Raw genomic sequence first — 42,083 nt, 5'->3', positions numbered from 1 at the left:
TATGGGCGAAAACCGGAACATCATGGCCACCATCTATGCCCCCAGCGAGCAGCGTTAGGAAAGTTGGTGACACTATTTTCGCTATCTGGAACAACTGGCGTGGTGTGAGAATTAAGCAGATGGTTTATCCGGTTAGTCTTGGGCGCGCGCGAGGAGACCTTGAGCAGATAGAATTTAAGGCGATTTTGAAGTCTGCTGATAGGGATACACATCGTGTGGGGCTTATCGTTTACTACGATACTATGCTAAGAAACAATGACGCTGCACCTATAGCCACAGCATTCGGTTTCACGGGTATCGCGTCGATATTTTTTGCCTCACGACCACCCGGTATTCCTCCCATCTGGCATGCATACGAGCGAGGTTTTCCGCCTGCTCCTGCTGACATAGTGGCTACGGGTATTCTTACTGGATTCGACGCTGCTGCAAGACCACCTGATGTATTCTGGTATGGGTCTTGGCCCGCTTCCGTTGGGAACCGCTGGCAGGATAGTGATTGGATTGCTGACACTGGCTCACCGTTCGGTGATTCAGCTACAATGGTGAAGTGGTATCCTGTTTTACTCGCCCCCGGCGATTCGGTGGTTTTCGTGACTTATTACGGTATAGGAGAGGTAGATCTTGGCACCACGGTAAGCCATTCACCACCTGAATTTGAGCCCGATTGCGAGAATGTTATACCCAATCCGTTTGAGGTTTCAGCTATCGTGACCAACGGTAATCCCCATTCGCTTACTAATGTCAGGATAATACTCGACTTGGGAGCCTCCGGCGCAACAGTGGTAAGCGGTGTTAATCCAGTAGTTATAGATACATTTTTCGGCTACGGTGGAACGAGGATTGTTAACTGGGATGTTTTAATACCTGATTCTCTTTTCGGCGATACGCTCAGATATAACATCGTGCTTCTTTCGAATGAGGATACAGTTGTGGAGCACTATCAATCATATGTGCCACCAGACATACCGATGGTTCAGTTTGATTCATTGTGGTTTTTCGAGGAAACCGATTGTGATGGTCGCAATGTGGTTCATGTCTGCTATGATGCCACAACATGCCGAGATAAATTCGTTCATCTCGATTTTGGCGTATCATTCGATGGCGGAAGGACATGGCATCTTCCCGCCTACGACAAACTTGAAAACTGGCGCCATCACATAGGGGACTCCGTTACTACCGGGATTCACTGCTTTGATTGGAATTTATCCGATGATGTTCCTGGCGTAGAGCTCGATTCTGCTGTTATAAGCATTTCGTATCATAAATTCGGCACCGGGGATTCGGCTTTATTCACGACATTCGCCGATTTTGCTCGCGGTGATACATCGCATGTAAAGATTCTTTCTCCTGACCCCGACGGCTTGGATGACGGTGCACTCTGGCTTCCTCCGGGAAGAGACACCATATATGTTTTGCAGGTGTATCCTGATGGACATTGTCGGGATTGCATGTCGAGGGCAATATACAACTACATGAGTGCAGGACACCCGCCGCTTAAGATAAAAATTTACATAATCCCCATATCGCAATTTAACGCTGCGTGCGCTGGATTTACTCCTGGCTCCGATGTGGATTCGGTTTTCGTTAATGCGAGCTACATTGATACCGCGAGAGTGGTTCATCCTGCGGTAAGGATGCGATTAACCGATTTCGATGTTCTCGCGTTTGGCGTTGCTGACAGTTATGGTAACAGGGACCTTTCGGCAGCTGCTGCCGATGCCGTAGCTGCATTCGCGAAAAAGGGCAGGGGTTTACTTTTAACCCACGATACCTCGGGATGCAGCCCTGGATGTTGCATGACGAATTTCTGCTCACTAACAGAGGTTACAGGTATCGCGTGCACGCTAACATCGAGTTGGACTACTTTTAATATCGTTCATAGGGTAGCCGACGACACATTGTTCGTGCTTCATCATCCGTTCAATATACCCGATACATTCAGCGTTCTCTTGTGCCACTGGAAGGGACAGAGAATAGTAAGCGGAACGATGCTCTATCAGGGGACGGGAATACCATCTTGCCCAAACGACAATCTTCTTTACTGGCAAGCTTATCATAATTTGAGGTATAATTCTTTCTCGAGCTTCTACTCGTATGGGCACAGAGAATCCGTTCCTATGGAGTGGGAAGCGAAAGCTATGATAAATTCTATTTACTACTCCTATCACGGCGGAGTGGGGAGCGGAGTTTATGTAAGCGAGCCTTTCCCGCTTGAGGGAGAACTCGGCGTTGAGGCGGACTTTTCGGCTGATGTGCCAGTTGGTGCAAACATAATTATTGAAGTGGCACTCGATACATGTATTGGTCCAGATGTTTGCTGGACCGACTGGTACAGAGTTGGTTCTGTCCCTTCATTTTCCTTCGATCAGGTTAAATACAGGGTGGGCATGACATTGAACGAGGAAAACGAAAGCCCCATTTTGCATTGGCTAAAAATAAAGCCTCGCGTTACGGATCCAAGGGAAATACAGGTAGTTGGCGCACTTGATTCCAGAGCCCCAAGAATAAGTTGGCATTGCCCGGATTCTATTGTTCTCTTTGGCGACACTTTAGATATAAACTTTTCGGTGTCGGACATGTTCGTTAATGCGGCGGAGCCGGGGACCATACTTATAGATTACTGCGAGGGAGTTGACACAATTATTGCGAGAGGTCCTGTTAGCTGGGTGGTCACGCCGACTCCATGCGATTCCGCCCGTATGAGAATCTTGATGCCCGATTCGTTCTGCAACTGGGGAGCACTTGAATGCGTGTTCCCGATTGTGGTTGCGGGGGAGATACACATATTTATCCCGGAGACAATAGCCGCTGCAGGAGAGACTATCAATGTGCCCATAGTAATAGATTCGATGTATCTTCCGATAACTTCACGATTTGTCCTCGATATTAATGTTAATTCTGATGTGATAAAGCCTATAGATTACGTTTCAGCGGTTACTCCTGCTCCCGCGACAGCAACCCTTACAGGTCATCTTGACGACTGGAGGATTGATATAAGCTGGTCCACAAGGGTTACGCTTGTCGGTGACACATTAGGTTACTTAAAGGTTCTCGTTGACCCCAAGGCGGTTGGCGGTTCGTATTCGCCCATTTACATAGACGATTTTACATCTGATCTGATGCACACATACTGGGAGAGCGGGATAGTCGTCGTCGCTTATTCGGGACGGCCATGGCTGCAGACGCTTGTGTTTGATTGTCCTTCGGACAAGAGTGTTTCCGAGAAGTGGCTTACATTCGGGGTTTCGTCTGGGGCGACAGACCTTTACGACCCGCGGCTTGACCTTCTTTGGTTGCCGTCGGCGCCGACGGAGATTTCTGCGTGGTTCGCTATGGACGACCCATCACACCCTGCGGTAACCCGTCTTTCGCGCGACATAAAAGACATCGTGCCCGTTAACATCTGGCAGGTGGTAGTGAGTTTTACGCGCGAGGTCAGGGTTAGATGGAACCCATCAAGCTTTGGCGAGGGGATATATATGCTCAATGACGAGGTGGACATGAAGGCTGAATCTGTTTATTTTGCTGCGGCTAACGAGACGCTTACTATAACATGGTCGGAGCCTGAACTTGTTGCTGCCAGAATACCGGTTACAAGGGGCTGGAACCTTCTTTCGCTTCCCGTAAGGAACCCGACAGCTGACCCCAAAATTGTTTTCCACAGATTGCTTGGACCATTCGAATTCAACCCTATAACGCGCTCGTTCCAGTATGCGAGCAGGGTTTCGTCCGGGATAGGTTACTGGACATACAGCTGGCAAGATTTGGAGTTCATCGTTGCTGGTGAGCCGGTTGCTGGGTTCGTTTTGCCGGTTTATATGGGCTGGAATCTTATAGGCGCGCCGTATTCAACGGTTCCGGTTGACAGCATAAGAGCCATTGGCACATCCATTCTTTCGATATACGGCTGGGATGGAAGCTCCTACTTTGTTCCCTCGAGCCTCGAGCCAGGCAAAGGCTATTGGGTGCTTGTGCCCGCTGACGGAGAGCTTGAGATTAGAGGAAGGTGATGGGCTTGTTGTTTCTGTAAACTTTGAGCTAATATAATACTTTTCTCGAGAGGGATTCAGACGGAATATAATATGCATTTCTTGCTTCGAATAATTTACTCATACTATTTCATTTCGGGAAATTTCGTATTTACTTGAAATTTAATCCTAAACTTACTTTATCCTATAATGAAAAGGAATGAATATAGATGATAAATTAAAAATCCTGAAGTCTGAAATGAAAATAAAGCCAGCGGAATTAACCATCTCTTTGGAGAATTTCATTCGTGAATATGCGGAAAAACTTGAGGGGGAAGAAGCGATATTGGAATTATACGAGAGCTTTGAGAAAAAGGTTGACTTTTGAGGAGTTATTATGTTTTGCTCTTATAGTAGGATGTCTAAAACAATGAAGATGTATAGTGTGCTATAAAGGTATATTAAAAAGATTTGATGTTAATCTCAATGAGCTTTAATAAATTTGAACACATCTCATTGTTTGTTGGCAGTTCCAAAGCACATGCTCCCAAGAACTATTAGCAACACTTCAGCTGGAAGCCTGAATCTTACTCGCGTGAAAAATATTGCATATCCTGCCGCAAAAAGAAGCATGGAGAAGACGATGGCTTTTATTTCTGGTCGGGACCAATTTAGTATCATCCCTTTAATGGCGAAAAGCAAAAGTATTAAATATGAAACAGCAAAAATTATTCTGTATTTTACGGAGCTTGCTTTCGTTTTGGTTATAGGTTTTGGATACGGTCGCCAAAAGTTGATGAATTTCAATGGATACATATAAATTACTCGCACCGGATGTTTACATATATAATTTAAAACTCTTTTTCTATATTCCTTGATTGATTGGTCCAATGGCAGCGATTGAAGATATTTTCCTTCGCTCGTTCTGTAGATCGGGAATGAGCCTGAGGATGGAGTTGTATATTCGCAGTTTCCAGCCCATAAATTCGCCCAACCTACAGTGGATAACGGAATAAATCGATTAAATTTTATTGAGTTTCTGACAGCCCAGGGCGCAAGTATCAGTATTATGCCAGCCAGTGCAGATGCTATCGTGCTTGGTCTGCGAAAAATTTGATACGATGGAATTATTGCTATAATCAAAAGCATTGGTATCAAAGATAATCCGATTCCTATTAAAATTCCCCATAAGAAAGCTTTTGCTGCGTTTATTTTGCGATTTTTCCAAAGGAGCCATAGATAAAATATCGCTAAAATCCACAGGCTCCCAAGAAGCTGCGGGTATAATACTGCTGATAGGTAAGCAATAGGCGGATAAATAGCGTATGCTAAAGCGGCGATTTTTGCGCTGATGGAATCAGTTAATTGCTTGGCAAGATTGTAAATAAGTATTACGCCCAGAGAAGCGAGAACCGCCTGAAACAATTTTAACCATAGGATTGATTTTGAGAAAATCATTGCTAATGCCAAAAAGGTCGGGTATGCCGGAGAGACGATGGCTGTTGGTTCTCCGTTTAGTGAGAATCCTTCGCCATTTGTTAGCGAGGTTGCTATTTTGTAATAGGTGAATTCATCGCCGTAATGCAGTTTATTCGCTCCTAAAAGGAAAATCATTGTTAGTCTAATGGTTAATGCTAAAAGGAAAATTATTGCCCAAAATGCCTTTTTATTTCCGATACGGGCAAGCAAAACAGAAATTTTTTGCATTATTTTCATAAATCTACTTATAATAATCAAAGAGCAAATTTACAATAGTTTTTAGGCTCTCGGTAGAAATTGATGAAGGCGAGAAGATGGTATATGTATTCGTTTATGATGTTTCAGGAGGGTTTGTGTGACGAAGGAATCGATGGAAAGAATGAAATCATTAGAGTGAATTAATTAAGTAGAGGAGAGAAATGTTTAAGCCTAATTTCAGTTATACCCATAATATTGTAAACAATTTGGTTGAAATTACATCTGCAAGGGAACTAATTCTTAACGCTTACCTTGTGCCTAAATGGGAGATTTCGCTAAGAAGAGAAGCATTAATTAGGGCGGCTCATGCTTCAACTGCGATAGAGGGTAATCCTCTCACCCTTGAGGAAGTTAGCCAACTTGCTCGTGGAAGAAAGGTAGTCGCTGCAAGAAGAGCGAAGCAAGAAGTTCTCAATTACCTTAATGTTCTGGAACACATAGAGAAGTATCAGGAAAATGGAATAGTGAAAGAAGAACACATCTTAAATTTGCACAAAGATATTACAAAGGAAACACTTGAAAATCCCGAATGGGAAGGAAAATATAGGAAAATTCAAGTATATGTGGGAAATAGAATCACGGGAGAGATAATATTTATACCACCACCTCCTGAAGAAGTCCCTTCCCTTATGAAAAACTTTATAAAATGGCTTAATTCTGAAGAAGCTCTTAAACTTCATCCTGTTCTTGTTGCGGGAATCTCCCATTACGAATTGGTAAGGATTCATCCTTTTGTGGATGGAAATGGCAGAACCGCAAGAGTAATTGCTACCCTTATACTTTACATAAGAGAATTTGATATAAAGAGGTTCTTTGCCCTTGATGATTACTATGACAGCGATAGGAGAGCGTATTATTCAGCTCTTAAATCCGTAAATCAAAAGACTCTTGATTTAACTCAATGGCTTGAATATTTCACTGAGGGAATTAAGGTTTCAATACTGCGTGTTAAGGAAAAAGTTTTACAGCTATCAATTGAGGGTAAGAGACGAAAAGAAAAAGGACAAATAGCATTAACTGAAAGGCAGATGAAGATAATAGAGTTCATACAGAAAAATGGTAGGATAACAGCGGGTAATGTGGCAAATATGTTCAAAATCACACGACAGGCAGCTTTAAAGGAACTATCTAAACTTGTAGAACTTGATGTGATAACGCTTAGAGGGAAAGGCAGAGGCGCACATTATGTGCTTGTATAGTGGTTGTCATTTTAGTTGTCGTTTTGGTTGTCGTTTTTTGAGTTTGGATGAAATATGATGTGTAGGATAACTAAAACTACTTTATTCAGTTTTGCTGAAGGAATCAGTTGGGAGATTAGTTTATTAAGGATAAAAAGACTTTATGAACAATATTGAAATATATTAGAGAAGTTCTAGACTCGTGCATTTCTAAAAATTGACTCAATTCTAAACGGTCGAGAAATAAGTATTTATCCCTCCTTCATCAACCCCCTCAACTCATTTTCCTCCTCGTAAGCGGGGGGCGCTATGGCGCGGACTTCCATAGCGAGCTCTTTCGGAGCTGTAACCCACACAACAGAGGTTTTGTCCTTGAATTTTATTGCTCTGACTACCTCGCCCTCTCCCACTATCTCACCTTTGCGGTTAAGAAGCCTTGCTTTCTCGCCTTTTTTCGGAAGAGGCGCAAACTCGTGGGGCAATTTTAGAAGTGCTAATTTATCGCTATATGTAAGGTCAACGACGAATATGGCTATGCCCGGGCAGGCTGAAACGCAAAGCGAACAGCCATCGCAAAGCTCGAAATCTATCTTAGGCAGTGCGTTTATGTTCGGAAAGGGCAGGATGGCGCCCTTCGGGCATGAGGTGTAGCACGGGTCGCAGGGTATCTCCTGAAAACACTCTATAATTGCGACGGGACCTTTTTCAAGTCGTTCCTTGGGCGGAGAAATTCGTTTTATGTCCTCCTCGGTGGGAACTCCGTCTTTTGCCAGCATATTTACACCTCTCTTTGCAGTGCTTTTTTAATTCTTCTCGCTGCTTCGGCTATTCTTTCCTCCGACTCGGCTATTGATATGCGCAGAAATCCAGGGGTGCCGAACGCTTCCCCGGGGACTGTGGCGACATTGGCATTCTCGAGCAAAAAGTCCGCCAGCGCCATGGAAGAGGGTATCTCGTCGCTAAGCAGGTCACGAACATCGCAGTAGATGTAAAATGCGCCGTTGGGCTTTAGCGGTTTAAAACCTTTTATGTCGGAAAGAAGTTCCAACGCTAAGTCGCGTCTGCGTTTTATCACAGGTTTAAGCTCCTCGGCGAATTCCCGACAATACTTTAAAGCAGCAATAGTCGCGTATTGAGAAACCGTGCACGGGTTAGAGGTCTGGTGCGCCTGTATTTTTGCTATAGCTGATATGACATCGGGTTTTCCGACCGCCCAACCAAGTCGCCAGCCAGTCATGGCGAAGCTTTTCGATACACCACTTACCACGATCGCGCGCTCAAGAAGGTCCTTGCCAAGTTGCAAAAGAGAACCGAACTCCCCCTCAAGAACGAGCGATTCGTATATCTCATCCGATAGTATAACCGTGCTCTCAGGAAGGGAATCTATTATTTTTTGCACTTCAGATTTACCGTAAACGACTCCCGTGGGATTAACGGGATTATTCAGGATGAAGATTTTCGTTTTTGATGTCACACTTGCCCCAAGCTTTTCGGGGTCGAGCCTGAACCCATCCTCTGGTCTCGTCTGAACGAATACGGGTTTTCCACCAGCTAATTTGACCATCTCGGGATAACTAACCCAATATGGAATCGGTATCAAGACCTCGTCGCCTGTGTCGAGAAGTGCCAGCAGTGCCGCGAATAGTGCATATTTCGCTCCCGGCGTTATGATGATGTTTTCTAAGCTTAGGGATGTCCCATATCGTCTGTTGATGTAGTTAGCGACCTCCTCGCGCAAGCTGGGAAGTCCATAAGATGAGGTATATTTTATTAAACCTTTTTCTATCGCGTCCTCGGCAGCTTTTCGTGCTTCCTCGGGCGGCATGAAATCGAGCTCACCAGCAGAAAGCGATATAACATCGCGCCCTTCAGCTCGCATCTGTGCTGCCTTCGCGGTGAGTGCTAAAGTCAAACTCGGGCTTATACTTTTGGCTATTTTGGAAAGCTCCATAGTTATTACACCTCGGTTTTAAATTTTCGTATCGTCCATTATTTTCCCATCTCTGAGGTGTATAATCCTGTGCGCGTGTTTTGCCACATCGGGGTCGTGTGTCACAATAACTATTGTTTTTCCTTCCTGATTTAGCTTATCGAATATTTTCATTATTTCCTCACCGGTTTTCGTGTCGAGGTTTCCTGTGGGCTCGTCCGCAAGGATTATGTCGGGATTGTTTACTAATGCTCTTGCTATTGCAACGCGTTGCCTTTCGCCGCCTGAAAGTTCGTTCGGACGATGGTGCATGCGGGTAACAAGGTTTACCGACTTAAGCGCTGAGTGGGCTATCTCAAGTCTTTTGCTACGAGGAACGCCTGCGTAAACCAATGGAAGCTCGACATTTTCAAGAGCTGTCTCCCGCGGAAGAAGGTTGAATGTCTGGAATACGAACCCCACACGGCGATTTCTTATGTAAGCCAGTTCAGCCTCTGAAAGCCCGGTAGTGTCCCTGCCGTCAAATATGTATTTGCCCTCGTCGGGCGTGTCCAGAAATCCGAGAATGTTCATTAGCGTTGATTTCCCCGAGCCAGAGGGACCCATTACTGCTAAGTATTCTCCGCGTTCTATAGTAAGGGTTACGCCATTTAGTGCGTTAATAACCTGGTCGCCCATCTTATACCGTTTCACCACATTTTCGAGACTCAACAATGCCATATTGTGCAAATTTTAGGTTTAAAACCTAACTTTAGCAAGTGAATTCTGTAACTTAAAAGTGCATCTTATTTCAAATTATCACATAAAAATTGAGTTATCTGACAACAATCAAAAACTTGCGAATAAAATTTGGCAGGACAATATTATCAAGAACATCAAAAACTGGAGGCAAGAGTGATAACCTTTACCGATGTTTTACTATCCGGAATATTTATTGTCGTCGCAATAATAATATCAAGCCTTGAGCGGTTACGCCTCGAACGGGATACCATAGAAGCCGCCGTGCGAGCATTCGTACAACTGATGTTAATAGGTTATGTACTGAAGTTCGTTTTCGCTGCTAACAAACCTATTTTCACGACATTAATGATTATTCTTATGGTTTTCGCCGGTTCTCTTGAGGCTACACGCCGCGCGAAAGGGATAAGAAAACCACTACCACCTATTTTCTTCTCGATGCTCGTGGCAACGATTTTCGTCATAATAATAACAGTAGGAATGGGCATAATATCGGCAAATCCCGTTTACCTAATACCAGTTTCTGGAATAGCCGTTGGCAACATAATGAACACCATGATAGTTTCCGCTATGAGATTCAAGCAGGGCATAAAAGAGAACCGCAATAAAGTTGAGGCGGCGCTGGCTCTTGGCATGTCCCCTAAAGCTGCCACAGCTAACCTTCGCAAACAGACATTAAGGCTTGCTCTTGCACCGAGGCTCGATAGGGTCAAAGTGTCAGGAATAATACACCTTCCTGGCGCCATGACAGGTATGATTCTTGCAGGTGCATCGCCGATAAAAGCGGTAAAATTCCAGATTATAATAATGTACATAATAATCTGCGCGCCGTTTGTGGCAGCATGGATTTTGGCGTCATTCATTTACAAAAAATTTTTCAACAAAGCCGAACAGCTGGTTATAAACTGAAATGAGAGCCATTTTTTTGACATTAGCGGTTATTTTATCGTTAGCATTTTCCCAGCAGGGCAAGGTTACTATAAGCGGAAAAGTAACGGACACCGACGGAAACCCCATCGTGGGCGTAAACATTTATATCCCCAAAAAGCCCATAGGAACCGCCACTAACATAGATGGTAAGTACTCCCTAACTATTCCCATGGGAACCAACAAACTTGTTATCTCAGCCGTGGGATACGAAACCAAGGATACCACCGTTACCGTGTTCAAAGATACGCACATAAACTTTGTCCTTAAGAAAGAGGCGATAAAAGCCTCACCAGTAATAGTTACTGCGTCGCGGACTAAACAGAAGCTTCTTGAGGCGCCGATATCCGTTTCGGTTGAATCGAGTGATGCCTTAAAGGTTCATTCGGTAAGCTCTCTTGAGGACGCTGTAAGATACCTTCCCGGGGTCTCGGTGACATCGCATCAGATTTCGGTAAGAAATGTTACCGGTTTTGCGTACGGCGTAGGCAGTAGAGTTATAGTAATGATAGATGGGGTTCCTGTGCTTTCGGGCGATACTGGAGAGATAAAATGGGATGCACTACCTATATCCGCAGTAAAGCAGGTCGAACTCGTGAAAGGCGCAGGGTCAACGATGTATGGTTCGGGCGCGGTGGCGGGCGTGTTAAACATCATAACTCAAACCCCGGAAAAGCAGGACCTGACCGTAACCGCCAAATTAGGCATTTACGACAAACCATACTGGAAACAGTGGATATGGACGGAGAAAGCTCTTAAATTTGGCACATTAAGCCTCACATACAGCCGAAAAAGCGGCAGTATAGGTTACCTTGCTTCCGCTTCGTACTCTGCCTCAGATGGTTACCGCGAAAACGACGATTTCAAGCGAGGGAAAATCTTCGCAAAAGTAGAATCAGAAATCCTTAAAAGTTCAAGATTTTCGATGTTCGTTGACCTTGCCTACGAGGACCGTGCCGGCTACTTCGAGTGGAAAAGCCAAAGCGAAGCACTCCGAACTCAACCAGGAAGAGAAAGCGACAGGGTTTGGTCTTCAAAAATTTACGCGTCAGCGTCGCTGAGCGGGCACACAAAACTACTTGCGGGAGTGTACAAGCTCACTCTCTCGAACAACTTCAATAACTGGGAAAGCCGTATTTACAATACCGTGACGGGCGAACACGAAACGGAAAGCTCGAGAAGCAACTCAACGAGTCTCGACTTTCAGCTGAACAAGTTTTTCGGGGAGCATTATCTCTCAAGCGGTGGAACGATAACCTATTCAGCCGTTGATGCCATAACATTTGGCAGACACTATGGCTTTGGCGGCGCGGTGTTTGTCGCTGACGAACTCAAACGATTCCATCCTCTGACGCTTCGTGGTGCTTTTAGATTCGATGCCTTCATGGTTGACTCGGCAACCTCCGGGACATTCGCTGGATTAAGTCCACAAATAGCAGCGACCTACAAAATAAGCGATAGAAGTTTCCTTAGAGCGAGTCTGTCATCTGGTTTCAGAATACCGACCATGGCTGAGCTATTCACGAGCACGAGTGCCGGCGGAATACTGAGGGTGATACCGAATCCATCGCTTAAACCAGAACGAGGTTACACCACGGAGATCGGTGCAAACTACATTACGAAAAATTTCTACGGTGACATTGCGCTTTTCTACAATCGCTTTTCGGACATGATTGAGCCGATTCCTATTGCGGGGACAATAGTCCAGTTCTGCAACCTGCGCAAAACCCGTGTATATGGACTTGAGGTGAACCTCAAAGTCAAAGTAAAGCGGCTCGAGGTGGTGGCTAACTATCTACTAAGCGATGCCCGGGATGTGGAACGCGACGAAAAACTACCCTATCGACCGAAAAACACGCTGAAATTGGGTTTTCAACTGATGCTCCTGAAAAACCTCATCCTGAGCGCTGATTGGCGATACAAATCAAAGTTCGAATACGGTTATTATAAAGCCGACCCAAAGGTGGAAACCAAAGTGCTCGACATTGAGGCGAGATACAAACTGCCCAGAGCAACCGTCTCTTTTAGGGTTAACAATGCGTTGAACTACAATTATGTTGAAATAGAGCGTAATCTGGCGCCGATAAGACATTTCATCCTAAGCCTCGAATTGAAACCGTTAAAGTAATTAATTATAATGTCTTAACTTGACTAGTTGACTGAAACCATTGTTAATGATAGATACTTAGGGAAATAATAAAACTTTCAAACCCCGAGGCTTTGGAGCGAATTCCCCAAGACATTGTGGATTTCCAGTTTCCGCCCGATGCAAGGATAAAGATATACGAATATTAAATTATTTCATATAAACAACCTTTCCTCTTGTATATGATTTTTTCCCCTCAGCAACGACGACATAAACCCCGCTCTTAACATCCTCACTTGGCTTCCAAAGAACGCTTTTACCAGAAATTTCGCCGAAATCGTGAACAAGTCGTCCGGAGAGGTCGAATATCTTAACACGCCAGCTATCATCATCAGGTAAAGTTATCCTGCATGCTTTGTTGAACGGGTTTGGATGTGCGGTTAATTCGCACTTTTGTGGGAATAAGCCAACATGCTCGGAAATGCCCGTTTCCCCCAGCGAGTCGGTTTTCATGATGAAGTAATAGTATGAATAATTTTCTCCACCGAAAATAAGTCCGTTATCTGGCGCGCGGAGGACTTTAAAAAATCTTACATAAGAGTAGCGCCTTACATTTAGGAAACGATACTTTTTACGCCATAGGACCCTACCCCAGTATCCAGCGGTGTCTATTTTGGCAATGGTTGCGGTGTCGCCTAGAGAACTTCCTACAGCAAGGAATGTCCCGTCCGAAAGAGGCATCATGTATTTTATATATATGCTATCCGTGAAGCTTTGCCTTTTAACCATATTCCCCAAAGAGTCGTATATAGAAACTTTGTAGTTTGTAGGATAATAGGGATTAACAATTATAAGGCCACCACTGGGTGTAGGGATTAGCTGGATTTTTCTAAGTCGGGAGTAGTAGGATATTCTTGGTATGTTAGTTTTCCAGATAGGTGCGCCGTCGCGACCATCGAGCTTGAGCACGACCACACTGTCGTAAAGCGACATAACTGTGCTCAGCCCTGTTACTGCTATAACAAAAATGGTATTATCGGGACTGTATGTTGCTTTTACGCCCCAGTCGGCGTCCGTATATGTATGCGACCAGATTGTTCTTCCGCTTAAATCGACTCGTTTTACGACAAGTTCAATACGCTCATATGGCCACTCTTGGATTCTGCCTGAGGCAATAATGTATCCATCGGGGGTTGGCTCTATGTAATTTTTGTATATAGAACTAATTTTTGTCTCCATTAGCGGCAGAACTTCCAATAATCTCAGGTTGTTATCCAATTTTATCACTCCTATTCCCCCGAAACCGTCCGTGCCCTGCTTTAGAAATGTGAAGACCTCGACGGTGGTGGAGCCTCTTGTCGCTATCCCCATGGGGCACATGCATTTGTAGAAGCTGTCCGGTCGATAGGTTCCTATGTATTTGTCGCCAACTATCCTGCCGTATCTATCGATTTTAACCACTTGTATGTATCCAGAATAGTATCTGGCGGAGCTGTGTCCTTCCTCGTCCTTTGAGAAAGCGACGAATACCTCTCCTCTCGGATTTACGGCAACACTGGGATATAAGGGATAATATAGACTCTGATAGAGTGCCCCGGGGAAGAAAGTTATCCAGAAACTTTCATCTGTGACAAAATTGTTTGCATACTGCGCCGCCGCTAAACATAAAAAACCAAGAACGACGGAAACGATAATTTTTCTCATTGCTCATCCCCCCTTACTTTACAAAAAATACTTTTCCGGCCAAATTTCTTTCTTCGTTGCCCGCAACAACGATGTATAACCCACTTTCCACCCTATCTTCGGGCTGCCAGACGAAACTTTTTCCCGATATCTCTCCGGACTCATAGACAAGACGACCTTTTGTGTTGTATATCTTAACGCTCCACTTCTCGTCGTAGGGATAGGTTATCCTGCATGCTTTGTTGAACGGGTTTGGGTAAACGGCTATTTTTGGACTGGCTGGGAGAGGAAAACGATTCTCGGCTATGCCGGTGTTTCCGAGAGTATCCGTTTTCATGACGAAATAGTAGTTTGAATATTCACCGACATAGGCGTCGCCGATGCCAGCGATAATGAGCGAGTCATCGAATGGAATGATTTTCTCAACAAAACCGCGGATGGGGAAGGTTTTCATATAAATGAATCTGAATTTTAATCTATAGTATTCTCCTTCTAACCTTACTTTTGCTATGGCTGCAAAGGTTGAGTCAGAGCCGTATTTGAATGCGCCTCCTGCCCAGAAAAGGTTTGAATCGATGGGAGTAAAACACCAGAATCTAAAATTTCCGTAGCCAGACTCGGGTTGAACTCGATATTCATCTCCTGATGACGGGTAATAGTAATAGACGGAGTGTCGTCCAGTGCTTCTACTGAAGTGGAACAAGCCACCATCCGGGGTTGGGTAAAGCGCGAAATAATTTTTGTTCACTTCGCGAATCCAACCTACGCGCAAAGCCGTTTTTGTCCATAATACAGTTCCCGAATCCAAATCAAGTTTGACGACTTTTGTGTTTATGTATTCATCGGGCCTATCATCTGCGACACATACAAACGCAAATTTTTTATCGGGACTTACAGCAATCCCCACGCCATAGTAATCTGGCAAGGTATCCGTCATGTCAAGGTGCCATATAGTATCTCCATCGAAATTAATCCTGCTGACTACTATGCCTCCGATTATATAACTGCTGTCAACCCGGCATATATCACCGCCTAAATAACTGATTCCATAATCGAATATGAGTTCGTCTGTGACTGTGAGCGACGAATCAAAGTAAAGCACACCAGTCTCCCATGTCGAGGAAGGAATAGTGCGTCTAGTAAAATAAAGCTCAAGATAACTCCGAAGCCCTCTTTCCAATCCCATAGGTTGTATGTATACAGTTGTATCAAGATCATAGTATCCGAAAAACAAATCATCCGTTATTCTCCCATGTTTATCCATCCTTATTAGTCTTGTGAAAGCTTTGCCTCTTGCGAAGGCTATTATAATGTCGTCACCGACTGTCGTTATTTTGTGAACACAGATTTTGTCTGAGAATCTGCCAGTGTGTGGGGGAAGGCGGACGCCATATATTACCTGGGGGAAGTAGTGAATCCAACCGGCGAATGAGAAGCCAAACGAAATAAGAATGAAAACAAATATCAATTTTCTCATCATAGAACCCCCTGAATTTTATTCCGCTTTTTAAATATACGAAAAAAAAAAAAATCGAGCCTCAATATTAATTTACTCTTCCACCTTCTCCACCTCAAGCACAAGCCCTTTTACTCCGATTACTTTTACTTTTTCGCCGCGCTTTATGTTCTGGTTGGAGCGGGCATTCCATATCTCGCCGTGGACGAATATTCTGCCAGTCTTTTTCGGTGAAATGCGTTCTATAACTTCCCCCATCTCTCCGACGAGTCCCTCCATCCCTGTTTTTGGCGGTTTGCGGTGAATTAGAACTGCCTTGGTCACTATAAACAGGAACAGGACTGAGAAAAAAGCCACCACGGGTATTATGGTCCACCAGTCTATTCTTAGGGCAGGCTCATTTGAGGCGGTAAGCATGAACGAACCGAAAAGTATCGACACGAGCCCACCGGTAAACAAAACCCCGAATCCCGGCATCTTTACCTCCAATATGAGCATTATTATTCCAGCGATTATCAATAGAACGCCCACATAATTCACAGGCAGTATCTGAAAGGCATACATCGCGCAAAGAATTGAGATTACCCCAACCACACCGGGCACGACCGCTCCGGGATGCTGCAATTCTATCGCAATCCCAAGAAGACCAAGCATAAGCAGCAGATAGGCGATATTGGGGTCGAGAATTTTGTGAAGAAACCTTTGCTGAGGCGGCATTTTTATCTCAACCATGTTCGCACGAGCGGTATGAAGTGTATCTGGTTCATCGTTAACCGTAACTACTTTGCCCTCAAGCATTTGAAGAAGTTCGTCTATGCTTTTTGCCATAGTGTCGATAACACCGAGTTTAAGCGCCTCGGAAGCCGTTATCGACTGGGATGACAGGACGAATTCCTGCGCCACGCTAACATTTCTTCCGCGAAGTTTTGCTATGGAGCGAATCCATGCAGCGGCGTCCTGGGTTACTTTCTCGCGCATTATCGCCGATGTGTCCGAGAACATTCCTATCCCGACAGGATGTGCTGCACCTATCCTCGTCCCTGGAGCCATCGCAGCAACATGGGATGCAACAACTATGAATGCCCCTGCTGATGCTGCCCGCGAACCCGACGGATAAACATAGACAATAATGGGGACCCTTGAGTTGAGTATTTTCTGAACGATGGACTTGGTTGCGGAAAGAAGCCCGCCCGGCGTATCCATAACGATAAGCACTGCTTCCGCGTTCTCAAGGTTGGCGCGGTCAATGCCGCGGGATATGTAAGTAGCCATAGGCGGGTCAACTGTCCCCTCAAAGTCAAGAACCAGAATTGTTCCCGCTGAAACCACCGACAACAAACCCATTAAAAGGATAAACCAGATTTTTCTCATCATGTTCTCCATCTATTTATTTTGTTTTTTTATGCTCAGCGCGGGTATCCCACCGGCATAACATAAAGCGGATGCTCATCTATCCCTAAAACTGTTTTCACATCGTTATCGTAAAAAGCACCAACCATTACCGTCCCCAAGCCCATGGCAACGCACTGAAGATGCAGATTCTCGCCTATATGCCCAGCCTCCATGGATATGTATCTGTATGCCCGCTCTCCGTAGTATCTCTTTGTTCTCTCAAAAACCGCAGCCAGAACTATTGTAGCCGGCGCATCCTCTATGAACATCTGTCTGAGGCATGCTATAGCAAGCAATCTTCTTAAATCGCCGCTTCTTACCAGAGTTATCGAGTGCGTCTCGGGTTCGTAATGATACACGCCATCCTCAAGCCCTTCGACATCGCCCACGACCACATATGTTTCGAAAGGATATGTTGCACCGGCGGAAGGGGCTGCTCTTAATTTGTTTATGGGGTCGGTGATTCCCTGGCAGGCCCACAAAAGTTGTGATATCTGCTTTATGGTTAGGGGTCTTTTCTTGAAACGCCTTATGCTACGCCGCCGCGCTATAGCTTCCTCCACCGATACTGTGCCTTTAAGATTGGGTTTTGGTAGCTTCATTCTCACGGACCCCGTGCAGGTTAAAACAACAACGATAAGGATAAACGCCAATTTTAACAAGTTTTTGCACTTCATTAATATAAATTTATCGCAAAAGTGTTATTAATCAAGTTATCCTTTCGCAAATTCAATTTTTATTGATATTTTGGTTCCGATGCGCAATAAATATAGAGGAATTTTATCCGATAAAGAAAGGAGCATCGAATGAGCACAGCATTCGTTTTTCCGGGGCAGGGTTCACAATATCCCGGGATGGGCAAGGATTTATACGACAAGTTTGACATCGTTCGCGAGATTTACAAAAGAGCAGATAGCCTTTCGGGACTTAAAATAAGCGAGCTATCTTTCGAAGCTGATAAACAGACGCTTTCCCAGACGCAATACACTCAGCCCTGCATTTTCGTTCATTCGTATGCGGTTCTTAATGTCGTTGACGAAAGCTACGACTCTGTTGCTGGGCACTCGCTCGGAGAATACTCGGCGCTTGTGGCTGCTGGCGTATTGACCTTTGAGGATGGTTTGCACGCCGTCGTAGAGCGCGGAAGGCTTATGTCGCAGGCAAAGAAAGGTGGAATGCTGGCTCCGCTTGGGGTTGCACTCGAGGATGTCAAAGAGGTGGTTAGCTCGCTAAAGAGTGAGGGGATAATCGAAGTAGCAAACTACAACGCGCCCGGGCAGTTCATTATAAGCGGTGAAATCGAAATCCTTGACAAAGCCGAGAAAATGCTTTCCGAACGAGGTGCGAAAAAAGTGGTTAGACTCGCTGTATCGGGTGCTTTCCATTCGCCACTTATGGAGGAAGCTCAAAAAGAAATGGAGAAAGTGCTTTCCAAAATAGACTTTTCTCCGCCGAAGGTCAGATTTTACGCTAATGTCACCGGTGATAGAGTTGAAAATCCCGAAGAAATAAGGAAAAACCTCGTCCTTCAGCTTACTCATCCCGTTCGCTGGATTGACATAGTAGAAAGCATGGTTCGTGACGGAGACAACAGGTTCGTTGAAATAGGACCGGGTAAAGTTTTGCGTGGGCTAATAAAACGGATAGCAAAAGATGTAGAAACAGTCGGCTACGAAGAAATACTAAGAAAGGAGTAGTATGGGACAGACAATAGCTCAAAAAATTCTGGCCAAAAAAAGCGGCAGGGGAAGCGTTGAAGTGGGCGAAATAGTGGAAGTTCGACCGGACCATGTGCTTTCCCACGACAATACCGCCGCTATATCGAAAAAATTCGCTCAACTTCCTATAGAGCGTGTTCTCGATCCTGAACAACCAGTTATAATTCTCGATCATACGGTGCCACCATCAACCGCTGCCTACGCAAACAACCACAAACTAATAAGAGAATTCGCCCAGAAAAACGGGATAAAACACTTTTACGATGTGGGACGAGGGATATGCCATCAAGTGCTCGTTGAGGAGGGGTTCGCCTATCCCGGAGCATTGATTCTTGGCGCCGACTCTCACACTACCACCTATGGAGCTTTGGGCGCTGCCAGCGCAGGAATCGGACGAAGCGAGGTCGCCGCGATATGGGCAACGGGTAAAATGTGGCTTCGAGTACCGGAAAGCATGCTTATAAAAATTTATGGCGACTTTCCTTTTGGCACGACATCGAAAGACCTCATCTTAAAAATCATAGGCGACATCGGCGCTGATGGTGCTCTTTATCGTTCCGTAGAGTTCGCAGGTGAGGGCATCAGGAATATGTCCGTAGCAAGCAGAATGGTGCTCGCTAATATGTCCGTAGAAATGGGCGCGAAGTTCGGTATAGTTCATCCTGACGACAAAGTCGACGAGTTTCTCAGCGATAAAACGCAAATTAAGTACGAACACATTCTTCCCGACCCGGACGCGCAGTATGTTGAAGTTTTAAACTACAATCTCGATGAATTAGAACCGATGGTCGCAATGCCTCACACTGTCGATAATGTTGCTCCCGTTGCCGATGTGGTTGGCACGAAAGTTAATCAGGTGTTTTTCGGTTCGTGCACCAACGGGAGAGTCGAGGATTTTCACATGGCAGCCTCGATAATTGCGGGCAGGCGTGTCGCTAACGGTGTTAGAATGCTCGCATTCCCGGCGAGCAGCAAAGTCCTTTCGGAAATTATAGCTGATGGAACGGCAAAAAAGCTTATCGATGCCGGCGTTATTTTGATGAATCCCGGTTGCGGACCTTGTCTCGGCGCGCACGAGGGCGTCCTCGCTGATGGTGAGATATGTATATCAACCGCCAATCGCAACTTTAAAGGCAGGATGGGCAATCCGAACGCCTTCATATATCTTGCAAGCCCGTACACGGCCGCCGCAGCTGCAGTAGCAGGTGAAATAGTGGACCCAAGAGAGTTGCTGTAATTAATTAGGACATGAATATAACGTCAATATCGCTCTGAAAATAACCATTATTGTTTTTTTGCGAAGTCAACCGCATTCATGAGTCCCTGAATGAATAGATCGATGTATTCTTCGAAAATAAATATTCTTTCCCGTCTAAACTCGCCGTCGTCGATTTTCCGTGACTCCGTAATTGTCAAGTATTTTACACCATCTCCAGTCTCTTTAACATCAAAGAAATAGGTTCTGCTTCCAGCTATAATTCTTTTTGAATAGAGTCTACCAAAATCATCCTTCAATATTTCCTCCTTTCTTAAATTAGGATTTAATTAACATTTCAATATCTTTATTCTTCAAGATTATTAACATTCCCACGGTGACCAACACCGCCATCATTGCTACTGCAGCTTGATATGCTATTCTCTGTCCTAACGGAGCGAAAAGCAAAGTGGTTGCTCCCCAAACTATTGGTCCCACGACTGCTGCTGCTTTGCCAGTCATCGAATATAAGCCGAAAAATCTTCCGACAGCATCCTTTGGAGCGAGTCGAAGCAAGTATGGTCTCGATGTGGTCCAGACGCCGCCAAGCATGACACCTAACCAAGCTCCTACTGCCCAGAAAACCACCCGATGTGGGAAAAAAGCAATAGCTAAAAGACCAATCACCCAGCCTATAAGGTCATAGATAAGCGCGCGATGTGCTCCTATGCTGTCAGTAATGCGGCCCCACAAAAATGAACCAATTATAGCTGCCGTAGTGGCGATAATGAAAAAAGCTATTTTGGAAGCATCGTCCATACCCATAGCTTTCTCCGCGAAAACGCCCATAAAAATTATCGTAGTCTCAACGGCCTCCTGATAGAAAAGCCTTGCCAGAAGAAATCTTCGGATACCGGGGTATTTTTTCGAATCAGAAAGTGTTTCAAAAATTGCTTTAAGACCTTGGACCTGCGATTTTTCCGCAGGATACTTTCTCTTTCGCTCGTCGAGCCAGAAATAAATCAGCGTTGGCAACGCAAAAGCAAAGAAAAGTAGAGCAGTAGGAATAAAAGTAGCAATTCTTCCTCCGGCTGGAATGGGAACTCTGAGCCCGAACAGGCTTCCGGTGTTGAACGGCATAACAATAGCCATCCCAGCTATGGAACCCACATATCCGAGTGCAGTTCCGAGACCGCTTACGACACCCCAGCGCTCAGGTTTCGCAACCCGGGGAAGCAGTGAATTATAAAAAGTTAGCGATAGTTGATAGGAAACATTCGCCACTACGAACGATACTAAAACGAATCCCAAAGTTCCCATTGAGGCACCGAGGCGAATAGCTATCGTTCCCAAGGCTGTCCCAAGCGCAAAAGACCAGAAAAATCCCATTCTTTTTCCTACCCTGTCCGAAAGCAAACCGAAAATAGGCGCCAAAAACACTACCAAAAGCTGTGAGATAGAATTTGCCACACTAACATACATATCAGGAGCACCGAAGTCGCTTACGACAAGAAGCGGGAAATAAAGAGACACCACATTCATAGAAAAAATGGTGTCGGCAAAGTCATATGTAGCCCATATAAACTCACGAAATTTTCGCTTTTGCTCAGCCATTCCCACCTGCCGCCATCCTGTAAAGCTCAAGAATTTTTACGAGATGAACCTCCGGGGAATGATTCTCTTCAACTCGTCTGCGGGCATTATTACCCATAGTAATCAGCTTCCTCTCATCGTTCCACAATTTTGCTACCGCATCTGCTATGCCCTCTGCTCTGCCGGGTTCAAAAAGGATGCCTACATCGTCGGTAACCAACTCGGGAATTCCGCCAATGTTGCTTGCAAGAATGGGTTTTGCGCTCGCCATGCCTTCGAGAACCATAAGAGGTGCATTTTCGAAACAGACTGAGGGTAAAATTACCATCCGTGAACGATATATGAGTTCTCTAAGTTTTTCGCCAACAAGCCTTCCTACAAACCTTACGGGGGCAGCCAAAGTCTCCGCCAGCTTTTCGAGCTCAGCACGCATGGGACCATCACCAGCGATAACAAGTTCATACTTCCCAAGCATCGCGAATGCCTTTATCATGTGCTCAAGACCCTTTTCAGCGGAAAGCCTTCCGAAATAAAGAGCATAATTTCCTGGCTCGGGGTGAGGCGTGAAGAACTTTGTGTCAACTGGATTGGGTACTACTACGAATCGGGTAGTATCAAAGCCCATTTCCGCGTGCTTTCTAACAAGAAAATTGCTTGGCGCAATAAAAAATTTCGGTATTAAGGCGGGTTTTTTGGTTGCAATGTATAATGCTTCAAGTGATGCCATGAGGCTTGCGCCAAAGGAACCCTTTTTGCATCGTTTGACAGGCGGAAGCACCAACCGTTTAATAAAATTCCTGCAAAGGTCGCAAGGTTCGCCCAGCTTATCGTTGTAAAGATTAGTATTGGGACAAACCAGTATGTGGTCGTGAAGAGACCAGACTATGGGGATTCTGCGTTTTTTTATAGGCTCGATAATCGAAAGCGAAATGTGATGCAGGAAGTTGTTAAGGTGAACGATGTCCACTTGGACATCTGCGAGTAAGGCGTCGATTTTTTCTGCTGCTTCGGAAAAGTGGAATATCCGCGAAAGAACTTTAAAAAAACTTTTGGGCGAGCGTTTTCTAAGCTCTTCTTTGAAGTCGATAAAGCTTACGAAATATTTCGAATAGGGAGTCGGCAAATCGTGAGGGGTCTTCATTGCGAACGGTATCGGATTGTGTCCAGCCCCTGAAAGCAACTTTGCAAGCATTAAGCCATATTGCGGTGCACCCCCTTGAGGATAGTATAAAGTGTTTACGATTAATACATTCATTTGGATGCATTGTAGCGAACGCCAAAAATCGAGCCAAGTTTTCTGGCAGCGACCCACATGCCAACCCTAATAAGGTTTCTTTTTATCATCGGTGCAACGCTACCTATCATCCAGCAGTTTTTCTGGCATTGCGCCACCATTTTGCGGATTTTTTCCGCATGCTCACCGTGCCAAAGCTCATCCCAGCTTTTATCCTTAATGTTGCCAAAGCTCACATTCATTGCATTGCACGGATGAACCTCGCCGTAAGGGTCTATAAAGAAAAGAACCGTTCCAGCCATACATGGCAGTAACCTTTTTCCGCCACGAACATAATTTATGAGTCCATGATTGAAATATGCCCTGAACCAATTTTTTGGACGGGATGTGGCGAGAAGCTCGTTAACCAGCTGTTCAAGCGCTTTTATCATCTCGTTTTGGCGCGAAATTTTGTTATCCTCCTTGTGGAAATAGTATGAATTATGGACAGCAGCGGTGGCGAACTCCATTCCCATAGCCTCGGAAAGGTGAAAGAGCGGCAGCAAGTCCTCTATGTTATCATCTGAAAGCGTAATGCCGAAACCTATGTCCTTGTGCCCCATCGCGTGAAGTTCTACGAGTGTTTTAAGACCGCGCTCAAAACCGCCGTCCATGCCGCGAAGATAATCGTTAACCTTGCTGAAACCCTCAAGGCTTACTCTTATGCCGACATCGGGGTATTTTTTCGCGATGTCCAGAATTTTATCGGTGAAGAAACCGTTGGTGCTTATCACTATTCGCCCGGCTTTTTTTCTGAGGACCTCAATAAAATCGCCAACATCGTCGCGGACAAAAGGTTCCCCACCCGTTATATTAACAAATCTCAGCCCATCAGGGATTTTCTCTAAATCCTTAGGCGTTATCTCCTCAGATGGTTTTGACGGGTGCTGCCAGATGTGGCACATTTTGCATCTTGCGTTGCATCTGTAGGTTATAGCGATAAGCCCGTCCATAAAAAGCTCGCTTTATTGACTTTCTCCAATTCCTATTAAGCTATAATATTCATCACTTAAAAGCTAACAAATAAAATTTGCGCGCAGGTGTTTTGGCAATCATTTTAGGATTGTATTCCAAAAATAGGGATTATTTTCGATGCTTGATGCGATAGCAAAAATCGACCTTATAGCATTCAACTTTATAAATCACCATCTTGCGTGTCGAATCCTTGACTTCACCATGATTCTTATGAGCGACAGGAAACTTTGGATACCGATAATTTTTAGTGGCATGATTTTTCTCGTCGTTTTCGGCGGTAAGCGGGGGATTCTTGCAGCAGTAGCAATAATAATTGCCGTCTCCATATCCGATTTAACAGCTGCTAAGTTTTTAAAGCCACTCATAGGGCGTCTAAGACCATGCCTAAGCCTCGATGTCAGGCTTGTTCTGGGCTGCGGCGGAAGGTTTTCGTTCCCATCAAACCACGCTGCGAACAGCGCAGCGATAGCAATGGCGCTTTTTACATTCTACAAAAAATCACTAAGATTCACAGTGCCACTCGCTATTGCCGTGGGGTTCTCGCGAATTTACCTTGGTGTCCACTACCCAAGCGATGTGCTTGGAGGGTTCGCGATAGGCGCAGCGATAGGATACGCAACATCGTGGGTAATAAAACAAATTTTCGCCAAAAATGCTGACCATAATAGGAAAAATACGGTTCCCCGAGCGGACTTTCGGACGGATAATTATAAAGGGGAACAAGGTTGTTGAGCTCGACGACAGCCATGAACTGCCCGAAAACTCAGATGTGCTCGAACTCGGAGAGAAGGTTTTAATACCAGCCCTTACGGACTCCCATGTTCACTTTTTTCAGACGGGGCTTTACCTTGGCGCGCTGAATCTTGGCGATGTGAGAACCAAAGCGGAACTCGTCCAAAAACTTCGCAACACAGACCCTACAAGCAACCTTATCGGAAAGATATTATGGGGCTACGATTACGACCCTATCGACTCAATGCCCACTGCAGATGAGCTAACGGACATTTTTGGCGATATACCGGTCGTTATTCGCCGTGCGGATGGTCATTCGTGTTCGCTATCGCGTGCTGCGATGAAATTACTCCCCGAACGGCTCCGAAATGAAAACGGTATTTACTTGGGTAAATCCAACGAACTTGTAATAGAACATCTTTTCACATTGCTTGACGAGGAAACCCTAAAAGACGCAGCCAAAAGGGTTTCCGACTTCGCCGTTAAGGCGGGAGCGCTCTTTGTTCATGCGCTGGTTCCCAACATTCGCTGGGCAAGAGTTCTTATGACCATCAAGGACTCACTCCCCATTAAGCTGACCATATTCGTTGAGACGACAGATGTAGCCAGTGTGGCCGAACTTGGATTGAAGCAAATAGGTGGCTGTATTCTTCTTGATGGTTCTTTTGGCTCGAGAACTGCTGCGTTAAGTAAACCTTACACGGACGCTCCTGAAAACAGGGGTATACTTTATTTTACCGATGACAGGCTTTACCAATTTTTTATGGATGCACGGGCGAAGAGTCTTCGCGTGGCGATGCACGCCATAGGAGATGCAGCAATAGAGCAGTATCTGCGAGTAGCGGAAAAAGTGTCCGGCGGTGCTCCATTGCATGGGTGGCGCATAGAGCACGCAGAGCTTGCCCACGGTGAATTGCTTGAAAGGATAGCACGGCTTTCTCTAACCCTTTCCGTTCAGCCGACTTTTGAGATACGCTGGGGTGGCCCCAACGGAATGTATGCAAAGCGACTTGGTGATAGATGGCGACAAACCAATCAGTTCAGGCGCGCGAGGGAGTTGGGGATAAATTTAATCGGTGGCTCTGATTCCTACATAACGCCTATTGACCCTGTTGGCGGCATTGTCGCGGCATTAGCGCATCCCAACGATGAGCAAAGGCTTGAATTTAGTGAGGCTATGGAGATGTTCTCGGATGCACCAGCACGCTGGGAGGGCAGGAAGCCGCCGCTCAGGGAAGGCTCGGAAGCGTTGGGCATAATACTTGACTCCGACTTCGGCGAAAAGAGAAAACCAAAGGTGGTGGGAGTGGTGAGAGGAGAGAGGGTTGAGTGGGTTTATTAGTAGAAATTCTTTATGAAGCTAATAAATATTCTGCAACTATTTAATAAAAATATTAAACTTAATCCACTAAATACCCCTTGCAACGCTGTTAACCCACAGTATCTTATCCTTTAAAGAGGCGTTAAAATGTAACAAAAGGAGGCTTAACCTTGCAGGTCGTAATAATGGCAGGCGGTTTCGGAACGAGGCTTCACCCGTTAACGCTTAGACGGCCCAAGCCTATGGTACCTGTTGCTGGCAAGCCAATGATGGAGCACATACTTAACTTGCTTTCGCAAAATGGTTTCGACGATGCCATAGCACTCCTTTACTATCAAGGCGAAAAAATAAGCAGTTACTTCGGCGATGGTTCACCGTGGGGAATGAAGATATCGTATCGTATGGCTGAGGCTGACCTCGGGACCGCAGGAAGCGTGGGCAATGCGGGAGACCTTATTAGAGGACGGTTTATAGTCATATCAGGAGATGTCCTGACCGACTTCGATCTTAAAGCAGCCATCGACTTCCATGAAAAAAAGAAAGCTTTAGCGACTATAGTTTTGACGAGGCATCCAACCCCTTTGCAGTTCGGAATAGTTATAATCGACGACGACGGCAGAATAGTCCGTTTTCTCGAAAAACCGGCATGGGGACAGGTATTCTCGGACACGATAAACACTGGAATATACATTTTCGAACCGGAAATTCTGGAATGGATACCTAAAGGGGAATTCTTCGACTTCTCGATGAATCTGTTTCCTCGACTATTGGAGGCTGGTGAAAGGCTTTATGGGTATGTCGCTGGCGGCTACTGGCGCGATGTGGGTAATCTTCGCGAATACAGGCGGGCTAATGAGGATGCGTTATGGGAACGGGTGAAGCTTAGATTTCCTGGTGAGCGCATTAAACATGGCGACGGTGAAGTATGGATATCTGATGGTGCGAGTATAGAGGATGGTGCAAAAATTGAGGGCAGGGTTCTGCTCGGAAAGAATGCAAGGATAAAAAAAGGTGCTTTCTTATATAATTCAGTTATAGGTGAGGATTCCGAAATAGGCGCGGGTGCTTATGTGGAAGGAGCTGTTATATGGGATGGGGTCAAAGTAGGGGATGGTGCACATATAAGTAATGCTGTGCTGGCTTCAGGAGTTAAGGTGGGCGAGGGTGCTACGATACACGAGCATGTTGTCATAGCGGACGAGTGCAGAATAGGCAATGGTGCGACCATAGTAGCTGGCGTCAAACTGTGGCCTCAGAAAATTGTTGATGATCGCGCATTCCTTACTGAATCGCTAATATTCCGTGACCGCGTTGGTGGAGAACTGTTTGCTCGTTCCAGAATAAGCGGCACTATAAATTGGGAAATATCGCCCGAATTCGCAGCCAAAGTAGGTGCTGCTCTCGGTGCTACAGTAGGGAAAGAGGGTGGAACGATAGTTATTTCGCGTGACCCCGACAGAGCAAGCCAGATAACCGCCAGAGCTCTGTTCTGTGGAGCTATGTCAGCGGGGATGAATGTCGAGGATCTCGGCCTCGTTCCTATTCCGCTAACGAGACAGTATCTTTCAGCGAATCCTAAGACTGCGGGGGTTCACATCAGAAAATCCCCGTATAATCCTAAGAAGCAGGACCTGATATTTCTCGCAGGCGATGGAACGGATCTGCCAGTAAAGGTTTGCCGGAAAATAGAACAGCTTCTTATGCGCGAGGGGATACCAAAAGCCGAATACGAAAATCTTGGGAAACTATCGCGACCAACTGGGCAAATTGAATTCTACAGGGAAAAGCTTCTCTCCTATGTGGATGTTTTGGCGATAAAGGGCGGCGGTTTCAAAATTGTGGTTGATTACGAATTCGGTGCGGCAGCGCAGGTTATGCCTGCCATAAACGAGCAGATAGGCGCAGAGGTCCTTACGCTTAACGCCTATGTAGACCCTAACAGGCTCACCAAAACCCGCGAGGAGAGAGAAAAGACTCTTAAAACACTTTCTGCCGTGGTGACAAGTCTCGGTGCAGACGCAGGCTTCGCTATCGACCCCACTGGTGAAAGACTTACGATAGTGGACGAAAGGGGTAAAATATACAAAGACAACGAATTACTCTATCTTGTGACGAAACTTTATCTTTCACAATACAAGCCGGAAACTATAGCAGTCCCTATTTCGGCGACGATGGGGGTAAACTTTGTTGCGCGCGAACACGGCATAAAGGTGGTTAGAATCCGCGAGGACCATCTCGCCATGATGGAAGCAGCGCGGAGCGGAATAGAATTCGTGGGCGGGACGAGAGGAGGATTCATATTCTCCTATTTTGGTTTCGCCTGTGATGCCATGTTTTCCATGGTGAAAATCCTCGAATTAATGGCAAAGGCTGGACAGCCGCTGTCGTTATTGGCGGTTGATATGCCCAAGTTTTTCTGGATTCAGCGCGAGGTAGATTGTCCGTGGCATGCTAAGGGTAAAGTCATGCGCTCGCTTATCGAGTATACTAAGAATTTCCCGCGGGACATCGTGGATGGCGTCAGAGTAATACGCTCAGATGCGTGGGTTTTAATCCTTCCAGATGTGGAAAGGCCGGTTTTCCATCTGCTTGCCGAAGGGAAGACGAAAGAAGTCGCTGAGAGGATAATCAGAGAGTATGAGGACCTCGTCAAAAAATGGCAAAAGTAAATCGTTATTGCTTATCATCTTTTCTGTGTCGCTGGTTTTGATTTTCACTTTCGTCGCCTGTGAACTGCCAGAAACACAGACACATCTCGACAAACCCAAACCCGCAGTATGGGCTATCTTTTCTCCAGAAAAACCCATTTGCATTATGCTTTCGAAGCTTACATCAATAGATGACACAATTCAAACGAGTTACATCCATGGCGCATCGTTAACACTTTCGTGGGGGGAAAGCTCCATAGCATTGATAGAAACTACCATCTCTTTTGGGACATATCCCTACATTGACACTGTAAACATTTACACTGCTCCCGACACTGCTTTCAGAGTTTCAGAAGGAGTTCATTACAGGCTTTACGGACACACCGTTGTAGGCGATTTCAGCGACACTTTCACGGTTCCCACAGCGCCAAGAATCGAGTTCTTAAGTCCAGATACTGCGGTATTCGATAACACAAGGGACTGGGCTTTTGTAGTCCGCATAGCAAATGCGAATGATGATTTTGAATATCGCGGTTATGTCGGCGTTATATCTTGCACAGGTTATGGTTTACCCGATTCTCTTTCGGAGCGTTGCCCCAGCCTTCGATGGGTCGCGTCAGATGCCTCATCTGGTGTTGCGATACCGTGGTGCAAATTCTACTGTGAAGGCGAACATATATTAATCATTAAGGCTATCGAACGCCATCTCGTCCAATTTCTCGATTATTATAACATGAGCGATTACTCAGGAATGGAACCATACCTTTTCAATCCGCCGGGCAACGAAAGCTACATAGGCGTGATAGGCGCATACGCCGCTACAAGTGAGACAGTATGGGTCGAATTCGGAAGCCGTGCATTTTTCTCAACTATCTCCGTTGACACTTCGATGCGTTACGAGTATATTGGCTCGGAAGACTTTGAAGCGAGGGAGAAATGATAAACGATGTCAAGGTAGCAAGAGCTATTATCGAGAGCTTCACAAGAAAGCTTCTCGACCACCTCGAGGTGGATGTGGCTATCGCGGGCGCAGGTCCGGCTGGACTTATGGCTGCGTATGAGCTCGCAGGTGACGGCTACAAAGTCGCTGTCTTCGAGAAAAGGATAGCTATAGGTGGCGGAATGTGGGCTGGTGGAATAATGTTCAACGAGATAGTAGTTCAAAGCGAAGCAAGAAAAATACTCGATGAGCTTGGAGTGCCGTACAAGCAGTTTGACGATTACCACTTCACCGCTGACGCAGTCCTTACCATGGTCACGATAGCGGAGAAAGCTATGAATGCTGGTGCAAAAATTTTCAATGGAATGGCAGTTGAGGACCTTGTATGGAACGGCGAGCGAGTTCAGGGATTCGTGATAAACTGGGGCACCATAGAACCATTAGGACTTCCCGTTGACCCGATAGCTATTTACGCCAAGTATTGTATTGATGCTACTGGTCACAATGCGGAGGTGACTGCCAAGCTGGCTATGAAAAACAAGGTAAAGCTCAACACGCCAACGGGTGGCATGATGGGTGAGCAGTCGATGTTCGCTTTAAAGGGAGAGATGGATGTGGTCGAAAATACAAAAGAGGTCTACCCCGGTCTTATAGTTGCTGGAATGGCGTCCAATGCGGTGTTCGGTGGACACAGGATGGGACCCATTTTCGGTGGAATGTTGCTTTCTGGCAAGCGCGCCGCGGAGATAATTAAAGCCAAGATTGAGGGTTCAAAATAAAGAGAAAACTTGAAGATTTGATATGAAGTTTTGCAAGAAGTGCCTTCTTCCCGAGACCTATCCGAAAATTGTGCTCGATGAGGATGGAGTCTGTAATGTCTGCCGCCAGTATGAACAGAAGTGGAAAGACTTTGATGACGCAAAATCTGAGAAAAAATTCGCGAAAATCGTAAAGGATGCCGAGAGACGCTACGGAAAAGTTGTCGTTACCGTAAGTGGGGGACTGGATAGCTCGTATGCAATTCTTCTCATGCGGAAAAAATTCGGCGTGGAGGTGGTCGGCGCCAATTTCGACCATGGTTTCGTGAGCGATGTTGCCAAGCAAAATCTTGAGCGAATTAAAAGAATTCTTGGCGTAAATATTGTAACTATAAAGCCTGATTTTGACACTCTTTACAGCTTGTATAGGGATTTTCTCCTTGCGACGGGTGATTTTTGCACTCCATGTTGTCAGGGGGTTGTCCGCTCGGGATTCTTGGTGGCGAGAATGCATAGGACGAAGACTATTGTGCACGGCGGAGTTTCTGGCTCGAAAGTCGAATTCAATGTGCTTGGCATGCTGAAACACCACTACGAGCGATTTATGAAGTATTCTGGGAAAAATTACCCCTCAGAAAAGCTTGAGAATATAGTTACTCGTCCAGAAGAGGCAAAAGAATTCGAAGTAGTATCGATGCCGCAATATGTGAGATGGAACGAGTTTGAGATAGTCAACACGCTTAAGCGTGAATTGGGCTGGCAATCGCTTCCTGATGGTAGAACGCGTCATGTGGACTGTCTTGTCGCTGATGCGAGCGATTTTCTTCTTCAGCGGAAATTCGGTTTTTCACGGCGATGGATGATTATTTCAGCAAACATTCGCGCTGGCTTTATCGATGTCGAGGAAGGAAGAGATATGATAAAAAGGGAGGAGGGAAAACTTCTCACTGAACCAGTTGAATTGATAAGCTTGCTTCTTGAGAAACTCCATCTCAGGCGTAGTGATTTATATTCGTTACCTCATTATGTCGCAGAACCAGCGGTTAAACATCTTTGACCAAAAATTACTCTTTCCGCGCTACAACCGTAAAGCTTCCGTCAAGGTCGTGCTTGTGCACCCATGTTCTTGCGATGAGTCCCTCGGCTTCGACGAATTGCTCGGGTATAACCTCATTGACGGGCAAAAGCTTCATCCCAAGCTTAATCATTAACTCAACGGCACCCTGATTTTCCTCAGGTTCGGTCGTGCATGTGGTGAAAACGAGCAAACCGCCGCGTTTAAGCATTCTGAATGCTGCGCCCACAAGGTCTTTCTGAAGTCTTCGCAGCTTCGGCTCGTCATCTTCTTTGCGAAATATCTTTATTTCCGGATGACGCCTTACCACACCCCATGATGTGCACGGAGCGTCGATGAAAACTTTGTCGAACAATCTTTTCTTGAACGGTGGTCTGGTTCCATCAGCAGTTATTATATGTGGTCGTGGATGACCAAGTCTTTCGATATTTTCAACGATCAAAAGATTTCTTTGGTGAACATTATCAATGGCGAAAAAGTTCTTTATGTTTCCGCCAAGCCATTCAACTATCTGGGTAGTTTTTCCTCCGGGTGCTGCGCCGACCTCAAGAATCAACTCGCCGGGTTTGGGGTCAAGAAGCCTTATTGGAATGCCAAACGCCGCGTCCTGCACTGAAACAAGCCCCTGTTTTTGAGGTTCAAATTCTCCCGCAGCCACATCGCTTAGCAAATTGAAGTACTCCGCGAAAACTGTGTCCTCTATCTCATATCCTGAAGTTTTCACCCAATCCTTAAATCCCTCAACGCTTACTTTAAGCGTGTTTATCCTGAAAGTTTTGGGGGGTATGGCATTATTTGCTGCAAGAATTTGCTCCGTCATTTTGGCACCATAGCGCCTTAACCAACGCTCCACGATCCACTCCGGATGCGAGTACTTCACGGAAAGAAAAGCAACTTTATCCTCAGGCAACGATATTTCTCGCCATTTTTCAGCAAATTTTCTAAGCACAGCGTTAACCAGCGCGAGTTCCTTGGGATGGGCGCCGAGCGAACGGAGTGCCTCCACGGTTGAATCCACCGCTGCGTACTGTGGAATATCTGTCATAGCGAGTTGATACGCGCCAAGCCGCAAAGCCATGGAACCGTAAAATGACGGATATCGTCCCGAGCTCAGAAGCTTAAGAAGAATATAGTCGAGAAAAATAATGTTCTTGAGGACGCCGAATACGAGATTGTAAAACATTGAACGGTCTCTGCCCGAAAGCTCAAATCTATCGGCAGTTTTTGGCAAAACCAAGCTCGATGTCTTTCGCCACCTTATTATAAGCTCAAGTGCTTTTATCGCTGCCGCCCGAATCTTTATCGCCGGCTGGCTATCTCGCCTTCCGAATTTTTCGTCAATCCGCGGTGTCATCGCCACCCTCTGACGGAAGCTCCCTCTCTTGAGCTGCCCTAGTCAACATCCCTGCTGAAACTACTATTTTCATGGCATCGACGACGCTTATGTCAAGCACCTTGAACTCCTTTCTTGGCAGATAAATCAAAAAGCCTGAGGTAGGATTGGGGGTTGTCGGGACGAACACAGGATATAGTTCTTTCCTATCCATCACGACCGGTTCGCTCGAGGATAGAAACCCTATAGTCCATATGCCTTTACGGGGGTATTCGAGCAGGACAGCAGAATTGAATACGAATTGTCTTTTCTGCTGGACGAACTCACCAAGTTGCTTTACGGTGGAATAAATTGTCCTTGCTACGGGAATTCGGGCGAAGATCTGGTCCATGAGTTTAAGGAGAGTCCTGCCAATATAACGCCTGGTGAACCATCCTATAAGGACCATCAATACGAACATAGCGAGAATGCCAAGTCCGGGAATTTTTATCCCCAGAACCAAGTAGAAAAATCGTCCGAGAATGCTATCGAGCCGCGTGAAAAGCCACCAGAGAACTATTATGGTTATCACGATCGGGGCAACAGCTACAAGTCCCGTAAAGAAGTATTTCTTGAGAGTTCCCCAAAACTTGCCACCCTCTTTTTTTGATTTGTGTATCGTATGTGCTTTAACTTCCATTTTTCCCTCGCTTTTTAGCTCAAAACCTTTGGCTAACAAAATAACACCAAATATCGGCTAAAAAAATCTATTATCTTGCAATTCCACAAATTCACCATTAAAATAACATTATGTTAAAGAAAGTAACGAAATTTTCGTTGATTTTTATTATCTTTTCTCTCTCTTTTGGAGTTGTTATCGTTTCTGACGATGATATCGTTGGCAGTATTGTGGTTAAAAAAATATCTGGTTGGCAGTATTTCGCAACAGACCAGCTTGCAAGACTCGCCGGCGGAAGCCGAGATTTCGACCCGCTTGCCATGAAAGAGACCATAAGTTTTCTCGGTGCAAAGATAACATTCTCGATAGAGAACCCATTTATCCTTATTGACGGTCGCGCATACAACATGGGACTCCCCACGAGGCTCGAGGGTGAGGGGCTGATGATCCCGTTGATTGGTTTTTTCGAGTGCTTTGCCATGGCTACTTCCCGCCAGATGACGATATCGAGCGATACTATAAGGCTAAAAACGCTGGCTAAAAATGTTGGCGACTTAAGGGGACTTCTTGCGCAGAGAAGAGCTGCTGCGGTAACAAGCGTATACAAGGCGCAACCCATTCCAGAAAAACTTGAAAAAGAAGAGATAAGGAAACCCATAAAGCCAGGCAAGAGCAAGGTTATAGTAATAGACCCAGGGCACGGTGGGAAAGACCCGGGAGCAATAGGCCCATCGGGAGTAAAGGAGAAAGATATCACGCTTTCCATCGCACGAAGACTGAAAAAAATTCTTGAGAAACGCGGCTATACGGTTATACTGACCCGCAATGGTGATGTCTTCGTTCCCCTTGCCCGTAGGACCGAAATGGCGAACAAAGCAGGGGCGAGCATGTTTATATCGATACATTGCAATGCATCGCGAAAGAAGGACTCCCACGGTGTGCAGGTTTTTTATCTTTCTCCAGCGCGGACGGACGACGCAAGAGCAGCGGCTGCCCTTGAGAACAAAGCTTTGCTGCTCGAGGATAACCCCGTAGTAAAGGACCTTAGCGAGCTCGCGTATATTATGACCGACATGGTCCAAAGTGAGTATCAGCGTGAAAGCAGTCTTCTGGCATATCTTCTTGAGCAAAAGCTTTCGCGAGAGACAGGATTTGAGGCTCGCGGACCCGAGGGCGCAGGATTCTATGTGCTTTACGGAGCTTTTATGCCTGCTGTGCTCGTGGAAACGGCTTTCATAACCAACCCAAACGAGGAGAAAAAGCTTAAAACGAACTCATATCAGGAGAAAATAGCGAAAGCCATTGCTGATGGCGTTGAGGAGTTCATGAAAAACATAGAGAGAACACGATGAAAAACGAGACATCAGAAATAAACAGGGACGAGCTAAAGGAGAAGTTGCTTTCCGAGGTTAAATCGTTACCGCAGGAGCGTGTTCCGATCCATGTTGCCATAATAATGGACGGCAACGGACGCTGGGCTAAGAGGCGGAATCTTCCTCGCACTGAGGGGCACCGTGCAGGGATAGCAGCCGTGAAAAGAATAGTCCGATTCGCACCGCAGACGGGCGTCAGAGTGCTTTCGCTTTTCACATTCTCGACGGAGAACTGGCGAAGACCCCGCGATGAAGTAAAAACGCTCATGAACCTGCTCCGCGACACCACCTTGAGAGAGCTTAACGAACTTATAAAAAACAGAGTCAGGCTCGTTGTTTCAGGCAGGTTCGACGAACTACCGTGGGAGCAAAGGGCAGTTCTATCCCGAGCGATGAAACTGACGAAAAATGGCGACCTTCTTACGCTTAATCTGGCGCTCAACTACGGCGGTCGAGCTGAAATAATAGACGCAACGAGGTCAATAGCAAGAATGGTTAAAAACGGTGAGTTGGAGCCGGAAGATATTGATGAGCGGATTTTCGCAAAAAATCTTTACACGGCTGAGCTTCCCGACCCAGACCTTCTTATCCGCACGAGCGGTGAGCTGAGAATTTCAAACTTTATGCTTTGGCAAACGGCTTACACTGAGCTTTACTTCACCGAGGTTCTCTGGCCCGATTTCGATGAAGTTGAGTTTTGCCGCGCCATTCTTGATTATTCCCGTCGCGAAAGACGGTTCGGAAAAGTTAGCGAGCAGCTATGAGACACGCGCACGCGAAAAAAATTGTATTGGCTGCGATTATTTGTTTTATCGTGAGCTCTTCGTGGGCAATTGATAGTGTGGTTGTTCCACCGCTTTTCAGAGGCACATTCATCGTTAATTTCCCTATGGCAGCGTTTCCATACGACAGTTTTGGCGGGCGATACATATGGTTTCCCATACCCGAAATGGGATTCACTATAACGCCAACCATACTGTTTGGTGACGGCAGCGGTTTCTGGGAATTCCCCATTCATGTTATGACATTCTTCCCGTTTCTGGAAAAATACGGCGCACTCGGCGACATAAAGATTGGAGCGGGATTTCAGGCATTAAATATTTATCTTTTCAGGCTCAACTATAGGTTTATTGAGGGCAGATACTATCCTTTAGGAGCGAAATTTCACGCTCATGTAGCCAGCGTTGATATTGCGCTTCCCATAAGGGGTTTTTCTGCTGCAGGCGGGCACTTCGAGTGGGCGATGAATACAAGCTGGAAGATGGAGGTGCCTTTCCAGAGCGGAGGTAAGGAATACAATAAATACACAGGTAGCATGTTTTCCATAGCTCCTTTCTGGCGATTTAAACTTAAATACGGTGAACTAATGCTTTCGTATAGAGTTATAATCGTTAACAAAATGGTCGGAACGAGCACTGAGAAAGGCTACAGCTATACAATAAGAAAAAGTTCTACATCAGCGTTTGAGCTTAAATATATGTATCCATGAAAGCCAAAAAATGTATATTAATGTGCATCTAAAACAAAGAAAGGAGGGAAAAGATGAGAATTGGAGGATGTTTTGTTGTTGGTTTAATTCTTCTAACCTCCCTCTTTGCTAATGCGGATTGGTATCCTGTTATTGACCTTCACACGACCCTCAGTGGCGGTTATGATGTTGCGTTTAAGGGTCATGAATCTTTGTTTATCACCTATGTTTCTCACAGCGGGAGCTGCGTTACGATTGGTTCCTTAAGCAGATTTGGTTTTTCAGTCGATACGACCTTATTCGGTGATAGGCCACATATAGCTGTTTATAGGTCAGCGGTTCGAGTGTTACCTACGGGAAGAATATGGGTTTTTGGTATTGGTGATTTACAAGATTTTGCAGCCTACAGTGATGGTAGAGGCTTTATTAACGCTGATGTGCCTGCTCCGCTGGGTTTTATTGTTTCTAAGATTTATGGGCATGGTAATCGTATATGGCAATTCCTTAGCGGTGGATTTAATACTCCTGTTACTATTGATACTGAGTCGGTTCTCGCTTTTGCATATTTTGAGGATACCGGATGGGTTATTGATTACATTCCTACTTCAACTGCTTGTTTTACCACTAACACCCTTGCTGCTAAGTTTTTTACGGATTCGGTGACCGTATGGTTCACATGTAATGAGATACTTGATTCTGTGATGTCAAATACTTACCATATTTCCACAGGAACTTTTAGCGGTGAATCAGTAAGAAAATATCGTATACCACCACCATCGTCATTAGCTTGGGGATTATCGGCGTTCGATGGTAGATGTATTTACATGGTTGCCTACGACCCACAATACATATTGGTTTACTCTACATCTTCCTCAACGAGTTACGATATTGATACCCTTGATGAGTTTACACCCGCCCCGTCGTTGAGGATGCTAGCTTTCATTTTTGCTGATGAATCACTCGGAATCTGGGCATTCTGGGAACACCGCCATACTGCTTCACCAAGCGATAGCGTATGGATTTACATAGCCAGAAAAACTGCGTCCGGATGGGATAAGGTTGATTCCATAAAGACACTTCCATCTGTTTATAATCTTAAACCTGTCTTCTGGGGTAATAGTCTTGTTGGACTTGTTTGGAATGTTGAGGGGCATGGTAGTTACGCTGCTATAAAAAGAGGTGCGGGTATCGTTGAAAGTGAGTTTAAAAAAGTTGATAACATAACTGTTCATCCTAATCCTGCTTTAAACGGTGATATTATTGAGATTTCCGGGTTAAATATGATAAATGCTGAGCCAAAAATTTCCGTAACAGATATTTGCGGAAGGTCAGTAGGATTCGATATTATTGGTCGCTCGAATAGAGAGGTATTTCTTAAAATTAACTCTCAAAGAAATGGTATTTATTTCATAAATATCAATATCGGTTTGAAAAATATTGTAAAGAAAGTAGTTTTTCTGAGCAAATAATAAAAGGGTAACAAAAATAATTTTGACTTTTTGACTTTCCCTGTTGTTTGCTCCCAACAAAAACAAGTTGGGGAAATGAACATTACCTTTTAAATTATAGTGAAAAAATTGTAACCTTCGGGAGGTGTTGATGGAGAAGATTCTTAACGCTTTGCCTTGCGGCGTTATGGTTATAGACGAAAAAGGCAATGTGACATTTGTCAACAAGCTTGCGGAAGTTCTTTCCAACCTTGAGCCTGACGAAGAAACGGAAACATACATATATGATGGCAGGCACTACAGGCTTATCGAAAAACCCTTCAACGGTGGTAAGTTAGTCGTTTATCTTGATGTTACCGACGAGATGAGGGTGCGGGAATTCATGATAATAGACCCCGAGACCGGAGTTTTCAACGCAAAATTTCTTGCTCAGGAGATCGAGAACCAGATGGATAGGGTTCACGCAACGGGTTCGCAGATGGCATTGGTTTTAATCGATGTCGACCCCGGCGAAAATGGTCCATCAATGCGGGAGATAGCCGAGACACTCAAGAAAAGCGTGAAAAGCTACGATATAGTCAGCCGTTGCGACCGTGCCGATTTTGCGGTAATAATGTTCGCTATTGACCCAAACAAAATTGACAAGCAAGCCGGCGAAAAGCTACTAAAAGCCCTCAAGGAAATAGGAGTCGCGAAAGCCAGCATAGGTATAACCCTTTCCGGCAAAGCCACATCGGCGACGATAATGATGAGGCAGGCGCAAAGAGCACTTTATGTGGTAAACATGCGCGGCGGAAACGACTATTCTATTTACTGATAAATCTGCAAGGTTATAGGTCGAAGCGAAAATCACGAAAAGGAGGTCAGATGGACGAAAAGTTCGCCGACCCTTTCGGGATGAAGCAGATACAGGCAAAACCCGATGTTTGGGCGGCTGAAATGCAAACCGCTGACCTGAAGCTGTCGTTTCGCATTAAAGAGGTGCTGCACTATGCGGAGAGCAAATACCAGAAAATACTCGTGGTCGATACATTCCAGTATGGCAGAATGCTTCTTCTGGACAACACGGTGATGATGACTGAAAGGGACGAGTTCTTTTATCACGAATATTTAACGCATGTCCCTATGTGCCTTCATAAGCGACCGCAGAATGTTTTAGTTATCGGTGGCGGGGATGGCGGCATAATAAATCAACTGATAAAATACGAGGAAACGGAATCCATAACGCTTGTTGAAATCGACGAAGAAGTGGTTAAAGCGGCTAAGATGTTTTTCCCTGAAATGTCCCGCGCATTCGAGAACCCTCGCGTAAAAGTTATTTTTGAGGACGGCATTAAATTTATTGATGGGAAAAAGGAAGTTTACGATGTCATAATCATAGATTCCACTGACCCGCTTGGACCCGCCGAAGGGCTTTTCACGCCAGAGTTTTACGGAAATGTTCGCGCAGCCTTAAAAGAGGATGGGCTACTCGCAGTTCAGGCAGAATCACCGGTGCTAACACCTGAGCTCGTGCGCGAGATTCTCAAAAACATCGCTATACCCTTTGGCGCGGAAAACATCTGGTATTACATAGGTTTTATGCCCACTTATCCTACTGGCATGTGGGGTTTTGCACTCGCCAGTAAAGGTCCGAGAAGGCCCGAATTAATGGTGGACCGTGCGAAAAAAATCGCTGCTAAATCGAAGTGCTACAACGCTAATGTGCACAAAGCTGCTCTAAGCCTTCCGAATTTCGTTTTAGAACTTCTGCCCGAAGGCGCACCGCAGAAAATGGAGAGATAAAAGCATAAAACCATACTGAACGGCATCATTTATAAATGAATCCTAATTCCCTCAACCTTGGGAAAAGCGCCGCTTTGGAAACTTTAAGTGCGTGAGCCATAGCTTCTATCCTGTGCTCAGGGTTATGTTTAAATTTGTTCCACAGGTACTTTACCATAGGCTGTGGCATCAATATTTCGGCGGCGAACTTATTCGCAGCACGCTCCATGAGTCTGTTTTTACCCGGAACGCAGAGATAATATTTTTTCCGATGGGGCATTATGATGTGTCCCAGTTCATGCGCTATAGTGAAACGCATTCGGGTTTCGGGAAGGTTTTTGTTTACCACGATAAGCTTTAATTTTGGGGATTTAAGCGCGATTCCGTTAAGCTGTTCGAAATCCTCGTACATAAGCTTCACATTGAGCAGTTCGAGAAGCCTCTCGATGTTAACGGGTGGGCTTTTCATGTCGATGTATCTGAAAAGGCTTCGGGCGTAGTCGACCTCACGCATTTTACTCCTCCGGCCCGCCAACACACATGGCGGCAAACTTCCTTATTATCGACTCAACTTTTTCCCTGTCGTTTTCTGTTAATTCCCCTCTTTCGAAAAGTTCGACGAGTTGCTCTTTAAGGATTTTTTCTATTTTCCGTGCATCATCAGCCATCATACACCGCCGAATTCATCATCAATACCGGGGTAATCGACGAATGGGTTGGAAGGCACTTCTTCCTCACGAGGAATCTCAAGCGGTTCAAAGGAAACGAACTCTCTGTGGAAAGCGAAGAAGACATCGCCTGTGGGGCCGTTGCGCTGTTTTGCCACTATTATGTTCGCTATTCCGTGGCTGTCCATTTGCCGTCCGTAAACATTAATGGTCTCTATGCCGTGGATTTCGGGTCGATAGATAAGAAGCACCACATCCGCATCCTGCTCTATAGCTCCTGATTCTCTTAGGTGTGATAGTTTTGGTCTCGCCCCCGGGGACTCCTCAGCTCGTCGTGAGAGCTGTGCCAGCGCCATTATAGGGACATTAAGCTCTTTCGCCAGCGCTTTCAGTCCTCTTGAGATGGACGCTACCTCCTCCTGACGGGTATCGGCTCGTCCTATGGGTGTCATTAGCTGAAGATAATCGACTATTATTAGCCCAAGATTAACCTGTCTTGCGAGTCTTCTTGCCTTGGAGCGGAGGTCGAGAAGCGATATAGCTGGGGAATCGTCGACATATATGGGAGCATCAGAAAGTTTCTTAACTGCGAGCGCTATTTTGTTTATCTCGCCTTTGGAAAGTATTCCCCGCCGCATTTTGTGTGCGTCCACTTTAGCCTCAGCGGCTATAAGCCTTTTTGCGAGCTGCTCTTTATCCATTTCAAGGCTGAATATTGCTACAGGTCGTCTTTCGCTGGGTTCAGGGAGAACAGCTATTCTTCGAGTTATGGAAAGCGCGAACGCCGTTTTGCCCGCCCCTGTCCGACCCGCTACTACAATGTAGTCCGAGGGGTGAAATCCTGCGAGAAGCTCGTCAAGTTTCTTGTAGCCCGTTGAAATGCTTTCCTTTAGCTTTTTTTCTTTGTGCCAGCTAACGATGTCCTCGTGAACCTTGGATACTATCGCCCGTATGTGGGTGAAGTCGCTTTTTATCCTGTATTGGGCGAGCTGGAAAAAGTTAGCCTCAACATGATCAATGAATGCTCTCACATCACCGGGGTTGGATAATGCATCCTGAATCACATCGTTTGATAGTTCTATAACTTTTCTGAGAGCTGCAGTATCCTCGACTATTCTCACATGCTCAAGGAAATGTACTGGAGCTATGACTGAATCAACAAGCTGCAACAAGTATTCGCTGCCGCCGACTTTTTCGAGTTCGCCATGATTTTTCAGGGCTTCGGTAACTGTGAGAAGGTCCACTTCGCGACCATTTACGATGAGATCAGCAATCCGGCGGAAAATGGTGGCATGAGCTGTGGAGTAAAACATATCCTCTCTTAGCCTTTCGACCCCTATTTCTGCGTTTTGAGGGTACAATATCATTGACCCAAGAACAGCCCGCTCAGCCTCAAGCGAGTGCGGTAAACTAACATCTTGACCAGCCATCTCAACCCCTCATTGTGGGTTTCTAATAGCAAAATAATGGGGACTAAATTTATTGCAAACGGGATTTTAAAAAATTTTTGATGTTCGTAAAAGCAGTATATTCAATGATTTTCATCTCACCACCAAAACCTTCTTCACCACACTCCTTCCCTCGCCAACAACCCTAACAAAATACACCCCGCTACTAAGCCCATCTATGGCGATTTTTTCGCTGCCTTTAGCCGTTATCGCGCGCCTAAGGACAACTTTGCCAGTTATGTCGTAAAGCTCAAGACTGCCCACGCCCGAAATTTTGTAGAAAACCTGAATCGGGGACAGGTATCCGCCCACGACCTCAAGATTAAGCTCGTCCTCACCACGCTCAGCCTCAGAAACCTCGCTTATAAGCCCGAAACGCCAGCAGACTGGCTCAGGTGGCGCTGGGATTATGTCTGGTATAACAGTTGTGTCCCCCGTAACGCTGTCGACATAGACCCAGTCCTCGTAGCAGCTTACCCCCTCGGGGTGAAGATGGGTGGGCTCGCCGAACGCTATCACGGGCGCATTGGTGACATCCATAAGGCATACCTCGACCACTCCTGTGTAGCCTCTTGACGGTATATCGGTGTGCATTGTCAT

37 protein-coding genes are annotated in these 42,083 nt (G+C 45.6%); 19 read left to right on the top strand and 18 right to left on the bottom strand.

The features are described from left to right. Together J7J62_03010 and J7J62_03005 are read left to right on the top strand one after the other, a co-directional pair. Window positions 1-4,010 (top strand): DUF5057 domain-containing protein (locus J7J62_03010; GenBank protein ID MCD6124124.1); only part of this gene is annotated, 4,010 nt, incomplete at its 5' end. Window positions 4,011-4,188: 178 nt separating this feature from the next. Then, window positions 4,189-4,356 carry a hypothetical protein gene (locus J7J62_03005; protein MCD6124123.1) on the top strand — a complete coding sequence of 56 codons (168 nt, stop codon included), beginning with the start codon at window positions 4,189-4,191 and terminating at the stop codon, window positions 4,354-4,356. A gap of 125 nt (window positions 4,357-4,481) precedes the next feature. Here the strand turns inward: J7J62_03005 and J7J62_03000 are convergent, their stop codons facing one another. Next, on the bottom strand, window positions 4,482-5,684 hold the full coding sequence (locus tag J7J62_03000; protein MCD6124122.1) for a glycosyltransferase family 39 protein: 1,203 nt from the start codon (window positions 5,682-5,684) through the stop codon (window positions 4,482-4,484). A gap of 182 nt (window positions 5,685-5,866) precedes the next feature. Here J7J62_03000 and J7J62_02995 point away from each other — a divergent pair, with 182 nt between their 5' ends. Beyond that, on the top strand, window positions 5,867-6,904 hold the full coding sequence (locus tag J7J62_02995) for a Fic family protein (GenBank protein ID MCD6124121.1): 1,038 nt from the start codon (window positions 5,867-5,869) through the stop codon (window positions 6,902-6,904). 230 nt (window positions 6,905-7,134) lie between these two features. Here the strand turns inward: J7J62_02995 and J7J62_02990 are convergent, their stop codons facing one another. The 3 genes from J7J62_02990 to J7J62_02980 are packed head-to-tail and all read right to left on the bottom strand — an operon-like array spanning window position 7,135 to window position 9,527. Next, window positions 7,135-7,659, bottom strand: coding sequence for a 4Fe-4S binding protein (locus tag J7J62_02990; protein ID MCD6124120.1), 525 nt, complete (start codon window positions 7,657-7,659; stop codon window positions 7,135-7,137). A 2-nt stretch (window positions 7,660-7,661) separates the two neighbouring features. Next, window positions 7,662-8,834 carry a pyridoxal phosphate-dependent aminotransferase gene (locus J7J62_02985; protein ID MCD6124119.1) on the bottom strand — a complete coding sequence of 391 codons (1,173 nt, stop codon included), beginning with the start codon at window positions 8,832-8,834 and terminating at the stop codon, window positions 7,662-7,664. Window positions 8,835-8,852: 18 nt separating this feature from the next. Next, complete coding sequence (locus J7J62_02980; protein ID MCD6124118.1) at window positions 8,853-9,527, bottom strand: ABC transporter ATP-binding protein; 675 nt, start codon at window positions 9,525-9,527, stop codon at window positions 8,853-8,855. A 180-nt stretch (window positions 9,528-9,707) separates the two neighbouring features. Here J7J62_02980 and fetB point away from each other — a divergent pair, with 180 nt between their 5' ends. After that, complete coding sequence (gene fetB, locus J7J62_02975; GenBank protein MCD6124117.1) at window positions 9,708-10,460, top strand: iron export ABC transporter permease subunit FetB; 753 nt, start codon at window positions 9,708-9,710, stop codon at window positions 10,458-10,460. Between the two features lies 1 nt (window position 10,461). Next, entirely contained in the window at window positions 10,462-12,606 is a 2,145-nt protein-coding gene (locus J7J62_02970; GenBank protein MCD6124116.1) for a TonB-dependent receptor, read from the top strand. A gap of 168 nt (window positions 12,607-12,774) precedes the next feature. Here J7J62_02970 and J7J62_02965 read toward each other — a convergent pair whose 3' ends face one another. The 4 genes from J7J62_02965 to J7J62_02950 all read right to left on the bottom strand — a co-directional run bounded on the left by J7J62_02965 (window position 12,775) and on the right by J7J62_02950 (window position 17,772). Beyond that, a complete protein-coding gene (locus J7J62_02965) occupies window positions 12,775-14,268 on the bottom strand; it encodes a T9SS type A sorting domain-containing protein (protein MCD6124115.1) in 1,494 nt (497 codons plus the stop codon). A gap of 13 nt (window positions 14,269-14,281) precedes the next feature. Continuing rightward, window positions 14,282-15,727: a T9SS type A sorting domain-containing protein gene (locus J7J62_02960; protein MCD6124114.1), complete on the bottom strand. Its 1,446-nt coding sequence runs from the start codon at window positions 15,725-15,727 to the stop codon at window positions 14,282-14,284. A gap of 69 nt (window positions 15,728-15,796) precedes the next feature. Further along, entirely contained in the window at window positions 15,797-17,074 is a 1,278-nt protein-coding gene (locus J7J62_02955) for a nodulation protein NfeD (protein MCD6124113.1), read from the bottom strand. Between the two features lie 35 nt (window positions 17,075-17,109). Beyond that, window positions 17,110-17,772: a SagB/ThcOx family dehydrogenase gene (locus tag J7J62_02950; protein MCD6124112.1), complete on the bottom strand. Its 663-nt coding sequence runs from the start codon at window positions 17,770-17,772 to the stop codon at window positions 17,110-17,112. Window positions 17,773-17,901: 129 nt separating this feature from the next. On the opposite strand from J7J62_02950, the gene fabD reads away from it, so the two are divergent. Both fabD and J7J62_02940 read left to right on the top strand, forming a co-directional pair. Continuing rightward, window positions 17,902-18,792 carry an ACP S-malonyltransferase gene (gene fabD / locus J7J62_02945; protein ID MCD6124111.1) on the top strand — a complete coding sequence of 297 codons (891 nt, stop codon included), beginning with the start codon at window positions 17,902-17,904 and terminating at the stop codon, window positions 18,790-18,792. Between the two features lies 1 nt (window position 18,793). Further along, window positions 18,794-20,050, top strand: coding sequence for a 3-isopropylmalate dehydratase large subunit (locus J7J62_02940; GenBank protein MCD6124110.1), 1,257 nt, complete (start codon window positions 18,794-18,796; stop codon window positions 20,048-20,050). Between the two features lie 47 nt (window positions 20,051-20,097). On the opposite strand, the gene J7J62_02935 is transcribed toward J7J62_02940, so the two are convergent. From J7J62_02935 to J7J62_02920, 4 genes are read right to left on the bottom strand one after another with little or no spacing between them, the layout of a single operon-like run. Beyond that, the gene (locus J7J62_02935; protein ID MCD6124109.1) at window positions 20,098-20,328 is read right to left on the bottom strand and encodes a DUF3276 family protein; all 231 of its coding nucleotides are present in this window, start codon (window positions 20,326-20,328) and stop codon (window positions 20,098-20,100) included. 19 nt (window positions 20,329-20,347) lie between these two features. Beyond that, window positions 20,348-21,622 (bottom strand): MFS transporter, encoded by a 1,275-nt coding sequence (locus J7J62_02930; GenBank protein ID MCD6124108.1) that lies wholly within the window; start codon window positions 21,620-21,622, stop codon window positions 20,348-20,350. Further along, the gene (locus tag J7J62_02925) at window positions 21,615-22,856 is read right to left on the bottom strand and encodes a glycosyltransferase family 4 protein (GenBank protein MCD6124107.1); all 1,242 of its coding nucleotides are present in this window, start codon (window positions 22,854-22,856) and stop codon (window positions 21,615-21,617) included. The genes J7J62_02930 and J7J62_02925 overlap by 8 nt, the downstream gene beginning before the upstream one ends. Next, window positions 22,853-23,827, bottom strand: coding sequence for a radical SAM protein (locus J7J62_02920; protein MCD6124106.1), 975 nt, complete (start codon window positions 23,825-23,827; stop codon window positions 22,853-22,855). The genes J7J62_02925 and J7J62_02920 overlap by 4 nt, the downstream gene beginning before the upstream one ends. Before the next feature lie 139 nt (window positions 23,828-23,966). On the opposite strand from J7J62_02920, the gene J7J62_02915 reads away from it, so the two are divergent. From J7J62_02915 to J7J62_02890, 6 genes are all read left to right on the top strand, one after another. Continuing rightward, window positions 23,967-24,581, top strand: a complete 615-nt coding sequence (locus J7J62_02915; GenBank protein ID MCD6124105.1) for a phosphatase PAP2 family protein — start codon at window positions 23,967-23,969, stop codon at window positions 24,579-24,581. Further along, the gene (locus tag J7J62_02910; GenBank protein ID MCD6124104.1) at window positions 24,502-25,923 is read left to right on the top strand and encodes an amidohydrolase family protein; all 1,422 of its coding nucleotides are present in this window, start codon (window positions 24,502-24,504) and stop codon (window positions 25,921-25,923) included. The genes J7J62_02915 and J7J62_02910 overlap by 80 nt, the downstream gene beginning before the upstream one ends. Before the next feature lie 149 nt (window positions 25,924-26,072). Continuing rightward, complete coding sequence (locus tag J7J62_02905) at window positions 26,073-28,571, top strand: NTP transferase domain-containing protein (protein MCD6124103.1); 2,499 nt, start codon at window positions 26,073-26,075, stop codon at window positions 28,569-28,571. Further along, on the top strand, window positions 28,540-29,490 hold the full coding sequence (locus J7J62_02900) for a DUF4249 family protein (GenBank protein ID MCD6124102.1): 951 nt from the start codon (window positions 28,540-28,542) through the stop codon (window positions 29,488-29,490). The genes J7J62_02905 and J7J62_02900 overlap by 32 nt, the downstream gene beginning before the upstream one ends. Then, a complete protein-coding gene (locus J7J62_02895; protein MCD6124101.1) occupies window positions 29,487-30,269 on the top strand; it encodes a thiazole biosynthesis protein in 783 nt (260 codons plus the stop codon). Before J7J62_02900 ends, J7J62_02895 begins: the two co-directional genes overlap by 4 nt. A 22-nt stretch (window positions 30,270-30,291) precedes the next feature. Further along, the gene (locus J7J62_02890; protein MCD6124100.1) at window positions 30,292-31,305 is read left to right on the top strand and encodes a hypothetical protein; all 1,014 of its coding nucleotides are present in this window, start codon (window positions 30,292-30,294) and stop codon (window positions 31,303-31,305) included. Window positions 31,306-31,312: 7 nt separating this feature from the next. Here the strand turns inward: J7J62_02890 and J7J62_02885 are convergent, their stop codons facing one another. Both J7J62_02885 and J7J62_02880 read right to left on the bottom strand, forming a co-directional pair. Further along, window positions 31,313-32,677, bottom strand: coding sequence for a hypothetical protein (locus J7J62_02885; protein MCD6124099.1), 1,365 nt, complete (start codon window positions 32,675-32,677; stop codon window positions 31,313-31,315). After that, a complete protein-coding gene (locus J7J62_02880; GenBank protein ID MCD6124098.1) occupies window positions 32,661-33,335 on the bottom strand; it encodes a DUF502 domain-containing protein in 675 nt (224 codons plus the stop codon). Before J7J62_02880 ends, J7J62_02885 begins: the two co-directional genes overlap by 17 nt. 110 nt (window positions 33,336-33,445) lie before the next feature. On the opposite strand from J7J62_02880, the gene J7J62_02875 reads away from it, so the two are divergent. The 6 genes from J7J62_02875 (at window position 33,446) to speE (ending at window position 39,388) form a co-directional block, all read left to right on the top strand. Continuing rightward, window positions 33,446-34,666: an N-acetylmuramoyl-L-alanine amidase gene (locus J7J62_02875; GenBank protein ID MCD6124097.1), complete on the top strand. Its 1,221-nt coding sequence runs from the start codon at window positions 33,446-33,448 to the stop codon at window positions 34,664-34,666. Continuing rightward, window positions 34,663-35,451: an isoprenyl transferase gene (locus J7J62_02870; GenBank protein ID MCD6124096.1), complete on the top strand. Its 789-nt coding sequence runs from the start codon at window positions 34,663-34,665 to the stop codon at window positions 35,449-35,451. Before J7J62_02875 ends, J7J62_02870 begins: the two co-directional genes overlap by 4 nt. Beyond that, entirely contained in the window at window positions 35,448-36,176 is a 729-nt protein-coding gene (locus J7J62_02865; protein ID MCD6124095.1) for a hypothetical protein, read from the top strand. Before J7J62_02870 ends, J7J62_02865 begins: the two co-directional genes overlap by 4 nt. Window positions 36,177-36,229: 53 nt before the next feature. Further along, entirely contained in the window at window positions 36,230-37,624 is a 1,395-nt protein-coding gene (locus tag J7J62_02860; protein ID MCD6124094.1) for a T9SS type A sorting domain-containing protein, read from the top strand. 130 nt (window positions 37,625-37,754) lie between these two features. Further along, a complete protein-coding gene (locus tag J7J62_02855; protein MCD6124093.1) occupies window positions 37,755-38,420 on the top strand; it encodes a diguanylate cyclase in 666 nt (221 codons plus the stop codon). Window positions 38,421-38,470: 50 nt separating this feature from the next. Beyond that, window positions 38,471-39,388: a polyamine aminopropyltransferase gene (gene speE / locus J7J62_02850; GenBank protein ID MCD6124092.1), complete on the top strand. Its 918-nt coding sequence runs from the start codon at window positions 38,471-38,473 to the stop codon at window positions 39,386-39,388. Between the two features lie 25 nt (window positions 39,389-39,413). On the opposite strand, the gene J7J62_02845 is transcribed toward speE, so the two are convergent. From J7J62_02845 to J7J62_02830, 4 genes are all read right to left on the bottom strand, one after another. Beyond that, window positions 39,414-39,881, bottom strand: a complete 468-nt coding sequence (locus J7J62_02845; GenBank protein MCD6124091.1) for an ImmA/IrrE family metallo-endopeptidase — start codon at window positions 39,879-39,881, stop codon at window positions 39,414-39,416. A gap of 1 nt (window position 39,882) precedes the next feature. Then, entirely contained in the window at window positions 39,883-40,035 is a 153-nt protein-coding gene (locus tag J7J62_02840; GenBank protein MCD6124090.1) for a hypothetical protein, read from the bottom strand. Continuing rightward, the gene (dnaB, locus tag J7J62_02835) at window positions 40,035-41,465 is read right to left on the bottom strand and encodes a replicative DNA helicase (protein ID MCD6124089.1); all 1,431 of its coding nucleotides are present in this window, start codon (window positions 41,463-41,465) and stop codon (window positions 40,035-40,037) included. Before dnaB ends, J7J62_02840 begins: the two co-directional genes overlap by 1 nt. A 111-nt stretch (window positions 41,466-41,576) precedes the next feature. Continuing rightward, the coding region (locus tag J7J62_02830; GenBank protein MCD6124088.1) for a T9SS type A sorting domain-containing protein at window positions 41,577-42,083 on the bottom strand (507 nt) is incomplete at its 5' end.

The sequence above is a fragment of the bacterium genome (assembly GCA_021159335.1).
GTDB lineage: Bacteria > UBP14 > UBA6098 > B30-G16 > B30-G16 > JAGGRZ01.
The sequence above is the reverse complement of the archived record's forward strand: the minus strand, read 5'-3'. Positions and strand labels throughout refer to the sequence as shown.

What these genes read in the sequence shown, in the direction of transcription:
- fabD (MCD6124111.1), top strand. Translation starts at nt 17,902, where the DNA reads ATGAGCACAGCATTCGTTTTTCCGGGGCAGGGTTCACAATATCCCGGG.
- J7J62_02855 (MCD6124093.1), top strand. Translation starts at nt 37,755, where the DNA reads ATGGAGAAGATTCTTAACGCTTTGCCTTGCGGCGTTATGGTTATAGAC.
- J7J62_02990 (MCD6124120.1), bottom strand. Translation starts at nt 7,659, where the DNA reads ATGCTGGCAAAAGACGGAGTTCCCACCGAGGAGGACATAAAACGAATT.
- J7J62_02915 (MCD6124105.1), top strand. Translation starts at nt 23,967, where the DNA reads ATGCTTGATGCGATAGCAAAAATCGACCTTATAGCATTCAACTTTATA.
- J7J62_03005 (MCD6124123.1), top strand. Translation starts at nt 4,189, where the DNA reads ATGAATATAGATGATAAATTAAAAATCCTGAAGTCTGAAATGAAAATA.
- J7J62_02895 (MCD6124101.1), top strand. Translation starts at nt 29,487, where the DNA reads ATGATAAACGATGTCAAGGTAGCAAGAGCTATTATCGAGAGCTTCACA.
- J7J62_02995 (MCD6124121.1), top strand. Translation starts at nt 5,867, where the DNA reads ATGTTTAAGCCTAATTTCAGTTATACCCATAATATTGTAAACAATTTG.
- J7J62_02970 (MCD6124116.1), top strand. Translation starts at nt 10,462, where the DNA reads ATGAGAGCCATTTTTTTGACATTAGCGGTTATTTTATCGTTAGCATTT.
- J7J62_02900 (MCD6124102.1), top strand. Translation starts at nt 28,540, where the DNA reads ATGAGGACCTCGTCAAAAAATGGCAAAAGTAAATCGTTATTGCTTATC.
- J7J62_02885 (MCD6124099.1), bottom strand. Translation starts at nt 32,677, where the DNA reads ATGACACCGCGGATTGACGAAAAATTCGGAAGGCGAGATAGCCAGCCG.
- J7J62_02925 (MCD6124107.1), bottom strand. Translation starts at nt 22,856, where the DNA reads ATGAATGTATTAATCGTAAACACTTTATACTATCCTCAAGGGGGTGCA.
- J7J62_02865 (MCD6124095.1), top strand. Translation starts at nt 35,448, where the DNA reads ATGAGACACGCGCACGCGAAAAAAATTGTATTGGCTGCGATTATTTGT.
- J7J62_02960 (MCD6124114.1), bottom strand. Translation starts at nt 15,727, where the DNA reads ATGATGAGAAAATTGATATTTGTTTTCATTCTTATTTCGTTTGGCTTC.
- J7J62_02860 (MCD6124094.1), top strand. Translation starts at nt 36,230, where the DNA reads ATGAGAATTGGAGGATGTTTTGTTGTTGGTTTAATTCTTCTAACCTCC.
- J7J62_02950 (MCD6124112.1), bottom strand. Translation starts at nt 17,772, where the DNA reads ATGAAGTGCAAAAACTTGTTAAAATTGGCGTTTATCCTTATCGTTGTT.
- J7J62_02880 (MCD6124098.1), bottom strand. Translation starts at nt 33,335, where the DNA reads ATGGAAGTTAAAGCACATACGATACACAAATCAAAAAAAGAGGGTGGC.
- J7J62_02930 (MCD6124108.1), bottom strand. Translation starts at nt 21,622, where the DNA reads ATGGCTGAGCAAAAGCGAAAATTTCGTGAGTTTATATGGGCTACATAT.
- J7J62_02920 (MCD6124106.1), bottom strand. Translation starts at nt 23,827, where the DNA reads ATGGACGGGCTTATCGCTATAACCTACAGATGCAACGCAAGATGCAAA.
- speE (MCD6124092.1), top strand. Translation starts at nt 38,471, where the DNA reads ATGGACGAAAAGTTCGCCGACCCTTTCGGGATGAAGCAGATACAGGCA.
- J7J62_02870 (MCD6124096.1), top strand. Translation starts at nt 34,663, where the DNA reads ATGAAAAACGAGACATCAGAAATAAACAGGGACGAGCTAAAGGAGAAG.
- J7J62_02890 (MCD6124100.1), top strand. Translation starts at nt 30,292, where the DNA reads ATGAAGTTTTGCAAGAAGTGCCTTCTTCCCGAGACCTATCCGAAAATT.
- J7J62_03000 (MCD6124122.1), bottom strand. Translation starts at nt 5,684, where the DNA reads ATGAAAATAATGCAAAAAATTTCTGTTTTGCTTGCCCGTATCGGAAAT.
- dnaB (MCD6124089.1), bottom strand. Translation starts at nt 41,465, where the DNA reads ATGGCTGGTCAAGATGTTAGTTTACCGCACTCGCTTGAGGCTGAGCGG.
- J7J62_02985 (MCD6124119.1), bottom strand. Translation starts at nt 8,834, where the DNA reads ATGGAGCTTTCCAAAATAGCCAAAAGTATAAGCCCGAGTTTGACTTTA.
- J7J62_02840 (MCD6124090.1), bottom strand. Translation starts at nt 40,035, where the DNA reads ATGGCTGATGATGCACGGAAAATAGAAAAAATCCTTAAAGAGCAACTC.
- J7J62_02955 (MCD6124113.1), bottom strand. Translation starts at nt 17,074, where the DNA reads ATGAGAAAAATCTGGTTTATCCTTTTAATGGGTTTGTTGTCGGTGGTT.
- J7J62_02845 (MCD6124091.1), bottom strand. Translation starts at nt 39,881, where the DNA reads ATGCGTGAGGTCGACTACGCCCGAAGCCTTTTCAGATACATCGACATG.
- J7J62_02910 (MCD6124104.1), top strand. Translation starts at nt 24,502, where the DNA reads ATGCTGACCATAATAGGAAAAATACGGTTCCCCGAGCGGACTTTCGGA.
- J7J62_02940 (MCD6124110.1), top strand. Translation starts at nt 18,794, where the DNA reads ATGGGACAGACAATAGCTCAAAAAATTCTGGCCAAAAAAAGCGGCAGG.
- J7J62_02965 (MCD6124115.1), bottom strand. Translation starts at nt 14,268, where the DNA reads ATGAGAAAAATTATCGTTTCCGTCGTTCTTGGTTTTTTATGTTTAGCG.
- J7J62_02875 (MCD6124097.1), top strand. Translation starts at nt 33,446, where the DNA reads ATGTTAAAGAAAGTAACGAAATTTTCGTTGATTTTTATTATCTTTTCT.